General features: G+C 65.9%; 53 protein-coding genes (2 of these 53 running past the window's edge). 32 read left to right on the top strand and 21 right to left on the bottom strand.

Features of this window, described 5'->3' with window-relative positions:
- Positions 1-1,634 carry the 5' portion of a molybdopterin-dependent oxidoreductase gene (locus ACO2Q5_RS17270; protein WP_423293340.1) on the bottom strand. It extends 1,063 nt beyond the left edge of the window, so 1,634 of the gene's 2,697 nt are visible here — the first part of the coding sequence; the start codon lies at positions 1,632-1,634; its stop codon lies beyond the left edge, outside the window.
- Positions 1,631-2,443 carry an FAD binding domain-containing protein gene (locus ACO2Q5_RS17265; protein ID WP_423293338.1) on the bottom strand — a complete coding sequence of 271 codons (813 nt, stop codon included), beginning with the start codon at positions 2,441-2,443 and terminating at the stop codon, positions 1,631-1,633. The genes ACO2Q5_RS17270 and ACO2Q5_RS17265 overlap by 4 nt, the downstream gene beginning before the upstream one ends.
- 127 nt (positions 2,444-2,570) lie before the next feature.
- Between ACO2Q5_RS17265 and ACO2Q5_RS17260 the strand changes: the two genes are divergently transcribed.
- Both ACO2Q5_RS17260 and ACO2Q5_RS17255 read left to right on the top strand, forming a co-directional pair.
- Positions 2,571-2,987 (top strand): MarR family winged helix-turn-helix transcriptional regulator, encoded by a 417-nt coding sequence (locus ACO2Q5_RS17260; RefSeq protein WP_423293336.1) that lies wholly within the window; start codon positions 2,571-2,573, stop codon positions 2,985-2,987.
- 85 nt (positions 2,988-3,072) lie between these two features.
- A complete protein-coding gene (locus tag ACO2Q5_RS17255; protein WP_423293334.1) occupies positions 3,073-5,115 on the top strand; it encodes an FAD-dependent oxidoreductase in 2,043 nt (680 codons plus the stop codon).
- A gap of 75 nt (positions 5,116-5,190) precedes the next feature.
- Here the strand turns inward: ACO2Q5_RS17255 and ACO2Q5_RS17250 are convergent, their stop codons facing one another.
- The gene (locus ACO2Q5_RS17250) at positions 5,191-6,660 is read right to left on the bottom strand and encodes an aldehyde dehydrogenase (RefSeq protein WP_423293332.1); all 1,470 of its coding nucleotides are present in this window, start codon (positions 6,658-6,660) and stop codon (positions 5,191-5,193) included.
- Between the two features lie 87 nt (positions 6,661-6,747).
- Positions 6,748-7,545, bottom strand: coding sequence for a helix-turn-helix transcriptional regulator (locus ACO2Q5_RS17245; protein WP_423293330.1), 798 nt, complete (start codon positions 7,543-7,545; stop codon positions 6,748-6,750).
- A 90-nt stretch (positions 7,546-7,635) separates the two neighbouring features.
- On the opposite strand from ACO2Q5_RS17245, the gene ACO2Q5_RS17240 reads away from it, so the two are divergent.
- The 16 genes from ACO2Q5_RS17240 to ACO2Q5_RS17165 all read left to right on the top strand — a co-directional run bounded on the left by ACO2Q5_RS17240 (position 7,636) and on the right by ACO2Q5_RS17165 (position 24,348).
- The gene (locus tag ACO2Q5_RS17240; RefSeq protein ID WP_423293328.1) at positions 7,636-8,691 is read left to right on the top strand and encodes an ABC transporter ATP-binding protein; all 1,056 of its coding nucleotides are present in this window, start codon (positions 7,636-7,638) and stop codon (positions 8,689-8,691) included.
- Entirely contained in the window at positions 8,691-9,590 is a 900-nt protein-coding gene (locus tag ACO2Q5_RS17235; protein WP_423293326.1) for an ABC transporter permease, read from the top strand. The genes ACO2Q5_RS17240 and ACO2Q5_RS17235 overlap by 1 nt, the downstream gene beginning before the upstream one ends.
- A gap of 262 nt (positions 9,591-9,852) precedes the next feature.
- Complete coding sequence (locus tag ACO2Q5_RS17230) at positions 9,853-10,656, top strand: ABC transporter permease (RefSeq protein WP_423293324.1); 804 nt, start codon at positions 9,853-9,855, stop codon at positions 10,654-10,656.
- A gap of 43 nt (positions 10,657-10,699) precedes the next feature.
- The gene (locus ACO2Q5_RS17225; protein ID WP_423293322.1) at positions 10,700-11,722 is read left to right on the top strand and encodes an extracellular solute-binding protein; all 1,023 of its coding nucleotides are present in this window, start codon (positions 10,700-10,702) and stop codon (positions 11,720-11,722) included.
- Between the two features lie 88 nt (positions 11,723-11,810).
- Positions 11,811-12,569, top strand: coding sequence for a nitrilase-related carbon-nitrogen hydrolase (locus tag ACO2Q5_RS17220; protein ID WP_423293320.1), 759 nt, complete (start codon positions 11,811-11,813; stop codon positions 12,567-12,569).
- A complete protein-coding gene (locus ACO2Q5_RS17215; protein ID WP_423293318.1) occupies positions 12,566-14,647 on the top strand; it encodes an FAD-dependent oxidoreductase in 2,082 nt (693 codons plus the stop codon). Before ACO2Q5_RS17220 ends, ACO2Q5_RS17215 begins: the two co-directional genes overlap by 4 nt.
- Before the next feature lie 189 nt (positions 14,648-14,836).
- Positions 14,837-16,393, top strand: a complete 1,557-nt coding sequence (gene guaA, locus ACO2Q5_RS17210) for a glutamine-hydrolyzing GMP synthase (RefSeq protein ID WP_423293316.1) — start codon at positions 14,837-14,839, stop codon at positions 16,391-16,393.
- Positions 16,394-16,571: 178 nt separating this feature from the next.
- Entirely contained in the window at positions 16,572-16,844 is a 273-nt protein-coding gene (locus ACO2Q5_RS17205) for a putative quinol monooxygenase (RefSeq protein WP_423293314.1), read from the top strand.
- A gap of 68 nt (positions 16,845-16,912) precedes the next feature.
- Entirely contained in the window at positions 16,913-17,812 is a 900-nt protein-coding gene (locus tag ACO2Q5_RS17200; protein ID WP_423293312.1) for a DMT family transporter, read from the top strand.
- 80 nt (positions 17,813-17,892) lie between these two features.
- Complete coding sequence (locus ACO2Q5_RS17195; RefSeq protein ID WP_423293310.1) at positions 17,893-19,008, top strand: outer membrane protein transport protein; 1,116 nt, start codon at positions 17,893-17,895, stop codon at positions 19,006-19,008.
- 97 nt (positions 19,009-19,105) lie between these two features.
- The gene (locus tag ACO2Q5_RS17190) at positions 19,106-20,029 is read left to right on the top strand and encodes a DMT family transporter (protein WP_423293308.1); all 924 of its coding nucleotides are present in this window, start codon (positions 19,106-19,108) and stop codon (positions 20,027-20,029) included.
- A 25-nt stretch (positions 20,030-20,054) separates the two neighbouring features.
- Complete coding sequence (locus ACO2Q5_RS17185; RefSeq protein ID WP_423293306.1) at positions 20,055-20,939, top strand: ATPase; 885 nt, start codon at positions 20,055-20,057, stop codon at positions 20,937-20,939.
- Between the two features lie 42 nt (positions 20,940-20,981).
- On the top strand, positions 20,982-21,899 hold the full coding sequence (gene metA, locus ACO2Q5_RS17180) for a homoserine O-acetyltransferase MetA (protein WP_423293304.1): 918 nt from the start codon (positions 20,982-20,984) through the stop codon (positions 21,897-21,899).
- Entirely contained in the window at positions 21,874-22,824 is a 951-nt protein-coding gene (locus ACO2Q5_RS17175) for an alpha/beta fold hydrolase (RefSeq protein ID WP_423293302.1), read from the top strand. Before metA ends, ACO2Q5_RS17175 begins: the two co-directional genes overlap by 26 nt.
- Positions 22,825-22,864: 40 nt before the next feature.
- Positions 22,865-23,740: a polyphosphate kinase 2 gene (gene ppk2, locus ACO2Q5_RS17170; protein WP_423293300.1), complete on the top strand. Its 876-nt coding sequence runs from the start codon at positions 22,865-22,867 to the stop codon at positions 23,738-23,740.
- On the top strand, positions 23,737-24,348 hold the full coding sequence (locus ACO2Q5_RS17165) for a TetR/AcrR family transcriptional regulator (RefSeq protein WP_423293298.1): 612 nt from the start codon (positions 23,737-23,739) through the stop codon (positions 24,346-24,348). The genes ppk2 and ACO2Q5_RS17165 overlap by 4 nt, the downstream gene beginning before the upstream one ends.
- 186 nt (positions 24,349-24,534) lie before the next feature.
- Here the strand turns inward: ACO2Q5_RS17165 and ACO2Q5_RS17160 are convergent, their stop codons facing one another.
- The 5 genes from ACO2Q5_RS17160 to ACO2Q5_RS17140 form a co-directional block, all read right to left on the bottom strand.
- Positions 24,535-25,608 (bottom strand): ABC transporter ATP-binding protein, encoded by a 1,074-nt coding sequence (locus ACO2Q5_RS17160; RefSeq protein WP_423293379.1) that lies wholly within the window; start codon positions 25,606-25,608, stop codon positions 24,535-24,537.
- Between the two features lie 23 nt (positions 25,609-25,631).
- A complete protein-coding gene (locus ACO2Q5_RS17155; protein WP_423293296.1) occupies positions 25,632-26,441 on the bottom strand; it encodes an ABC transporter permease in 810 nt (269 codons plus the stop codon).
- Positions 26,438-27,307, bottom strand: a complete 870-nt coding sequence (locus ACO2Q5_RS17150; protein ID WP_423293294.1) for an ABC transporter permease — start codon at positions 27,305-27,307, stop codon at positions 26,438-26,440. The genes ACO2Q5_RS17155 and ACO2Q5_RS17150 overlap by 4 nt, the downstream gene beginning before the upstream one ends.
- 162 nt (positions 27,308-27,469) lie before the next feature.
- Complete coding sequence (locus ACO2Q5_RS17145; protein ID WP_423293293.1) at positions 27,470-27,727, bottom strand: hypothetical protein; 258 nt, start codon at positions 27,725-27,727, stop codon at positions 27,470-27,472.
- A 191-nt stretch (positions 27,728-27,918) separates the two neighbouring features.
- On the bottom strand, positions 27,919-29,343 hold the full coding sequence (locus tag ACO2Q5_RS17140) for a PLP-dependent aminotransferase family protein (protein WP_423293291.1): 1,425 nt from the start codon (positions 29,341-29,343) through the stop codon (positions 27,919-27,921).
- Positions 29,344-29,408: 65 nt separating this feature from the next.
- Between ACO2Q5_RS17140 and ACO2Q5_RS17135 the strand changes: the two genes are divergently transcribed.
- A complete protein-coding gene (locus tag ACO2Q5_RS17135) occupies positions 29,409-29,633 on the top strand; it encodes a DUF1127 domain-containing protein (protein WP_423293289.1) in 225 nt (74 codons plus the stop codon).
- A gap of 46 nt (positions 29,634-29,679) precedes the next feature.
- On the opposite strand, the gene ACO2Q5_RS17130 is transcribed toward ACO2Q5_RS17135, so the two are convergent.
- From ACO2Q5_RS17130 to rplM, 3 genes are all read right to left on the bottom strand, one after another.
- A complete protein-coding gene (locus ACO2Q5_RS17130; RefSeq protein ID WP_423293287.1) occupies positions 29,680-30,216 on the bottom strand; it encodes a GNAT family N-acetyltransferase in 537 nt (178 codons plus the stop codon).
- Between the two features lie 128 nt (positions 30,217-30,344).
- A complete protein-coding gene (rpsI, locus tag ACO2Q5_RS17125; protein ID WP_423293285.1) occupies positions 30,345-30,830 on the bottom strand; it encodes a 30S ribosomal protein S9 in 486 nt (161 codons plus the stop codon).
- 3 nt (positions 30,831-30,833) lie between these two features.
- Positions 30,834-31,298, bottom strand: a complete 465-nt coding sequence (gene rplM / locus ACO2Q5_RS17120; protein WP_423293283.1) for a 50S ribosomal protein L13 — start codon at positions 31,296-31,298, stop codon at positions 30,834-30,836.
- 210 nt (positions 31,299-31,508) lie between these two features.
- On the opposite strand from rplM, the gene ACO2Q5_RS17115 reads away from it, so the two are divergent.
- From ACO2Q5_RS17115 to ACO2Q5_RS17105, 3 genes are all read left to right on the top strand, one after another.
- The gene (locus tag ACO2Q5_RS17115) at positions 31,509-32,405 is read left to right on the top strand and encodes a PfkB family carbohydrate kinase (protein WP_423293281.1); all 897 of its coding nucleotides are present in this window, start codon (positions 31,509-31,511) and stop codon (positions 32,403-32,405) included.
- Positions 32,402-33,334, top strand: a complete 933-nt coding sequence (locus ACO2Q5_RS17110) for a pseudouridine-5'-phosphate glycosidase (RefSeq protein WP_423293279.1) — start codon at positions 32,402-32,404, stop codon at positions 33,332-33,334. The genes ACO2Q5_RS17115 and ACO2Q5_RS17110 overlap by 4 nt, the downstream gene beginning before the upstream one ends.
- A 79-nt stretch (positions 33,335-33,413) precedes the next feature.
- A complete protein-coding gene (locus ACO2Q5_RS17105; protein ID WP_423293277.1) occupies positions 33,414-34,097 on the top strand; it encodes a DUF502 domain-containing protein in 684 nt (227 codons plus the stop codon).
- Positions 34,098-34,233: 136 nt separating this feature from the next.
- Here ACO2Q5_RS17105 and ACO2Q5_RS17100 read toward each other — a convergent pair whose 3' ends face one another.
- Together ACO2Q5_RS17100 and ACO2Q5_RS17095 are read right to left on the bottom strand one after the other, a co-directional pair.
- Positions 34,234-35,268 carry a patatin-like phospholipase family protein gene (locus ACO2Q5_RS17100; protein ID WP_423293275.1) on the bottom strand — a complete coding sequence of 345 codons (1,035 nt, stop codon included), beginning with the start codon at positions 35,266-35,268 and terminating at the stop codon, positions 34,234-34,236.
- Positions 35,265-36,038, bottom strand: a complete 774-nt coding sequence (locus ACO2Q5_RS17095; protein ID WP_423293273.1) for a 3-hydroxybutyrate dehydrogenase — start codon at positions 36,036-36,038, stop codon at positions 35,265-35,267. The genes ACO2Q5_RS17100 and ACO2Q5_RS17095 overlap by 4 nt, the downstream gene beginning before the upstream one ends.
- 276 nt (positions 36,039-36,314) lie before the next feature.
- On the opposite strand from ACO2Q5_RS17095, the gene ACO2Q5_RS17090 reads away from it, so the two are divergent.
- Both ACO2Q5_RS17090 and ACO2Q5_RS17085 read left to right on the top strand, forming a co-directional pair.
- Positions 36,315-38,132 (top strand): extracellular solute-binding protein, encoded by a 1,818-nt coding sequence (locus ACO2Q5_RS17090; protein WP_423293271.1) that lies wholly within the window; start codon positions 36,315-36,317, stop codon positions 38,130-38,132.
- A 42-nt stretch (positions 38,133-38,174) separates the two neighbouring features.
- Positions 38,175-38,291, top strand: a complete 117-nt coding sequence (locus tag ACO2Q5_RS17085) for an entericidin (RefSeq protein WP_423293269.1) — start codon at positions 38,175-38,177, stop codon at positions 38,289-38,291.
- Positions 38,292-38,371: 80 nt separating this feature from the next.
- Here the strand turns inward: ACO2Q5_RS17085 and ACO2Q5_RS17080 are convergent, their stop codons facing one another.
- Both ACO2Q5_RS17080 and ACO2Q5_RS17075 read right to left on the bottom strand, forming a co-directional pair.
- Positions 38,372-39,802, bottom strand: coding sequence for a protein kinase domain-containing protein (locus ACO2Q5_RS17080; protein WP_423293267.1), 1,431 nt, complete (start codon positions 39,800-39,802; stop codon positions 38,372-38,374).
- A gap of 4 nt (positions 39,803-39,806) precedes the next feature.
- The gene (locus ACO2Q5_RS17075; protein WP_423293265.1) at positions 39,807-40,547 is read right to left on the bottom strand and encodes a metallophosphoesterase family protein; all 741 of its coding nucleotides are present in this window, start codon (positions 40,545-40,547) and stop codon (positions 39,807-39,809) included.
- A gap of 56 nt (positions 40,548-40,603) precedes the next feature.
- Between ACO2Q5_RS17075 and ACO2Q5_RS17070 the strand changes: the two genes are divergently transcribed.
- From ACO2Q5_RS17070 to ACO2Q5_RS17060, 3 genes are read left to right on the top strand one after another with little or no spacing between them, the layout of a single operon-like run.
- Positions 40,604-42,154: a class I adenylate-forming enzyme family protein gene (locus ACO2Q5_RS17070; RefSeq protein WP_423293263.1), complete on the top strand. Its 1,551-nt coding sequence runs from the start codon at positions 40,604-40,606 to the stop codon at positions 42,152-42,154.
- A gap of 10 nt (positions 42,155-42,164) precedes the next feature.
- The gene (locus tag ACO2Q5_RS17065; RefSeq protein WP_423293261.1) at positions 42,165-42,797 is read left to right on the top strand and encodes a DsbA family oxidoreductase; all 633 of its coding nucleotides are present in this window, start codon (positions 42,165-42,167) and stop codon (positions 42,795-42,797) included.
- The gene (locus ACO2Q5_RS17060) at positions 42,794-44,005 is read left to right on the top strand and encodes a multidrug effflux MFS transporter (protein ID WP_423293259.1); all 1,212 of its coding nucleotides are present in this window, start codon (positions 42,794-42,796) and stop codon (positions 44,003-44,005) included. The genes ACO2Q5_RS17065 and ACO2Q5_RS17060 overlap by 4 nt, the downstream gene beginning before the upstream one ends.
- 19 nt (positions 44,006-44,024) lie before the next feature.
- On the opposite strand, the gene mfd is transcribed toward ACO2Q5_RS17060, so the two are convergent.
- Both mfd and ACO2Q5_RS17050 read right to left on the bottom strand, forming a co-directional pair.
- Complete coding sequence (mfd, locus tag ACO2Q5_RS17055) at positions 44,025-47,453, bottom strand: transcription-repair coupling factor (protein WP_423293257.1); 3,429 nt, start codon at positions 47,451-47,453, stop codon at positions 44,025-44,027.
- 3 nt (positions 47,454-47,456) lie between these two features.
- The gene (locus tag ACO2Q5_RS17050) at positions 47,457-47,981 is read right to left on the bottom strand and encodes a component of SufBCD complex (RefSeq protein WP_423293255.1); all 525 of its coding nucleotides are present in this window, start codon (positions 47,979-47,981) and stop codon (positions 47,457-47,459) included.
- Between the two features lie 127 nt (positions 47,982-48,108).
- On the opposite strand from ACO2Q5_RS17050, the gene hemB reads away from it, so the two are divergent.
- The 3 genes from hemB to ACO2Q5_RS17035 all read left to right on the top strand — a co-directional run bounded on the left by hemB (position 48,109) and on the right by ACO2Q5_RS17035 (position 50,358).
- The gene (gene hemB / locus ACO2Q5_RS17045) at positions 48,109-49,107 is read left to right on the top strand and encodes a porphobilinogen synthase (RefSeq protein ID WP_423293253.1); all 999 of its coding nucleotides are present in this window, start codon (positions 48,109-48,111) and stop codon (positions 49,105-49,107) included.
- Positions 49,108-49,226: 119 nt separating this feature from the next.
- Positions 49,227-49,784 carry a YSC84-related protein gene (locus ACO2Q5_RS17040; protein WP_423293251.1) on the top strand — a complete coding sequence of 186 codons (558 nt, stop codon included), beginning with the start codon at positions 49,227-49,229 and terminating at the stop codon, positions 49,782-49,784.
- A 10-nt stretch (positions 49,785-49,794) separates the two neighbouring features.
- Positions 49,795-50,358 carry a DedA family protein gene (locus ACO2Q5_RS17035; RefSeq protein WP_423293249.1) on the top strand — a complete coding sequence of 188 codons (564 nt, stop codon included), beginning with the start codon at positions 49,795-49,797 and terminating at the stop codon, positions 50,356-50,358.
- Here the strand turns inward: ACO2Q5_RS17035 and ACO2Q5_RS17030 are convergent.
- Positions 50,355-51,218, bottom strand: a complete 864-nt coding sequence (locus tag ACO2Q5_RS17030; protein WP_423293247.1) for an NAD(P)-dependent oxidoreductase — start codon at positions 51,216-51,218, stop codon at positions 50,355-50,357. The two genes, ACO2Q5_RS17035 and ACO2Q5_RS17030, sit on opposite strands and share 4 nt — an antisense overlap.
- 83 nt (positions 51,219-51,301) lie before the next feature.
- Between ACO2Q5_RS17030 and ACO2Q5_RS17025 the strand changes: the two genes are divergently transcribed.
- On the top strand, positions 51,302-53,779 hold the full coding sequence (locus tag ACO2Q5_RS17025; RefSeq protein ID WP_423293245.1) for a penicillin acylase family protein: 2,478 nt from the start codon (positions 51,302-51,304) through the stop codon (positions 53,777-53,779).
- 106 nt (positions 53,780-53,885) lie between these two features.
- On the top strand, positions 53,886-54,200 hold the full coding sequence (locus ACO2Q5_RS17020) for a DMT family transporter (RefSeq protein WP_423293243.1): 315 nt from the start codon (positions 53,886-53,888) through the stop codon (positions 54,198-54,200).
- A gap of 72 nt (positions 54,201-54,272) precedes the next feature.
- Here ACO2Q5_RS17020 and hflX read toward each other — a convergent pair whose 3' ends face one another.
- Together hflX and hfq are read right to left on the bottom strand one after the other, a co-directional pair.
- The gene (gene hflX / locus ACO2Q5_RS17015; protein WP_423293377.1) at positions 54,273-55,577 is read right to left on the bottom strand and encodes a GTPase HflX; all 1,305 of its coding nucleotides are present in this window, start codon (positions 55,575-55,577) and stop codon (positions 54,273-54,275) included.
- A 29-nt stretch (positions 55,578-55,606) separates the two neighbouring features.
- Positions 55,607-55,768, bottom strand: partial view of an RNA chaperone Hfq gene (hfq, locus tag ACO2Q5_RS17010; protein WP_423293241.1) — the 3' portion only. 72 nt of this gene lie beyond the right edge of the window; the window shows 162 of its 234 coding nt (coding positions 73-234); its start codon lies beyond the right edge, outside the window — the gene reads right to left on this strand; its stop codon occupies positions 55,607-55,609.

Genomic DNA, 55,768 nt, shown 5'->3' with positions numbered 1-55,768 from the left:
GCGCTGGCCTGCCCGTCGCGCAAGGCGTTCAGCAGCCGGAACTCCAGCCGGTCCAGCCCGGCCTTTTCCGCCAGCCGGTCATAAAGCGTTTCCTGCCACAGCGCGCCCTGCGGCACGCCAAAGCCGCGGAAGGCGCCGGAAACCGGGCCGTGCGTGTGCACCGCCCGCGCCCGTGCGGTGATGTTCGGCGTGAGGTAGGGACCCGAGACATGGACCGGCACCCGGTTCGCCACGGTGGGGCCCCAGCTGGAATAGGCACCGGTGTTGAACCTTCCCTCGAACTCCACCGCCGTGATGCGGCCCGCGGCGTCACAGCCGATGCGTCCCGTCATCTCGGCCGGGTGGCGCTTGGTGGTGGAGGCCATGCTTTCGCTGCGGGAATAGATCATTCGTGCGGGCCGCCCCGTCTTCAGCGCGACAAGCCCGATCAGCGGCTGCAAGGACAGGTCCAGCTTGGATCCGAAGCCGCCGCCGACGGCGGAGGGGATGATCCGCACCCGCTCCAGCGGCAGGCCCAGCACGGCGGCGGTATCCTCGCGGTCCATGCCCGGGGCCTGCGTGCAGGCGCGGATACAGAGCGTGTCCCCCTCCATCCACGCCACCCCGGCCTCCGGCTCGATATAGGCGTGTTCGACAAAGGCGGTGGTCATCCGGCCTTCGACGACATGGGCGCTGGCGGCCAGCGCGGCAGCGGCATCACCCTTGCGCACCCGGCCCTCGGTCAGACGGTTCTGCGGGCGGTTGAGGTGGATGAGCGGCGCGTCCTCCGCCTCAGCCTCCTCCGGGGTCAGCAGCGCGGGAAGCGGCGTCCATGTCACCGGAAAGCCGGTCATGTCCGGCTCTACCCCCGGCTCGAAAGCAACAATGGCCACGCATTCGCCCCGGAACCGGGCCGGGCTTTCGGCAATCGCGGGCTGGTCAGCAAAGGGTGCAATGACGGAAAAAGCGTTGCGGCCGGGAATGTCCGCCGCGGTCCAGACCCCCGCGACGCCGGGCCGGGCGGCAAACTCCGCCAAATCGCCGAAGGTGAATGCCGCATGCGGATGGGGTGACCGCACCGCCCGAACCGTCAGCGCGCCTTCGGGCGCCAGATCCGCGCCGAAAACATCGCCCGCCACCTTGGCCGCGCCGTCCAGCCGAGCCACAGGGGCGCCCACGGCCTGCCCCGCGGCAGGCTCCGGCCCGCTGTTGCCGACCGAAGTGTCGCAAACCGCCGCCAAAATCTTGCGGTATCCGGTGCAGCGGCACAAAACCCCGCCAAGCGCCTCCTGCGCCTCCCCCTCACTGGGTGTGGGATTGCGGGCCAGCAGTTCCGCCCCCGCCAACAGCATGCCGGGGGTGCAGATCCCACATTGCGCCGCCCCATGGCGCAGAAAGGCCGCGCGCAGGCGCGTCAGTTCGGGCGTGTCGCCTTCGACGGTGGTGATTGCCGCGCCCTCGGCCCGGGCGGCGGGAACAAGACAGGCGCAGACCGCCTGCCCGTCCATCAGCACGGTGCAGGCCCCGCAATCGCCCGCATCGCAGCCAACCTTGGTGCCGCGTTGGCCGAGGCGTTCGCGGAGTGTTTCGGACAGTCGCTCGCTTCCCGGGGCGTCGACGGTGACGGGCTGGCCGTTCAGGGTGAAACCGATCATGTCAACGCCTCCACCCCGCGGCGGAGCAATTCCGCCGCCGCCTGCGCGCGATAGGCGGCGGTGGCGCGGACGTCGTCGATCGGCGCCAGCCCGGCGGCCACGGCGACAGGGTCCACCCGCCCGGCGGCGCCCGCCACCGGCCCTTTCAGCGCCGCCTCGACCGCGGGCAGACGGCGGGCCACGGCGGAACAGGCACCCACGGCCACGGCGGCACGGATGATCTCCGGCCCGGACACCACCAGCCGCACTGCCACCATGGCGATGGAAATCACCAGATGCGCCCGCGCGCCCAGCTTCAGGAACACCGACTGCCCCGCAACCGGCGGGATCAGAACCGCGGCCATCACCTCACCGGGCTGCAGGGCGGTGCGCCGGGGACCAAGCAGGAAATCCTCCAGCCGCAGGACCCGGCGGCCCTGGCCCGACACCAGCTCTACCGAAGCCTCCAGCGCCATGAGAGGCGGCACGCCGTCCGCCGCGGGCGAGGCGTTGCAGAGATTGCCGCCCACCGTTCCCGCATTCTGGATCTGCCGCGCGCCCACCTGACGGGCCGCCTGTTGCAGTGCCGCACAGGCGGGCGGCAGCGCCGCCTCGGCCACCGCGGTCCATGTGGTGCAGGCGCCGATCCGCAGCCCCTGCGGCCCTGAGGTGATGCCGATGAACCCCGGCACCGCGGTCAGGTCCACCACCGGCCCGGAAAGCCGCGCGCCCGCACCGGGATAGAGATCCGTCCCCCCCGCCAGCACCCGGGCGCCCCCGGCCAGACCGGCCAGCGCCTCATGGAGCGTTGCGGGACGGAGATACTCCATCTGGCCTCCAAACAGGTTCGGATTTCATTCGCGCACGAACAAGCTGCGCCCGCCCGGCCCCCGCTGTCAACAGGCTTGCGCGGCGGAAGCTTGCCAGCCCCGCGCTGTGCCGCTATCCAAAACGAGCATGAGCGAGACAGCCTATAATCTGGACGAACAGGTCGGTTATGTCCTGCGGCGCGTCACGCAGCGGCATCTGGCGATTTTTGCCCAGAACGTGCCGGAACTGACGACGACCCAGTTCGCCGTTCTGGCCCGGCTCGCGCAGCTGGGGCCGTTGTCGCAGAACCTTCTGGGGCGTGAAACCTCGATGGATGCGGCCACGATCAAGGGGGTGGTGGACCGGCTGGTGCGGCAGGGGCTGGTGGCGACTGCCCCCGACCCGGAGGATCGCCGCCGCCTGACGGTGCGGCTGACCGAGACAGGTGCCGCACTTTACGGGCGCCGCGCTGCCACCGCGCTGGCGGTGACCGAGGCGACGCTGGCGCCGCTTTCGCCCGAAGAACAGGCAACCCTGCTGGCCCTTCTGCACCGCCTGACCTGATTGCGACCGCAGGTGTCGTTTTCGGCCGGGCCGTGCCGGGTCTGCGGCCTAGGCTGACGGGGCAAGCGCCAAAGGCCCGCCTCTCATGACCAGACCCTCGAAAGACCCGCTTCTGCAGCCCTATCAGCTGCGGCACCTCACCCTCCGCAACCGCATCCTGACCACCAGCCACGAACCGGCCTATACCGAAGACGGCATGCCGAAGGACCGCTACCGGCTGTATCATCTGGAACGCGCCAAGGCCGGTGTCGCCATGGTGATGACCGCGGGCTCCGCCTCTGTCAGCCGCGACAGCCCGCCCGCCTTCGGCAATGTGTTGGCCGGACGGGATGAGGTGGTGCCCTGGCTGCGGCGTCTGGCCGACGATTGCCATGAAGCGGGCGCCGCGGTGATGATCCAGCTGACCCACCTTGGCTATCGCACCCGCTGGGACAAGGGCGACTGGCTGCCGGTGCTGGGCGCCGGACCCGCGCGCGAACCCGCACACCGCGCCTTCCCGAAGGTGATCGAGGATTGGGACATTGCCCGCGTCACCGCGGATTATGCCGATGCGACCGAGCGGATGCAGGCTGCCGGTCTGGACGGGGTGGAGTTCGAGGTCTACGGTCATCTGATGGACCAGATGTTCAGCCCGCTGACCAACCGGCTGGACGGGCCTTACGGCGGCGGCTTCGACAACCGTCTGAGGTTTGCGACGGAAGTGCTCGAAGCAGCACGGAAACGGGTTGGTCCAGATTTCATCCTCGGCATCCGCTATGTCGCCGATGAGGACCACCCCGGCGGCATCACCACCGAGGACGGGGTGGAGATGGCGCGGCGCTGGAAAGCGGCCGGGCTGATCGACTTCGTGAACGTCATCCGCGGGCGCATCCATACCGATGCCGCGCTGACCGGGGTGATCCCGCTGCAGGGCATGGCTTCGGCCCCGCATCTGGATTTCGCGGGCCGCATTCGCGAGGAGGTCGGCCTGCCCACCTTCCATGCCAGCCGGATCCCCGATGTGGCCACCGCGCGCCATGCGGTTTCCTCTGGCCTGCTGGATATGGTCGGCATGACCCGCGCCCATATCGCCGATCCGCATATCGTGCGGAAAATCATTGCGGGGGAAGAATATACGATCCGCCCTTGTGTCGGCGCCACCTATTGCCTCGACCGGATTTATCAGGGTGGCATGGCTTTGTGCATCCACAACCCCGCCACAGGGCGTGAGGTGGAGGGGATGCCGCATGTGGCCGCGCCTGCCACGGTGCGGAAACGGGTGGTGGTGGTCGGTGCCGGTCCCGGAGGCCTTGAGGCTGCCCGGGTCGCTGCCGAGCGCGGGCATGAGGTGATCGTGTTCGAGGTGGCTGACAAGCCCGGCGGACAGGTCCTGCTGACCGCGCAGTCGAAGCGACGGGCCGAGATGATCGGCATTATTGACTGGCGCATGGCGCAATGTCAGGCCGCAGGGGTGGAGTTCCGTTTCAATACATGGGCAGAAGCCGATGATATCCTGTCACTTTCCCCGGATGTGGTGATTGTCGCCACCGGCGGGCTGCCCCAGAAGGCGGGCCTTGCGGCGGGCGATGATCTGACCGTCACCGCATGGGATATCCTGTCGGGTGATGTGAAACCGGGCGCCAATGTGCTTCTCTATGACGACGCGGGCGACCATGCGGCCCTGCAGGCGGCCGAGGTTCTGGCCGCCACCGGGGCCACGGTCGAGGTGATGACCCCTGACCGCAGCTTCGCGCCCGAGGTGATGGGGATGAACCTCGTGCCCTATATGCGGGCGCTGCAAGGGAAATCCGTAACTATTACGGTGACCTTCCGTCTGCTTTCGGTGGCACGTGACGGCAACCGGCTGAAGGCGGTGATCGGGTCGGATTATCTGCGCGATCTGGCGCAGGAAAAACACTATGACCAGATTGTCGTGAACCACGGGACGGAACCCAATGCCGGGCTCTATTTCGATCTGAAGCCCCTGTCGCAAAACCTTGGCGCAGTTTATTATTCCGCTTTGACCGAGGGGCGCCCGCAGCCCGACACCGGGCATGGATTCCGGCTTTATCGCATCGGCGATGCGGTAGAGGCGCGCAATACCCATGCGGCGATCTATGATGCGCTGCGGCTGATGAAGGATATCTAGGTGGGTGCCGCGGACCGGGGGCCAGCCCCCGGACCCCGGGATATTTAAGGACAGAAAATAAATCAGGATGGAGGTTTACACCCCCATCTTCACCCAGATCGTCTTCAGCGCGGTATATTTGTCGAAGCTGTGCAGCGACAGGTCCCGGCCAAAGCCGGATTGCTTGATCCCGCCGAAGGGGGTCATGGCGGAAAGCGCATCGACGGTGTTGATCGAGACGGTGCCCGCGTGCAGGTCGCGGCCCATGCGCAGGGCGCGGTCCAGATCGCGGGTCCAGACGCTGGCGGCAAGGCCGTAGATGGAGTTATTGGCCAGATGCAGCGCCTCTTCTTCGGTGTCAAAGGGGGTGACGGCCAGCACCGGGCCGAAGATTTCCTCTTTGGCAATCTCGGCTTCCGGGGCGACATTGTCGTAGATCGTGGGCACGATCCAGGCGTCGGAACCGAAGCGGCTGTCGCGGCGCCCGCCGCAGACCAGCCGTCCCTCAGCCCGCTGAAGGAACCCCTCCACCCGGGCGGCATGGCTGCGGTCCACCATCGGGCCCATGGTGGTGGCAGGGTCCAGCGGATCGCCCTGCACCACGGCCGCGGCTTTTGCGGCCAGCCGCTCCACCAGTTCCGTCTGCACCGAGCGATGGACGAGCAGGCGGGAATTGGCGGAACAGACCTCGCCCGCGTTGAAGAAGATGCCGAAGGCCGCCATCTCGGCCGCGCGGTCAAGATCGGCATCGGGGAAGATCAGGTTCGGGCTTTTTCCGCCCGTCTCCAGCCAGACCTGCTTCATGTTCGACCGCCCGGCATAGGTCTGGAACAGCTTGCCCACCTCGGTGGAGCCGGTGAAGACAAGGCAATCCACATCGGGATGCAGGCCAAGCGCCATTCCCGCCTCGGCCCCGTAACCCGGCACCACATTCAGCACGCCATCGGGCAGCCCGGCCTCGGCCGCCAGTTCCGCGAGGAACAGCGCCGAGAGCGGCGATTGCTCCGCGGGTTTCAGCACCACCGAATTCCCGGCGGCCAAGGCAGGCGCCAGCTTCCACGTGGCCATATCCAGCGGAAAGTTCCACGGCACCACCGCGCCGATGACGCCCAGAGGTTCCCGCCGGATCAGCGCAAGGTCGCCGGGGCCGGTGGGGGCGATCTGGTCATAAAGCTTGTCGATCGCCTCGGCATGCCACTGGAAGAAATGGGCGGAGCCGGGCGCGTCGATGGTGGACGACTCGGCAATCGGCTTGCCCATGTCCAAAGTGTCCAGCAGCGCCAGTTCCGGGATGTTCGCGCGGATCAGCGCGGCCAACCGCAGCAGCACCTCTTTCCGCTCGGCCGGTGCGCGGCGCGACCAGCGGCCGTCCTCGAAGGCGGCCCGCGCGGCGCGGACGGCCCGGTCGATGTCGGCGGCATCGCCGCGTGCGACTTCGGCCAGCACCTCCCCGTTCGCCGGGTTCACGCTGGGGAACCGCGCACCCGAGGCCGCCGGAACAAACCGCCCGCCGATCCACAGATCCGCCCTGATCTTCAGCGCCGCCGCCCGTGCCGTCCAGTCCATCGCAACCCCCTGATGATTCCCGGCACGGTAGTGGCAGGATCGGCCATGGCCAAAGCCGGAAGTTCCGCGGCCATGATTAGGGAATGCCTAATCCAGTTGTCGCAGCACCGGCAGCATCAGCGCGAAGAGTTCAGCCTGGGAGGTGATGTTGCAGCGGGCGTAAAGCTGTTTGCGGAACACTTTCACCGTCTGGGCCGACACCCCAAGCCGCAGCCCGATGGAGGTGGTGGAATGCCCCTGAAGGATCAGGATCGCCACCTCGGCCTGGCGCGGGGTCAACCGCAGGCCCAGCTGTCCCTCAGCCGCAAGGGCCAGGGCGGCGGCCACGCTTTCGCCGCGCCGCACCGCCGGGGGGGCCAGATCGGCCCAATGCGCTTCGGCCAAAACCGCCACGATGGGGGCAATGCGCTGGCAGGTCTGCACGGCGCGCGGGCTGAAGGGTTGGCCGCTGGCGGCATCGCGGCCCAGACAGATGGTGACTGACAGCGCGGGCTGCGGCCATGCGAAGAAGGTCAGCTCGTCAATCAGCGTGGTCTGGCGGTAATATTCCAGATAGTAGCGGCTGCGGGGAAAGGCATCCGGCGCCACATCGCGCAGCCGGTAGACCCCGGCGGGCACCCGGCGCAGATGCAGCCCATAGAACGGGTCCAGCAGATAGGCCCCGGCCAGATAGGTGGAATTCAGCTCTCCGAACACCGAGGGCAGGTCGTTGTGGCGGAACAGCACCTGCGGCCGGTCCGAATCGGAGTAGACCAGCACGATCAGGTTGTCGATGCCCACGGCGCGGCGCAGCCAATGGTGCAAAGCCACGTCGAATGCCTTTTTTCCAAGCTGCCGGATCGTTTCGGCCAGCGCCGCTTCGGCCGCATTGGGTTGTGGGTCCATGTGTTTTCGCCTCTTACCCCCTTGGGGGTATATACCCCCCAGTCTGCCTAACCCTACGCTTTTTTCCAAAGTCCGGGGGTATCTGCGCGCATGGCCACGCCAGCAATCGACATCCGCAAGGCGGTAAAGCGTTACGGCACGGTCACCGCGCTGCATGATGTAAGCCTGTCCATTGCGGATAATGAGTTCTTCACGCTGCTGGGGCCATCGGGCTGCGGCAAGACCACGCTTCTGCGGATGATTGCCGGGTTTGAGGATACGACCGAGGGTGAGATCCGGCTTTATGGTGAGGATATCGCCGCGCTGGAGCCGAACCGCCGCCCGGTGAACACGGTGTTCCAGCATTACGCCCTGTTCCCGCATATGTCCGTTCTGGACAATGTCGCCTTCGGGCTGAAGATGAAGGGCATGGCCGCCGGTCCCCGCCGCGACAGGGCGGGAAAGATGCTGGAGATGGTGCATCTGTCGCAATTCGCGGACCGCCTGCCCGCGCAGCTGTCGGGCGGGCAGCAGCAGCGGGTGGCCCTTGCGCGCGCGCTGGCGCCGGAGCCTAAGGTGCTGCTCTTGGACGAGCCGCTGTCGGCCTTGGACCTGAAGCTGCGGCAGGCGATGCGGGTGGAGCTGAAACAGTTGCAGGAGCAGACCGGGATCACCTTCATCTTCGTGACCCATGATCAGGAAGAGGCGCTGACCATGTCCGACCGGATCGCCGTCTTGTCGGCCGGCCGGGTTCAGCAGATCGGCACCGCGCGCGACATCTATGAGGCGCCGCAGAACCGGTTCGTCGCGGATTTCATCGGTGAGACCAACCTGATCGAGGTTTCCGTCGACAGTGTCACGAACGGGCGGGCCAGCGTTACCCTGCCCGGCGGGTTCACCCTGACCTGCCCCGCCGCCAGCGATGCGCCCGGCCGCCACGCGCTGTCGATCCGGCCTGAACGGGTGACGGTCGCAGACGCCGGCCTGCCCGCCACGGTGGACCGGGTGGTTTATCTGGGCACAGACCTGCAGGTCCTGACCCGGCTGGCCGACGGCACGCCCTTTGCGCTGCGCCTCCAGAACGCGACCCGCACGGCGGTGCCTGAACCGGGCCAGACCCTGCATCTGCAACCGGAGGAAGGCGCGGCGCGCCTTCTGGCCGACTGATGGGCGCGCGCGACACCTCATGGCGGGGGCTGGTCCGGCCGCTTTTGCTGCCCAGTTGGCTGATGATCGGGGCCTTCGCGGCGCTGCCTGTCCTGCTGATGCTGGTCTATTCCTTCCTGACCAAGGAATTCCGCGGCGGAGTAAGCTGGAGCTTCAGCCTGGCCGCCTATGACCAGTTCTTCGTGACCCGCGGATTGTTCGGGGATGAGCCGCCCAGCCTAGAATGGACCTACATCACCATCTTCGCGCGGTCCGTCTGGCAGGCGGTGGTTTGCACCCTGTTGTGCCTGATCATCGGCTTTCCGACCGCGTGGTTCATCGCCACCCGGGCGCCCGCCAGCCGCAGCATCTGGCTGTTCCTGATCACCATTCCCTATTGGGTGAACCTGCTGATCCGCACGGTCAGCCTGAAGTTCGTGATCCGCGACACCGGTCCTTTGAACGAGGCTTTGCGCGCCATCGGCCTGATCGACAATCCGCTGCCCTTGGTGAACACCAACCTCGCGGTGCAGCTGGGGCTGTTCTACAGCTATCTGCCCTTCATGGTGCTGCCGATCTATGCTGCGGTAGAGCGTTACAATTTCGCGCTGAGCGAGGCCGCCGCAGATCTTTACGCCAGCCGCTGGACCACCCTGCGGGAGATCGTGCTGCCGGTGGTGAAGCCCGGGATCATCGCGGGCTGCCTTCTGGTCTTCATCCCCGCCCTTGGCGCCTTTCTGGCGCCGGACCTGTTGGGGGGCGCGAAAACCTTCATGATCGGCAGCCTGATTGATGAGCAGTTCAAGGGATCGCAGGGCAACTGGCCCTTCGGCGCCGCCGTCTCGGTCATCCTGATGACCCTCGTGCTGATCGCGCTGATCTTCTACGCCCGCGCCGCCGGACGGGAGGGCGCAAGATGACCGCCCGCCCGATCCTGCAGGCCCCCCACCCCCATCCCCTCCCCACAAGGGGGAGAGGCGCAGCCCGGCTCCCGGCCCTTGCGCATCACGCGGCCGGCAAGGCACGCGCAGTTGGCCTGAAAACCAAAGGGGCGGCATCCGCCACCACCCACCGGGCCGGTCCGCCGCCCACTACCGCAGCACCCGGCGCCTCCCTCCTCCCCTGTGGAGGAGGGTCGGGATGGGGGCGCCTTGCGCAGGCGCTGCCGCAGGAGGCCCTGCCATGAAAGGTGTCCGCCACTACCCCGGCTTCCTGTCGCTGACGCTCCTCTGCCTCTTCATCCTTTATGCGCCATTGGCTGTCGTCACCGTCTACAGCTTCAACGCCTCCACCTCGATCACCCAATGGGGCGGGTTCTCGCTGAAATGGTATGCCGAGGTCTTTACCGGGGTCGAGGCCGCGCGCTTCGGTCAGGCCGCGTGGAATTCCATCACCATCGCCCTGATGGCCGCGACGGCCGCCACGATCATCGCCACCGCCGCCGCGCTGGCCATGGTCAAGGGCGGGCGGTTCCGGGCGAAATCCGCCAGCTTTGCGCTGATCAACCTGCCCCTGATGGTGCCCGAAATCGTGCTGGCGGTGGCCACGCTGATCTTCTTCTCCACCATCGGGGTGAAAACCGGCTATGGCACCATCCTGATCGCCCATATCACCTTCTGTATCCCCTTCGCCTATCTGCCGGTCTCGGCCCGGCTGGAGGGGATCGAGGGCCATTACGAACAGGCCGCCCGCGATCTTTACGCGACCCGCTGGCAGGCGTTCCGGCTGATCCTGCTGCCCCTGATGGCACCGGGGGTAATCTCCGGCTGGCTTCTGGCCTTCATCATCAGCCTTGACGATTTCATCATCACCAATTTCGTCAAGGGCGCCGGGATGGAGACGCTGCCGACCGCCATCTTCGGCAGCGTGAAACAGGGGATCAAGCCGAACATCATGGCGATTTCCACGCTGATGCTGGCGGTCTCGGTCCTTTTCGTGACGCTGGCCTATGTCCTCAACCGCCCGGGGCGCAAATCCCCGACCTGAACCTCAAGGGGCGTCAGACCCCGCAATCCCGACAGGAGACAACATGAAACGCCTGATCCTGACCGCCAGCCTCATGGCCCTTGCCGCCCCCGCCTTCGCCGAAGGGGAACTGAAGGTCTATCACTGGTTCGAATATATCCCGCCCGAGCTGGTCCAAAAGTTCGAGGCCGAGACCGGCATCAAGGTCACCATCGACACCTACGATTCGAACGAGGCGATGCTGGCCAGCCTCAAGGCCGGGAAGCTGGGCCAGTATGATGTGACCGTGCCCGGCGACTATATGGTGAAAATCCTGATCGACGAAGGCATGGCCGATACCTTCACCCCAGAGGAGCTGCCGAATTTCGGCAATATCCAAGAGCAATGGAGGGATGTGCCCTTCGATCCGGGCCGCACCCATTCGGTGCCTTATCAATGGGGCTCCACCTCGTTTGCGGTGAACCGCGATGTCTACAAGGGGCCGATCGACTCGCTCTCGGTGATCTTCGACCCGCCGGAGGAGCTGAAAGGCAAGATCAACGTCATCGACACCCCCGGCGAACTGCTGACGCTGGCCTCCTTCTACATGGGCATCCCCCAATGCACGAAGGACCGCGACCAGCTGAAGGCGCTGATGGACATGCTGCTGACGGCCAAGGCCGACTGGGCCTCCTTCGGCTCTGACACCGCCAAGGATGTGCTGGTCTCGGGCGACGCTGCCGCCGGGATGATCTGGAACGGCTTTTCCGCCAAGGCCCGGGCCGAGGGCGCGAATGTCGAATATGCCTATCCCAAGGAAGGCGCCATCGTCTGGATGGATTCGGTCGTGCTGCTCAAGGACGCGCCGAACCGCGAAAACGCGCTGAAATTCATGAACTTCCTCCTCGACCCGGAAAACGCCGCCGCCGTCACGAACTACGCGGCCTATACCGCGGGCGTTTCGGGGACCGAGCCGTTCCTGACCGAGGAGATCAAGAACAGCCCGGAAAACAACCCGCCGGCGGATGCGAAATTCGAATTCGTTCAGGCCTGCGACGAGGAAACCCAGAAGCTCTATGACGCGATCTGGACCAATCTGAAGAAGTAACCCATGGGGGCAGGATCGCCCTGCCCCTTTCCAGTTTGCACAAATATCCCGGGGGGACCGGGGGGCTGGCCCCCCGGACGGAGAAGATATGCGCATCGCTGTCTGGCAGGGGCACAGCCCCGCTGCCGATCTGGAACAGGCCCTGAGCGAGGCCGAAACTGCCCTTGCCGCCGCAGGGGTCATGGGCGCCACCGTGCTGGTCCTGCCAGAGGTCTGGCTGCCCGGCTATAATGCGGAGGGCATCCCCGCGCTGGCGCTGCAGCGGGAAGCGCCCGAATTGCAGCGCCTTGCCGTCGCCGCCCGCCGGGCCGGTTGCGCGCTGGCGCTCGGCTATGCCGAACGCGAGCGCGAAACGGTTTACAACGCCGCCGTCGTATTCGGCGCGGACGGCACACAGTTCGCCCATTACCGCAAGGTGCAGCTTTACGGCGCTCGCGAACGCGCGCTCTACACCCCGGGCGAGGCGCTGGTCACCTTCCCGCTGGCCGGGGAGATCGCGGCCCTCCTGATCTGCTATGACATCGAATTCGCGCCCCATATCAGGGCGCTGGCCGACCGGGGGGCCACGCTGATCCTGTGCCCGACCGCCAATATGCAGCCCTTCACCCATGTCCCTGATGTGACTGTGCGCGCCATGGCCGCGAACCATGGCGTGGCCGTGGCCTATTCCAATTTCTGCGGGGCCGAGGGCGACCTGACCTACACCGGCCGCAGCCTGATCGCCGGTCCTCATGGCGAGATCGTGGCCCAGGCGGGAGAGACGCCCTGCCTCCTGATTGCCGATCTGCCGCCGCGCGATCCGGCCCGCATATCCACCCAAGGCACCGACCTGAGGCCCCTGACATGACCCGCCTGCCCGCGCATGACCTGCTGTTCACCCCGCTGCAGATCGGCCCCAAGACCGCCAAGAACCGCTTCTATCAAGTGCCCCATTGCAACGGCGGCGGCTATCGCGACCCCTCCGCCGTGGTGGAGATGCGGCGGACGAAGGCCGAAGGCGGCTGGGGTGTGATCTTCACCGAACAGACGGAAATCCACCCCACCTCGGAAATCACCCCCTTCATCGAACAGCACCTCTGGGATGACCGCGACATCCCGGCGCTGGCCCGCATGGCCGAGGCGATGAAATCCCACGGGGCGCTGGCGGGCATCCAGCTGGCCTATTCCGGCATCAACGGCCCCAATCTCTACTCGCGCGAGGTGCCCTTGGCCGTGACCGGCGGGCCGATCCTGACCTTCACCTCCGATCCCGTGCAGGCCCGCACCATGGACCGCGAGGATATCCGCGACCTGCGCCGCTGGTTCCGCAACGCCTTTCGCCGCTCGCAGCAGGCGGGATTCGACCTGATCTGCCTCTACGGCGCCCATGGCTTCGGGATCCTGCAACATTTCCTCAGCCGCGCCACCAACCACCGCACCGACGAATACGGCGGCAGCCTTGAAAACCGTGGCCGCTTCCTGCGCGAGGTGGTGGAGGACTGCCGGGAGGAGACCCGCGGCGAACTGGCCATCAGCTTGCGCATGTCGCTGCATGAGGCCGGGGCCTATGGCTTCTCCAACGCCGAACTGCGCGATTTCATCCAGATGCATGGCGACCTGCCCGATATCTGGGATCTGGCGCAGGGCACATGGGAGGCCTGCTCCGGCACCTCACGCTTCAAGCCCGAGGCCGCACAAGAGGACTTGGTCCGCGGCATCAGGGCGCTGACCTCAAAGCCCGTGGTCGGCGTCGGCCGCTTCACCTCACCCGACGAGATGGTTCGCCAGATCCGCACGGGCGTGCTGGATTTCATCGGTGCGGCGCGCCCCTCGATTGCGGACCCGTTCCTGCCGCAAAAGGTGGAACAGGGCCGGTATGAGGACATCCGCGAATGCATCGGCTGCAACATCTGCGTCAGCGGAGACATGACCGGCGGGATCAGCCGCTGCACCCAGAACACCGCCTTCATGGAGGAATGGCGCAAGGGCTGGCACCCTGACCGGGCGCGGCCCAAGGGGGTGTCGGACCATGTGGTGATCATAGGCGCCGGGCCGACCGGGCTGGAGGCGGCGCTGCAGGCGGCGAAACGCGGCTATCGTGTCACGCTGGCCGAGGCCACAGACACCCTTGGCGGTCGCGTCACCCGCGAACGCGCCCTGCCCGGCCTGTCGGCCTGGGGACGGGTGGCGGATTACCGCACCGGCCAGCTGGCGCCGCTGCCCAATGTCGAGATCTACCGCGACAGCCGGATGACCGCCGAAGATCTGCTGTCGCTGGAGGCCGACCATATCGCCATCGCCACCGGCGCCACATGGCGGCGCGATGCGGTGGCGCGGCTGCATCTGCACCCGATCCCGACCGATCCCGCGATGCCGGTCTTCACCCCGGATGACCTGATGGCGGGGGAAGGTCCCGCCGGCGGGCGGGTCATGCTCTATGACGATGACCATTTCTACATGGGCTCGGTTCTGGCCGAACTTCTGATTGCGCGCGGCTGCACGGTCGATTTCGTCACCCCCGCGGTGAAGGTCGCGGAATGGACGGACAATACGCTGGAACAGGGCACGATCATGCGCCGCCTGCTGGAGATCGGGGTGAACGTCCTGACATCGAAGGCGCCTGAGGCGATCGCCCGCGGGGAGGTGACATTGGGCTGCACCTGGACGGGCCGCACCAGCACCCTGCCCGCCGATGCCGTGGTCATGGTCACCTCGCGCCGTCCCGACGACAGGCTTTATCATGAGACGCGGGCGCTGGACTGGCGGGGCGCGGGCATCCGCAGCCTGAAGCTGATCGGCGATGCCGCGGCCCCCGGCCCCATTGCCTGGGCCACCTATGCCGGGCGCAACTGGGCCGAAGACCTGGATGCCCCCCCCCGCGGCGACGCGCTGGCCTTCCGGCGTGAAATCGCGGGACTGCTGCCACAGGAGGCACTGACCCCCTGAGACCGCCGCCCCGCCGCCGCCTCGGCCGCCTTCGGCGAGGATATTTGGACAAAGTGGAACGGCCATTTCCAGTTTGCCCAAATATCCCGGGGGGAGCCGCAGGCGGGGGGCAGCGCCCCCCTGCGCGGCCAGCCTTCTGCGCACCGTCTGCCCCCTTGCGATTCTGCCGGTTGCGGCCTAATCGGGGCCATGACCCAGCATCAGCGCCTTCTCATCATCGACTTCGGCTCTCAGGTGACGCAGCTGATCGCGCGCCGCCTGCGTGAGCTGAACGTTTACTGCGAAATCCACCCCTACAACCGGGTGGACGAAGCCTTTCTGAAATCCTTCGCGCCGCAGGCCGTGATCTTCTCCGGCGGGCCGGCCTCGGTCTATGCCGAAGGCGCGCCGATGCCGCCGGCCGGTGTGTTCGATCTGGGCGTGCCGATCCTGGGCATCTGCTATGGCCAGCAGGTGATGATGCATTGCCTGGGCGGCCATGTCGAAGGCGGCCACGGCACCGCGGAATTTGGCCGTGCCTTCGTGACGCCGACGGACGACCGCCTGCCGCTCCTGGACGGCTGGTTCCAGGCCGGCAATGAACAGGTCTGGATGAGCCACGGCGACCACGTCTCGCGCATCGCGCCGGGCTTTCAGGTCTACGGCACCTCGCCCAATGCGCCCTTTGCCATCACCGCGGATCCGGCGCGCAACTTCTTTGCCGTCCAGTTCCACCCCGAGGTGCACCACACCCCCAAGGGCGCGAAGCTTTACGAGAATTTCGTCCGTCTGGCCGGGTTCACCGGCGACTGGACCATGGCGGGCTACCGCGAACAGGCGATTGAGACGATCCGCGCGCAGGTCGGCGACAAAAAGGTGATTTGCGGGTTGTCGGGCGGCGTGGACAGTTCGGTCACGGCGATCCTGCTGCATGAGGCGATCGGCGACCAGCTGACCTGCGTCTTTGTGGACCATGGCCTGTTGCGCAAGGATGAGGCGGCGCAGGTCGTGGCCATGTTCCGCGACAATTACAATATCAACCTGATCGCCGCCGATGAATCCGACCTGTTCCTTGGTGCGCTGGAAGGCGTCTCGGACCCCGAAGTCAAGCGTAAGACCATCGGGCGCCTCTTCATCGACGTGTTCCAGAAATACGCGAACGGCATCGAGGGCGCCGAGTTTCTGGCGCAGGGCACGCTTTACCCCGATGTGATCGAAAGCGTCTCGTTCAGTGGCGGCCCTTCGGTCACCATCAAATCGCACCACAATGTCGGCGGCCTGCCCGAAAAGATGGGCCTGAAACTGGTCGAACCGCTGCGCGAGCTGTTCAAGGACGAGGTCCGCGCGCTTGGCCGCGAACTGGGCCTGCCCGCCAGCTTCATCGGCCGCCATCCCTTCCCCGGCCCCGGCCTTGCCATCCGCTGCCCGGGCGAGATCACCCGCGAAAAGCTGGAGATCCTGCGCAATGCCGATGCGGTCTATATCGACCAGATCCGCAAGCACGGTCTTTATGACGAGATCTGGCAGGCCTTTGCCGCGATCCTGCCGATGCGCACCGTGGGCGTGATGGGCGACGGGCGGACCTATGATTACGCGGTGGCGCTGCGTGCGGTGACCAGCGTGGATGGGATGACGGCGGATTACTACCCGTTCAGCCATGAGTTTCTGGGCGAAACCGCCACCCGGATCATCAACGAGGTGAAGGGCGTCAATCGCGTCTTCTACGACTGCACCTCCAAGCCGCCGGGCACCATCGAGCTGGAGTGACCCGGCCTTTCGCGGCGCAGGGTTGCCCGTTTGCACCGGATTTCGCCCCCGAGGCGATTTCCGCGCGTCGGGCCCTGCGGCCGCTTGTCTTGCGGCGGTTTTCGTTCCAGTTCTCCTGTCGAACCGTCGGCCCCGCGCGCTGACTCGTGCCCGACCGACCGAAGGACGCCGCCTCCGCATGATCACGCTTTCCGGCCGCCTCATCTGCGCCAATGCCGTCGAGGCGGACCTTGTCGCCACCCTTTTGCCCGAGCATATGCGCCTCACGCGGGCGGAGCCGGGCTGCCTGTCGTTCAACGTGCTGCCCACGGCCGATCCGCTGGTCTGGCACGTGGACGAGGCCTTTACCGATCGTGCCGCCTTTGACGCCCATCAGGCCCGCACCCGCGCCAGCGCCTGGCACAAGGCCACCGCGCATCTGAAGCGGGACTACCGGACCTCGGGACTGTAGAACGGGACGGTTGCCGGGCCGCTTCGCGCGGACCCTGCGGGAGCGACTGCGCCGGAAGGAGGGACAGCATGACGACTGACAGCAACCGGCCCGTTGCGGCGGCTTTGTGGATGACCGGTTCCATCGCGTCCTTTTCGGCCATGGCCGTGGCGACGCGGGCGGTCAGCGCCCGGCACGAGGTGTTCGAGGTCCTTGCCTACCGCTCGCTGGTCGGGCTGGTGCTGGTGGTCGCGCTGGCCGCTGCGCTTGGCCGGCTGAACCGGATCAGCGCGCGGCGCCTGCCGGGCCATGCCCTGCGCAATGCGGTGCATTTCAGCGGACAGGCTTTGTGGTTCTGGGCGGTGACGCAGATCCCGCTGGCGCAGGTCTTCGCGCTGGAATTCACCGCGCCGCTGTGGGTCATCCTGCTGTCCCCGCTCCTGCTGGGCGAGAGGCTGACGGCGGTGAAGCTGCTGGCGACCGCGCTTGGCTTTATGGGCATTCTTCTGGTGGCCCAACCCGACTTTGCGGCGCCCGACCCGGGCCTGCTGGCTGCGGCCGGTTGTGCGGTCTTTTTCGCTGCAACCATGATCCTGACCAAGCGGCTGACCCGGTCCGAGGACCTGTTCTCGATCCTCTTCTGGTTGACCGTGTTTCAGGCCAGCTTCGGCCTTGCCCTGTCGTTCCGCGACGGGGCGATCACCCTGCCGGATGCGCAGACCGCGCCCTGGCTGATGCTGATCGGCCTGTCGGGCGTGGTCGCGCATCTGTGCCTGACCAAGGCGCTGTCGCTGGCGCCCGCCTCTTTCGTCGGGCCGGTGGATTTCCTGCGCCTGCCGGTGATCGCCCTTGTCGCAGCCCTGCTTTATGACGAGCCGGTGACGATGGGCCTGATCTTTGGCAGCCTGTTGATCCTGTTTGCCAATACTTTGTCCCTTCGGGCCGAAAGACGCAGCGCTGCAACACCCAAGGCCTTCACGAATCCGTGACGCGGCGTCATTGATTGACCGCTAACATCCCTGCGCCTAGCCTTCCTGTCAGGGGAAATCCTTAGCTAAGGATGAGGACAATGAAACATCTTCTAATGACCACGGCGGCCCTGATCGCCGGCGCGGGTTCGGCCATGGCCGGCGGCGTCGACCGTTCGGGCCAGTCGATCGGCATCATCTTCGAGCAGGGCAATTATGCCGAGCTGAGCTATGGCAGCATCAACCCTGACGTGACCGGCAATGATGTGGCGACGTTCGGCGGCCGTGCCACCGGCAGCGTTGCGGGCAACCATACGCTGCCCGGTCTGGCCTTCAAATATGACCTGAGTGAACAGACCTCTGTGTCCGTCATCTATGGTCAGGACTATGGCGCCGACATCCTCTATCCGCTGGGTGACTCCGTTGCTCTGGGCGGGACCCAAGCCACGCTGGAAAGCGATGTCGTTTCGGCCATCCTGCGCCACAAGTTTACCGAGAATCTCTCGGTCCACGGCGGCATCCGCGCCTCCAAGGCGTCGGGCTTCGTCCGGCTCTCCGGTCTCGCCTATGGTCCGGTCAACGGCTACAACGTCACCTTTGACGAGGCATGGGGCACCGGCTATCTGGTCGGTGCAGCCTATGAAAAGCCCGAAATCGCGCTGCGCGTCGCGCTGACCTATTTCTCGAAGGTCACCCACGACCTTGACACGACCGAACGGATGGGCGCGGTTCAGGTTGCGCCAATGTCCATCACCTCGGTCGATACCCCACAGGCCATCAACCTTGACGTGCAGTCGGGTGTTGCGGCCAATACGCTGGTCTTCGGCTCGGTCCGTTGGGTGGACTGGTCCAGCTTCAAGATCGACCCGGCCTGGTTCACCCCGGCCACCGGCGGCGGGCTGGTCGATCTGGAGGACACCACCACCTGGACGCTCGGCGTCGGCCGCAAGTTCAACGACAACTGGTCCGGCTCGATCTTCGCCACCTATGAGCCGAAGGGCGATCCGCTGGTATCACCGCTGGCCCCGACCAATGGCTACAAGGGCATCGGCATTGCCGCGGTCTATACGCAGGACAACATGAAGGTGACGCTTGGCGCCCGCTATCTGGATCTGGGCGATGCCCAGCCGGAAACCGGTACGCCGGATGTGGCGCGCGCCAACATGACCGGCAACAGCGCGGTGGCCGTGGGCATCAAGGTCGGCTTCAGCTTCTGATTCGACGCATTGGTATGCGACAGAACCCCGTCCGCAAGGGCGGGGTTTCGTCATGTTCCGGGTCGCCTGTTGCGCCCCGTCAAGGCAGTAAGGCAGCATGACACCGCAAAAGACCATGAGCCCGCAAAGCTGTGGCGAACTTCTGTTCCTCGGCGTGATCTGGGGCGGCAGTTTCATCGGCAACAGCGTGGCGCTTGGGGCTGTGGGCGTCTTTCCCACCGTTGCCTTCCGGCTGACCGGCGCCTGTCTCGTCCTCTGGGCTTTCGTGTTGTGGCGGGGTCTGGCGGTGCCGCGGGGGTGGCGGATCTGGGGCGCCTTTGCCGTCATGGGCTTGCTGAACAATGCTTTGCCCTTCAGCCTGATCACCTGGGGCCAGCAGACCGTGCCTGCCGGGTTGGCCGCGATCATCAACTCCTCCACCGCGATTTTCGGCGTCCTGATCGCATCGCTGGCGTTCCGGGACGAAAGGCTGGGCCTGCGCCGGGTGTTGGGTGTCATCACCGGATTTCTGGGGGTCAGCGTGGCCATCGGGCTGCACAACCTCTCGGCCCTTGATCCGGCCTCGGTCGGGCAGCTGGCCTGTTTGACGGCAGCAGTGTCCTATGGCCTCTCGGGGGCGTGGGCGCGCAGGCATCTGTCGCATCTGCCGCCGCAGGTGGCCGCGGCGGGGATGCTGACGACGTCGGCCGCGATGACCCTGCCGCTGGCGGTCTGGACCGGCCTGCCCCATGGCCTGCCGCCGCTGCCGGTCTGGGGCGCGCTTCTGTATCTGGCGCTGATCTCAACCGCGCTGGCCTATCTGCTCCTCTACCGGCTGATTGCGGCGGCGGGCGCGGGCAATGCCAGCCTGAACACCTTTGTCGCCGCGCCGACGGCGATGATCCTCGGTGCCGTCATTCTGGGCGAAAGCCTGCCCGCCCGCGCCTATCCGGGCTTTGCGCTGATCGCGCTTGGTCTCCTACTGCTGGACGGGCGGATTCTGCGCTATTTTTCCCGTGCAAGGCCCGGACACTCCGGCTAAACCCGCCGCGTCAGAGGAGCGGCCCATGATCTATCCCACCGGCGCGGATTACCTGAATGCCACGGACAAGCGCATTCTGCTCTTCGGCATGTCCGGTCTGGGCAAGACCTATCTGTCCAACATGCTGCGCGACATGCCCGCCGCACAGGAGGACAAATGGTTCCACTATTCGGTCGATTACCGGATCGGCACCCGCTACATGGGCGAATACATCGCCGACAATTTCAAGCGCGAGGCGATGAAGGTTCCGCTCCTGCGCGAACTTCTGATGACCGACAGCGTCTTCATCGCGTCGAACATCACCTTCAACAATCTGGCGCCCCTCAGCACCTATCTGGGCAAGCCCGGCGATCCGGCCAAGGGCGGCCTGCCCTTCGATGACTATATGAAACGGCAGGAGCAGCACCGGCAGGCCGAGATCGCCGCCACGCTGGACGCCCGGCCCTTCATCGACCGGGCCAAGGACATCTATGGCTACCGCAACTTCATCTGCGATACCTCCGGTTCGATCTGCGAGGTGGTGAACCCGTTCGACCCCGAAGACAGGGTGATGAACCAGCTGGCGGACACGCTCCTGATGGTCTGGATCAAGGGGAGCGAGGGGCATACCGCGGAACTCGTCCGCCGCTTCGACCGCGCGCCGAAGCCGATGTATTATCAGCCCGCCTTTCTGCATGCAGCGTGGGAGGAGTACCGCGCGCAACACGGCGTGACGGCCGTGGATTGCGACCCCGACCATTTCGTCCGCTGGACCTATGCCCGCGCGCTGGCCCACCGGCAGCCGCGCTATGCCGCCATGGCAGACTGGGGCATCACCGTAACCGCCGAGGATGTGGCACAGGTGAAATCGCCGGCCGGTTTTGACGCGATGATCGCATCTGCCATTGATCGCCGCCGCCTTCAGGCCTAGATCAGCCTCTCCCTTTCACCCGGCCCTTCAGGAACGCCAGACATGCCCATCACCCTGCCCTCGACCCTGCCCGCCTTCGACGTTCTCCGGAACGAGGGCGTCATGGTCATGTCGCCCGAACGGGCGGCGCGGCAGGACATCCGCCCGCTGCGGATCGGGCTTCTGAACCTGATGCCGAAAAAGATCCAGACCGAGAACCAGTTCGCCCGGCTGATCGGCGCCACGCCGTTGCAGATCGACCTGCATCTGATCCGGATGAGCGAGCATCAGACCAAGAACACCGCCGCCGCGCATATGGAAACCTTCTACCGCCCGTTTCAGGAGGTGAAGGATGAGAAGTTCGACGGCCTGATCATCACCGGCGCCCCCATTGAGCACCTGCCCTTCGAGGAGGTGACCTATTGGGACGAGCTGCGCGAGGTGATGGACTGGACCCAGACCAATGTGCAATCCACCTTCGGCGTCTGCTGGGGCGGCATGGCGATGATCTATCATTTCCATGGCGTGCAGAAGCATATGCTGGAGGCCAAGGCCTTTGGCTGCTTCCGGCACCGTAACCTGCAGCCGACCTCGCCCTATCTCCGCGGCTTCTCGGATGATTTCGTGATCCCGGTCAGCCGCTGGACCGAAATGCGCCAACCCGAGATCGACGCCGATCCGGGCCTGCGCACCCTTTTGGGCAGCGATGAGACCGGCCCCTGTCTGGTCGAGGATGAGGCGCACCGCGCGCTCTATATCTTCAACCATTTCGAATATGACAACGAGACGCTTAAGCAGGAATACGACCGCGACGTGGCCAATGGCATGCCGATCAACGTGCCGATGAACTACTATCCCGAGGATGATCCGTCGCGCCCGCCGGTGAACCGTTGGCGCAGCCATGCGCATCTGCTCTATGGCAACTGGATCAACGAAATTTATCAGACGACGCCCTATGACATCGCGCAGATTGGTGGCTAGCGGACTTCTGGGCGTGGCTGCGCTGGCCGGGCTAACCGGCTGGCGCGCCCATGCCCGCGGCGCGCGTGCGCTGCGCGACTATCCCCCCGAAGGGCAATTGCTGGCGGTGGATGGGCTGACCGTCCATGCGGTGGTGCGGGGCGAAGGGCCGGATCTGGTGCTGATCCACGGCGCCTCCGGCTCGTCCCGCGATTTCACCTTCTCGCTGGTGGACCGGCTGGCCGCGAATTACCGCGTCATCGCCTTCGACCGGCCGGGTCTGGGCCATTCCTCTCCGCTCCCCGACAATGATGCCTCGCTGACCGGTCAGGTGGCGGTCCTGAAAGCGGCGGCCGATCTGCTGGGCGCGCGGAACCCCCTGCTGGTCGGACAAAGCTATGGCGGCACGGTCGCCATGACATGGGCGCTGACGCATCCCGCCGCCGCGCTGGTCACCTTGGCAGCCCCGGCTTTGCCTTGGCCTGGCGCGCTGTCGCCGTGGTATCGCGCCACCGCCAGCGGTCTCGGCCGGGCGCTGCTGGTGCCGCTCGCCGCGGCCTGGGTGCCAGAAAGCTATGTCGAGGCGCAGGTGGCGGGCGTCTTCGCCCCGGATGTGCCGCCGCCCGGCTACCTGGCCCATCTGGGTGCCGATCTGACGCTGCGCCCCGCACAGCTGGCCGCCAATGCGGCGCAGATCAACAGCCTGCGCCCGCAGATCGTCGCGCTGGAACCGCGCTGGCCCGGCCTGACCCTCCCGGTCGAGATGGTGCATGGCACCGCCGATACGGTCGTGCCCCTGGACATCCATTCCCGCCCGCTGGCCCCGCGCCTGCCGCAGGCGACCCTGACGGTGATCGAAGGGGCCGGCCACATGCCACACCACACCCATCCCGAAACCGTGCTGGCTGCCATCCGCCGCGCCGCCGCCCGCGCCGGATTGCGGTAAGCCGCGGCTGCGGCCAATATGGCCCAAAGAGGAGACCCCGATGGACCTGCCCTTCGACGGCGCGATCAGCACATTCTTCCGGGAAACCTGCCCCAAGGCGATCCGCAAAGCCATTGAGCAGGACGACGGCAATGACATCCTGACCAAATCCTACCCTTATCGGGAGGAAATGAAGAAGAAAGACTATGAGGCCACGATGGAGGGGCTGCAGCGCCAGCTGGTGCGGATGCAGGCCGATATCAAGGCCACGGGAAAGCGGGTCGTGGTCCTGTTCGAAGGCCGCGATGCCGCAGGCAAAGGCGGCACCATCGCCGTGATGCGCGAAAACCTGAATCCCCGCGTGGCCAATGTGGTCGCCCTGCCCGCGCCGTCTGACCGGGAAAAGGGCCAGTGGTATTTCCAGCGCTATATCGACTGGCTGCCGGCGGCGGGGGAAATGGCCCTCTTCGACCGCAGCTGGTACAACCGCGGCGTGGTCGAAAAGGTCTTCGGCTTCTGCACCGAGGCGCAGCGCGAAAAGTTTTTCGACCAGCTGCCGCATTTCGAGGATATGCTCGTCAGCGAAGGCATCACTCTGGTGAAACTCTGGCTGGAGGTCGGACAGGCCGAACAGCTGAAACGCTTCCTCGACCGCGAACAGGACCCGCTGAAACAGTGGAAGCTCTCCTCCATCGACATCGAGGGGCTGGCGAAATGGGACGATTATACCGCCGCCATTGATGAGACGCTGGACCGCAGCCACCGCAAAAAGACGCCATGGACGGTGATCCTGTCCGATGACAAGAAACGCGCCCGCATCGCGGCAATCCAGACCGTGCTGCAGGCGGTGGACTTCAAGGGCCGCGACCTCGCGCTGATCGGCACGCCAGATGGAAAGATCTGCGGCGGGCCGGAGTTGCGGACGGGCAAGGCGTGAAACGCGGCTACCACCACGGCAATCTGCGGCAGGCGCTGGTCGAGGCCGCGCTGGAACTGATCGCCCAGAACGGACCGCAGGGTTTCACGCTCTCCGAAGCGGCCAAAACGGCCGAGGTCACCCCCGCCGCCGTCTACCGCCATTTCGCCGGGCGTGATGACCTGCTGGCCGAGGTGGCCCGGCAGGGGTTCGACATTTTCGCGGCGCTCCTGGAATATGCCTGGAACGACGGGCGCCCGACCGCGCTGGCCGGGTTCGAGGCGACAGGCCGCGCCTATCTGGCCTTCGCCCGCAAATATCCCGGCCATTATCAGGCGATGTTCGAAAGCGGGCTGATCCCGGGGAACCACCCCGATCTGGCCATGGTCGCGCAGAAATCCCGCGCCATCATGGAGCGCGCGGCGACGGGCCTCTCCGCAGCGCTTCCCGCGCATCGCCGCCCGCCGGCCAGCATGATCTCGGCCCATGTCTGGTCGCTCAGCCACGGGGTGGTGGAACTCTTCCTGCGCGGCAATGGCGGAAGCCTGCCCTACCTGCCCGAAGACCTTCTGGAAACCGGGGTGGGGATCTATCTGCGGGGGCTGGGCATCCTGCCGCCCGACAGATAGGGGGCGCTGCCCCCTCGGCCTGCGGCCTCACCCCCGGGATATTTTGACCAGTATGAAAGCCCTTTGCGATTTCATACTGGTCAAAATATCCCCGCCGGAGGCACTTTCGAGGCGGTTGGCCGCAGGCCAGAGCCGAGGCAAAGGGAGCGAGGCCGCGCTTCTGCGCGGCCTCTCAATCTTGCAGCCTCAGCGGAACAGGACCAGCGCATCGGGGCTCCAGGCCACTTCGACCTGCGTGCCCACGTCCAGCACCGGGCGGCCCGGCACGTTGCGCATCGAGAGCCGCACCTCGACGTCGGTATCGGCCAGATAGACATCGTAATAGGTCATGTCGCCGAAATAGATCACCTCGTCGATCTTGCCCGGCACGGTGCGTTCGCCCGTCGTCTGGCCGGGATAGACCAGCGTCAGGGTCTCGGGGCGCAGGCCGACCACCGGCGCCTCGCCCTTGGCGGGCGGCGCCTGATCGGGGGCCAGCGAGGCGCGGCCCAGACCCTTGGCATCCACCTCGATCCGGCCGCCCTCTTCTGACAGGATGGTGCAGGGAATGAAGTTCATCGTGCCGATGAAATCCGCCACCTTGCGGCTGTTCGGACGGCGGTAGAGCGTTTCGGGATCGGCCAGCTGGGCGATCTGGCCTTCGAACATCACGGCGATCCGGTCGGACATGACCAGCGCCTCTTCCTGATCATGGGTCACGAGGACGAAGGTGATGCCCACCTGACGCTGCAGGCGGATCAGCTCCACCTGCATATGTTCGCGCATCTTCTTGTCCAGCGCCGAGAGCGGCTCGTCCAGCAGAAGGACCTTGGGCTTCAGGATCAGCGCCCGGGCCAACGCCACCCGCTGCCGCTGCCCGCCCGAAAGCGCATGGGCCGCACGGGCGCCATAGCCCTTGAGGCCAACCATCTCCAGCGCCTCTTCGACCGCCTTGGCCTTCTCGGCCTTGGACATCGGGTCGCGCCGCAGGCCGAAGCCTACGTTTTCCGCCACGCTCATATGCGGGAAGATCGCGTAGCTCTGGAACACCATATTCGTGGGCCGCACATTGGCCGGGACATTCTTCATGTCCTTGCCGTCGATCAGCACGGCCCCGGAATCGATGCCCTCGAACCCGGCGATGGTGCGCAGGAGCGTGGTCTTGCCACAGCCCGAGGGCCCGAGGAGCGAGAAGAATTCCCCCGCCTTGATCGTGCCGTTGATCCCCCGCAGCGCGTGGTAATCGCCGTAATATTTCTGCACGTCCCGGAATTCGATCATGGTCTGGCGTTCGGCGGAAAAGGTCACAGGAAGCCTCCGGAAGCCTTGCCGCCGGCACGGGCCACGCCGCGGCGACGGTAATATTCGGCGATTGCGAGAAGAACGATGGAGAAGCCGACGAGGATGGTGCCAAGCGCCAGCATCGAGGGCACTTTCGCCGGAAAGCGGAACTGCCCGAAGATATAGACCGAAAGGATCGGTTTGCCCGAACCGAGGAAGTTCGCGATGATGAATTCGTCGATCGAGATGGTGAAGGTGATCAGGAAGGACGACAGGATCCCCGGCATCACAAGGGGCAGCACGATCAGGCGGAACGTGCTCCAGCCGTTTTCCCCCAGGTCCAGCGCCGCCTCTTCCAGCGATTTGTCCAGGCTCTGGAAGGCCGAGGTCAGGATCGCCACCGCAAAGGGCAGGCACATCAGCACATGGCCCATGATCACGGTGAAGATCGAGAGCGAGATCCCCATCGACAGCAGCACCACCAGCAGCGCCATGGCCACGATCATCTCAGGCAAGACCATGGGCAGGACGATGGTGCCCATGACGATGGCCTTGCCCGGCCAGGCGTAGCGCACCGAAGACCGGGCCGCGAAGATCCCCAGAACGGTGGACAGGACGGCGGTGGACAGCGCGATGGTCAGGCTGTTGGCCAGCGCGGTGCGCAGGTTCGGATCCTTCCACATCTCGCCGAACCACTGGGTGGTAAAGCCCGACAGCGGGAAAGAGACGATCTTGCTGTCGTTGAAGGCAAAGAGCGGCAGGATCAGGATCGGGCCGTATAGAAAGACCAGATACAGGATGGCATAGGCCAGCAGGACGGGGGATTTCTTCATTTTCGTCCCCCGAGGAAACGGCGGTTCCACAGGACGAAGACCACGCTGACCAACGCCACGATCATCATGGCGGCAACCGCGATGGCCGACCCCATGGCCTTGTTGTTCTTCTTCAGCATCTCGACTTCGATCAGATTGGCGATCATCGGGGTCTTGCCGCCGCCGATCAGCTCTGGCGTGACATAGTCGCCCACGGTCGGGATGAAGACGATCAGCACCGCCGCTATGACGCCCGGCATCGACAGCGGCAGCGTCACACGCAGGAAGGTCATGAACTTCGACTCGCCCAGATCCTGCCCCGCTTCCAGAAGCGAGCGGTCGACCTTTTCCAGGCTGACAAAGATCGGCAGCACCGCAAAGGGCGCATAGGCATGGCTCAGCGTGATCACGATGGAGGTCACGCCATTGGCCAGAATGTTCACCGGCTCGGACGCAAGGCCCACGCCCATCAGCATGCTGTCGACAATGCCGTCATACCCAAGGATCGTCCGCCAGAGCGAGACGCGGATGATGTAGCTGGTCCAGAACGGGATGGTGATCAGGAACAGCCACAGCGACTTTTTCGACGGAGCCACATGGAAGCTGACGTAATAGGCGATGGGATAGGCCAGCAGCACCGTGGTCGCCGTCACCAGAAGCGAGACGGTCAGCGACCGCAGCATGACCGCGCGGTAGATCGGATGGGTGAAGACCTCGGTGTAATTGTCCAGCGTGAACGGCAGGCCCACCTGCCCGCCCACCTTGGTCAGCACCGAATAGATCAGCACGGTGGCCAGTGGCGCCGCCAGCAGGAGTGCGGTGTACAGCCCCGGCGGCGCAACCAGCAGCCAGCCGGTCTTTGCCTCGGCAGAAACGGTTTTCGCCATTGCCCCCCCTGCGGTGCGCGGCTTTTTGTTTGATCAAACCCTGCCGCCGGTTTCGCGGCATTGCAAGCCAACATTTGCAGCAAAGCGCGGACAAAGGGCAGACGAAAAACGAAAGGGCGGCCAAGGCCGCCCCTTCTGCGCAACATACGGGCTGCCGGCCTGTCAGCCCGCGATCTTCTCAATCGCGATTGCCCGCTTTTTCAGCTCGTCAAACAATGTGGGCAGAATGCGGCGGCTGCCCACGGCCACGCGCAAGGCGTCGCTGAGGGTGCCCTCATCCATGCTGCCCGCCGCCACGCGCCAGACCATGTGCCGGGTTACCCCGTCATCATAGACGATCTCGGTCGCACCGCGGCGCTTGCGCCAGCCAAGGAAATCCGCCCCGCCATGGGGCGCGTGAAACGAAGTCTGGTGTCCCATTTTTTCAGGATCTCTGTCTGCTCTGTGGAATCAGACTGGCGCGTCATCCTGTCACGGGTCAATCGCGGGCCGTTAAAATTGCCGCGATCATGGCCGGAATGAGTCATTCAGGACACATATTCCGACGCTGGATCAAGGGGTTGACTATATTGCGCCGTGTTTGTGCCACAATTGGGACACAATCCTGACCCTCAGACCGAAAGCACCGCCGGCGGATGCGCCAGAAGCCGGACCAGACGGCGCAGGGCGGATTCGAACTCGGCCATCGGCAGGCTGCCCGGAATCGCCAGCCGCACCGCATTGGGCGCCCGCCCGCCCACCAGCGCATATTCATCGGCCGGACGGACCAGCACGCCCTCATCCTCGGCCATCCGCGTGAAGGTCGAGGCGCGCCAGCCCTGCGGCAGATGCAGCCAGACGAACGGCAGACCGGGCTGCCAGTCCAGATCGAAGGTGCCCAGAATATTGACCATGACCTGCAGCCGTTCGGCAAATTCGGCCTGCACCTTGGCCCGGATGCGCCCCGCTGCGCCCGACGTGAAAAGATGCAGGCACATGTCAGCCACCGGCTTTGACAGCGCGAAAAAGGCATATTGCGCCACCAGACGCCCCGCCTCTCCCATGCCGGCCGGACAGATCACATAACCAAAGCGCAGCGCGGCCGAGACGGTCTTGGACAGGCTGCCCACCATCCAGACCCGCTCGGGCGCTAGGGCGCGAAGGCTGGGAATGTCGCTTTCCGCGACGGAATAGCAGTCATCCTCAAGGATTTGCAGATCGAAGGCGCGGGCAATTTCCGCAATGCGCATGCGCCGCTCCACCGGCATGCGGCCGGTGGTGGGGTTCTGCGCCTCGGTCGTCAGGCACAGGATCTGCGGCCCGTGGCGGCGGCAGGCGGCCTCCAGCGCCTCGGGCACGATGCCGTGGCGGTCCAGCTCGATCCCGATGACGTCGGCCCGGGCCGAGCGGGCGGCATAGCGGAAGCCGGGATAGGCCAGTTCCTCCAGCAGAACGACCGGGCGTTCGCCGCGCAACACGCAGTCAAAGATCAGGCTGACGGCATTCTGCCCGCCATGGGTCAGTGCCACATCCTCGGGGCCGATGGGGCCAAGGATGCGGTCGCCCACCCAGCTGACGATTTCGCGCCGCAGGGGCAGTTCGCTGGTCTGGCTGGTATAGTCGAGCCAGTTTTCCCCGGTCGTCTGGGCCATTTCCAGCAGCGCGGCGCGAAAGGCCTCGGTCTGGCCGGCTTCGGGCACCTGCGGCGGACGCAGATTGGCGAAGCGTTCTGTTCCGGATTGTACCCGCTCAACGTAAAGGGGTTGTGTCGGTCCCAGCCGCGGTTGAGTCGCCGCAACAAAAGTACCACGGCCGACGGTGGCCTCCAGCAATCCTTCCTGCGTGGCCAATTGATAGGCACGTGCCACAGTGCCCGGCGTAAGATGCAGGCGCCATGCCAAATCGCGTACGGTCGGCAATTGAGTGCCTTGCGGCAAATCCCCCGCCCGGATGGCGTCGCGCAGCGCACGCGACAGGCCCAGATATTTTGGACCGGGAAAGTCACTCAGATCAGGCGTCCAACTTGTATCCGGCACAATGTATCTCTGGCGACTCATTCAGGGGATTTGTTACAAGCTGCATACACGAAGCAGAGAATTGTATCAACACAAAGGAGGGGCCGATGCCCCGTCACGTTCAGACCCAGGAGTTCGCCCGCCCCCTCTCTCCGGCCCTGCCGCCCGTCTCGCGCCTGCTGATCGGCCTTGCGCTGACTCTGGCCCGCTGGGACACCCGCCTGCGCAGCCGCAATGCGCTGTCCAATCTGGACGGTCATCTGCTGCGCGACATCGGCCTGACCGACATGAGCCGCCGCAGCGAATGTGACAAACCTTTCTGGCGCGGCTGATCCGGCACAGCCGGTGCGCTATACGCTCCCCTGAGCCTGGGGCCGGTCATCCGGCCCCTTTTTTCATTCCGCCTCCGGCGGGACGCATGAACCGCTGCTCCATCACCTCGGTGCCCCATTGCGCGCCGGACGTTTCCTCCTCCAGCACGAAACCATGTGCCTCATAGAGGTGCCGCGCCGCTGCGAGGCCGCGGAAGGTCCAGAGCCGGGTCGCGTCGAACCCTGCCGCATCGACAAATTCCATGGCACGCTGCAACAGCGCCCGGCCCGCGCCGCTGCCCCGCAGATCGTCCGACAGGATGAACCAGCGCAGATGGGCAACATTCCCGCCCAGATCCTCGCCGTCGATGGCAACCGATCCGGCAATGCGTCCCTGATGCAGCGCCAGCCAGATCCGGTTCCGCGGCGCATCCAGCCGGTCGCAAAATCCGGCAAGTCCCGCCGCCACCACGGATTCGAACTTTTGCCCGAAGCCGGAACTGCGGGCGTAATAGTCGGCATGAAGGCCTGTCACTGCCGCGATCAGTCCCGTGCGGTAGCTTTCTGTGATCTCAAGCCCTGGTGCTGCGGCACCTTCCGTCATGGCATCCCCCGGATCTGTGGCCTGTCAGACTAGGGGGCCGTGGTGCGCCGGGTCAACCGGGACGGGACGGCGCAAAAGCAAAAGGCGCGGGACAATGCCCGCGCCTTCTGTATCGGTATCGAAACGGATCAGCGCTTCGAGAACTGGAAGGACCGGCGGGCCTTGGCCTTACCGTATTTCTTCCGTTCGACGACGCGCGAGTCACGGGTCAGGAAGCCCGCGGCTTTCAGCGCACCGCGCAGGGCGGGTTCATAAAGCTGCAGCGCCTTCGAGATGCCGTGCTTCACCGCGCCCGCCTGGCCCGACAGACCGCCGCCCGAAACGGTGGCGTAGACGTCGAACTGGCCTTCCACATTGGCGATGGTGAAGGGCTGCTTCAGGATCATCTGCAGAACGGGACGCGCGAAATAGGCGTTGATGTCCTTGCCGTTGACCACAACCTTGCCGGTGCCGGGCTTGACCCAGACGCGGGCAACCGCATCCTTGCGCTTGCCGGTGGCATAGGAGCGGCCCAGCTTGTCGCGCACGGGGGCACGGGGGGCGGCTTCGGCGGCAACCGGGGCAGCATTGCCCACGGCGGCCTTCAGATCGTCGAGAGACTTGATGTCGGCCATGGTTTACGCGCTCCGGGTGTTCTTCGGGTTCAGCGGCTTCACGTCCAGGACGGTGGGCTGCTGCGCTTCATGCGGATGGGCGGCCCCGGCGTAAACGCGCAGGTTCGACATCTGCTGACGGCCAAGGCGGTTGCGGGTGATCATCCGCTCGACAGCCTTTTCCACCACACGCTCGGGGTGCTTGCCTTCCAGGATCTGGCGCGCGGTGCGCTGCTTGATCCCGCCGGGGTGGCCGGTGTGCCAGTAATAGACCTTGTCATCGCGCTTCTTGCCGGTCATCTGCACCTTGTCGGCGTTGATGACGATGACATTGTCACCCATGTCCATGTGGGGGGTGAAGGTCGGCTTGTTCTTGCCGCGCAGGATATTGGCGACGATCGTGGCGAGGCGGCCCAGAACGACGCCCTCGGCGTCGATCAGGATCCACTTCTTCTCGATGTCCGCCGGGGTAGCGGTGAAGGTTTTCATCGGGTGTCCATCGTGGATTCGGGCGAGGGTTGCCCCCCGCGAATTCGGATGGCGGCTTCTCGCAGAAAGCCGTGCAGCGGTCAAGGGCGACAGGAAAGTATTCATCAAGCGAAATCAGTACGTTAATAAATATGGTATCAAAATACCCCATACCTTTGCGGGTTCCAACTCCCCCTTGTGCGGCGCGCGCGGCCTTGCGACAAGCGCAGCATGACACAGGCACCCGACATCCTCTGCATCGGTTCGGTTCTCTGGGATATCATCGGCCGGTCGCCGGCGGTGATGCGGCAGGGGTCCGACGTGCCGGGCCGCATCACCCGGCTGCCGGGCGGTGTGGCCATGAACATCGCCATGACGCTGGCCCGCTTCGGCCTGCGCCCGGCAGTGCTGACCGCCATCGGACGCGATGAGGAAGGCGAAGAGCTGGTGACAGCCTGCGAACGCCTTGGGGTGTCGACCGCCTTTGCCTACCGCTCCGATGATCTGCCGACCGACCGTTACATGGCGGTCGAGGGCGCGAACGGGCTGATCGCGGCCATCGCCGATGCCCATTCGCTGGAGGCCGCGGGCGAGAAGATCCTGACGCCTTTGGCCGACGGACGGCTCAGCCGGGCGGACCGCCCATGGACCGGCCCCGTCGCGCTGGACGGCAATTTGACCGAGGCGCTCTTGTCGGTGATCGCCGCCTCACCCCTGTTCGCAGAGGCCGACCTGCGGGTCGCGCCCGCCAGCCCCGGCAAGGCCGAACGGCTGCGCCCGCTGCTGACCTGCCCGCAGGCCACGCTCTATGTGAACCTTGAAGAGGCCAACCTTCTGGCCAAATCCGACGCCGCCACCGCCACCGATGCGGCCGAGGCGCTGCTCGCGCGTGGCACGCAGCGGGTGCTGGTCACCGACGGTGGTCGCACCGCCGCCTGTGGCCGCCGCGGCGAAGGCGTGATCGGTGCCGCCCCTCCCCGCGTCCTTGTCACCCGGGTGACCGGCGCGGGCGATACTTTCATGGCCGCCCATCTGGTGGCCGAACGCAGCGGCAAGCCGCGCGAGGCCGCGCTTCAGGCCGCGCTTCACGCCGCCGCCGCCTATGTTTCCGGAGATATCCCGTCATGACGACCCCTGCCCTGCCCTTGGTCTTTTCCCCCGAGGTCCAAGAGGCCCGCCGCCTGAACCGCCCGCTGGTGGCACTGGAATCCACCATCATCACCCATGGCATGCCCTATCCGCAAAATGTGGAGACCGCCCGCCGGGTGGAGGCGGCCGTGCGCGAGGCAGGGGCCGTCCCCGCCACCATCGCGCTGATGGACGGGCGCATCCACATCGGCCTGACCGAGGAGGAACTTGACCGGCTGGCACAGGCGAAGGACGTGGCCAAGATCTCGCGCGCGGATTTCGCAGCCTGCCTCGTCCGCGGCGGTTACGGTGCGACGACCGTGGCGGCCACGATGATCGCGGCGCATCTGGCCGGGATCGGCGTCTTCGCCACCGGCGGCATCGGCGGCGTCCACCGCGGGGCGGAAGCCAGCTTCGACATCTCGGCCGACCTGCCGGAACTGGCGCAGACCGCGGTCACCGTGGTGGCGGCGGGCGCAAAGGCGATCCTCGACCTGCCGAAGACGCTGGAATATCTGGAAACGCAGGGCGTGCCGGTCATCGCCTATGGGCAGGACGAATTCCCCGCCTTCTGGTCGCGCAGCTCCGGCCTGAAGGCGCCCCTGCGGATGGACAACGCGGCCGAGATCGCCGCCGCCCATCTGATGCGCGCACGGCTAGGCCTGCCCGGCGGCCAGCTGGTGGCGAATCCCATTCCCGCGGCACATGAAATCCCGCGCGAAGAGATCATGCCCCATGTCGAGGCCGCGCTGGCCGAAGTGGACGCGGGCGGCGTCTCTGCCAAGGCGGTGACGCCCTTCCTGCTGCAGCGCCTGTTCGAACTGACCGAGGGCCAGTCGCTGGTCGCCAACATCGAGCTGGTGCTGTCCAATGCCCGGCTGGCTGCGGCGATTGCCCGGGAACTGATCAGCGCACAGGCCGCGGCCTGAGGCCGCGCCGCTTTCTTCGGCGGCTGCCATTGCGGAACGCCGGGTGCCGCCCCTAGATTGATCCCGACAGGGAGAATTCATGACGGTCGAGCCCAATCCCCCCCGCCGCAGCCTTCTGGCCGGCCTGCGTGCCAGCTTCCTGACCGGACTTGTGGTTGTGCTGCCCATCGGGCTGACGCTCTATCTGGTCTGGGCGGTGATCGGCTGGATCGACGGCTGGATCCTGCCGCTGATCCCCGGCGCCTATCAGCCGGATGCGCTGATGCGGCACTGGTTCGGCCCGGCCTATGAATTCCCGGTCCGCGGCGTGGGCGTGCTGGTCTTCCTGTTCTTCACCATCATGGTGGGCTGGCTGGCCAAGGGGCTGATCGGGCGGTCTGTCATCCGCAGGGGCGAAGATATCGTGGACCGCATGCCGGTGGTCCGTTCGGTCTATGGCGGGATCAAGCAGGTGGCGGAGACCTTCTTCAACAAGAAGGAGCAAAGCTTCGACAAGGCCTGTCTGGTGGAATTTCCCCGCCCCGGCAGCTGGGCGCTCGGCTTCATCTCGACCAAGCCGAAGGGAGAGCTGGCGGTCCGGCTGGCCGCGCAGGGTCAGGAATATTCCGCCGTTTTCGTGGGCCTGACGCCCTTCACCAGCGGTATTCTTCTTTTCGTGCCCACGGCGGAACTCGTGGTCCTGGATGAGGTCGGCATCGACGACGCGGCCAAGCTGATCGTCTCCGGCGGTCTGGTTTACCCGATCCCGAAAGACCCGCGCTGAGACGCAGGCACTTGGCCCCATTCCTCTGTTCATAAATGTTCCGCGGGAGTGCGACCATTGTTGCGCCATTGGTTCAAGCAACCAATGGTCACGGGAGGGCACGAAGCCCTCCGGTGCTGCGGCAGGGCATTGCGCCCTAGCCCAGCAGATCCTGCAGATCCACCGTGGGCGCCGATCCGACCTTGCCGCCGCAATCCTTCAGGAACCGCTCCGCCGCGGCACGGCCTGCGGTGAACAGCCGCTCGATCAGCGCGCCTGAGGGCTGCAGCTTGGACGAGGCGCTGAGATCGTTCATCAACCCGTCATCGGCGATCATATGGATGCGCACATCCTTCATCTGGTCGCGCCCGACCCGGCCCTCGGCAATCAGCCGCCGCACGAAGGCCACGGCGCGCAGCTCCGACAGGAGCGAGGCGTTAAAGCTGATCTCGTTCACCCGGTTCTCGATCTCCAGCGGCGTCTGCGGCACCACGTCCCGGCGCAGCGGATTCACCTGCACGATCACGATGTCATCGGGCAAAGCCTGATCATACAGCGGCCAAAGCGAAGGGTTGCCGGTGAACCCGCCGTCCCAATAGGCCTCTCCGTCAATTTCCACCGCCTGAAACACCGAAGGCAGGCAGGCCGAGGCCAGGATCGCATCGCGGGTGATGTCCTGCCCGGCAAAGACCTTGACCCGGCCGGTCCGCACATTGGTCGCGCCGACGAACAGCGCCGGTTCATCCGCGGCGCAGACATGGGTGAAATCGAAATCCTCGATCACCGGCAGCAGCGGATTGCGCCATTGTGCGCCCCAGGCATAGGGCGAATAGAACTGCCCCGCCACGCTGGCCGGGCTGAACGGCAGCAGCGCCTCGGTCGCCTCCTGCACCATCCGGGCAAAGGGCAGGAACGGCTGGAACCACGGCAGGAGATAGCGGAAGTCGCCGATATCTCCCACCTGCTCCCACAGGCGCCGCAGGCGTTTGCGCGCCGCCTCGGTCCCGCCGGCCACCATCCCGGCCTTCAGCGCCGCCCCGTTCAGCGCCCCGGCCGAGGTGCCGGAGACCGCGGCGATCTCCAGCATCCCGTCTTCCAGCAGCCGGTCCAGCACCCCCCAGGTAAAGGCGCCATGGGCGCCGCCGCCCTGCAGGGCAAGGCTGATCCGGCGCGGTTTCACTGGCCGGCTCACAGGGCCGTCCAGCCCCCGTCCACCGAAATGGTCGTGCCCGTCACCTGCGCCGCATAATCCGAGCAGAGCCAGACCACCGTGCCGCCGATCTGTTCCGTCGTGGCGAATTGCTTCGACGGCTGGCGGTCCAGCAGCACCTCACGGATCACCGTCTCGCGGTCCATCTTGTGGACCTTCATCTGGTCGGGGATCTGCGCCTCGACCAGCGGGGTCAGCACATAGCCCGGACAGACGGCATTGCAGGTGATGTTCTGCCCCGCGGTTTCCAGACCGACCGTTTTCGTCAACCCCACCACCCCGTGCTTGGCCGAGACATAGGCCGATTTGTAGGGCGAGGCGGTCAGACCGTGGGCCGAGGCGATGTTGACGATCCGGCCCCAACCCTTTGCCCGCATTCCGGGCAGCGCCACGGCGATGGTGTGAAAGGCCGAGGACAGGTTGATGGCGATGATCCGGTTCCACTGATCGACCGGAAATTCCTCGATCGGGGCGACATGCTGGATGCCCGCATTGTTGACAAGGATATCGCAGCCGCCTGCCTTTTCGATCAGGGCGCGGGCTTCGTCGCCCTTGGACAGATCGGCCTGCACATAGCTTACCGCCACGCCGAATCGGTCCGCCATCGACTTCGCGAGCTCGTGATCCTCCTCACGATTCGTGAAGCTGTTCAGCACCAGATCCGCCCCGGCGCGCGCCAGCTCCTCGGCCACACCAAGGCCGATCCCCGAGTTGGATCCGGTGACGACGGCGCGTTTTCCCCTGAGTTCCATGGAAGACCCCTATCTTGCATCTGCAGCGATCCTACACGCTGCAAGGGCAAACGCCACGGGGCAGGTTCGGGATGCACGGGGGCAGGCATAAAAAAACGCCGGCGCTAGGCCGGCGTTAAGTCGTTGAGGCAGGTTTCATACAGGCAAGAAACCTATCGAGCAGTAAGTCCTATATAGACCTCTCTGCCGTCCGGGCCAAGCTAAAAGTTTGAAAACCCTGCGTCCGGGGAATAGTCTTGTGCCCGAAGACAGGGATATCAGGGGATCGTTTCCGCCATGGGCCGTCACTTTTTCGAGAGTCTGCACAATGCCGCCCTGGCGTTGATCCTTTGCTGCCTCGCGGGCACCGCCGCGGCCGAGCCGCAGCACGGCATAGCTATGTATGGCGAACCCGCCCTGCCCCCGGATTTTGTGTCTCTGCCGCAGGCCAACCCCGATGCACCCAAGGGCGGCCAGATCATCCTGGGCGAAGCGGGCAGCTTCGATACACTGAACTCTTTCATTACCACCGGACAGCCCGCCAGCGGCACCACCCCCCTTGTGGTCGAGACGCTGATGGGCCGCAGCTACGACGAAGCCTTCAGCCTTTACGGCCTTCTGGCCGAATCGGTCGAGACGGACGATTCGCGCAGTTTCGTGGAATTTACTTTGCGTGAGGAGGCGCGGTTTTCCGACGGCTCTCCGGTCACGCCCGAAGATGTGCTCTGGTCGTTCGAGAAACTGGGCAAGGACGGCAACCCGCGCTACGCCGCCGCCTGGTCCAAGATCGCCACCGCCGAGGCGACCGGCCCGCGCAGCGTGCGCTTCACCTTCAACACCGCCGACCGCGAGCTGCCGCTGATCCTTGGCCTGCGCCCGATCCTGAAAAAGGCGCAGTGGGAGGGGCGCGATTTCGAAGCCTCGGGGTTCGAGCCGATCATCGGCTCTGGCCCCTATCTGGTGGACCACGTGGATCCGGGTGTGTCGGTCACCTACCGCAAGAACCCGGACTGGTGGGGCAAGGACCTGCCCTTCAACCGCGGCCTGTGGAATTTCGACACCATCCGCTATGAATATTTCTCGGCCGGGGCCAGCCAGTTCGAGGCGTTCAAGGCAGGCGTCGTGGACAGTTTCCGCGAGACGAACGTGGTCAAATGGGACAAGGCCTATGATTTCCCGGCGCTGGCCGCGGGCACGGTGGTCAAATCGGAAATTCCGCACAAACGCCCCTCGGGGATCGAAGGGCTGGCCTTCAACACCCGCCGCCCGCTCTTTGCCGACTGGCGCGTGCGCGAGGCGCTGATCCTGGCCTTCAACTTTGAATATATCAATCAGGCCATCACGGGCGGGGTGCAGCCGCGGATCCAGTCCTACTTCTCGAACTCGGTTCTGGGCATGACGCCCGGCACCCCGGCCGAAGGCGCCGAAAAGGCCCTGCTGGAGCCCTATGCCGCCGATCTGCTGCCCGGCACGCTGGAGGGTTACGCCCTGCCCGTCTCGGACGGCGGCGCATCCAACCGCAAAAACCTCCGCGCCGCCGCCGCCCTGCTGGAAGAGGCGGGGTGGAGCGTGGGCAGCGATGGTGTGTTGCGCAATGCCGAAGGTCAGCCCTTCACCTTCGAGATCCTGCTGACCGTGGGTCAGGACGAGATGGCCGCCATTTCCGCCATGTATATCGAGGCGCTGAAGCCCCTTGGCATCACCGCCACCGTCACGATGATCGACAGCGCGCAGATGAAGGTGCGCACCAATGCCTATGACTTCGACATGACGCATTACATCCGCTCGCTCTCGCTGTCGCCCGGGAATGAGCAGCTGCTTTACTGGGGATCGGCGGGCGTCACGGCCGAGGGGACGCGCAACTGGCCCGGCATCAATTCGCGGGCAGTGGACGGGCTGATTGCCACGATGGTGGGCGCCACCAACGAGGAAGATTTCACCAGCGCGGTGCGCGCCCTTGACCGGGTGCTGACCGCGGGGCGATATGTCATCCCGATCTGGTATGCCGACCGGGCCCGGATCGCCCACAAGGCGACCCTGCATTACCCCGAGCGGCTGCCGGTCTATGGAGACTGGCTGGGCTTCCAGCCCGATCTCTGGTGGTATGAGGACTGAACGAACACGCAGCAGGAACTGCGGAAATCAGGAGCAGGCAGAATGAAGAAACTTGTGCTTTTCGGGCTGGTGCTGGCGCTGGCGGGCTGCAACACCGTGGCCGGCGTCGGCGACGATGTTTCGGGCGGGGCGCGCACCGTGCAGGGCTGGCTGGGCTGATCGCCGTATCCCTGCAACGAAGGCCGCGCGCCGGTCGCGGCAGGTCGGAGCCTGGCTGACGCGGGCTCTGACCCGATCTTCTATGCTTCTGCCGCCGCCGTCTGTGCGGGTGCAGGCTCTGCCCGGTCGGGCCGCCGGATCACTGTCACCGAACAATGCGCCTCGGCCACCACCTGCGCCGAGACCGATCCCAGATAGCGCCGCGCCGTGGAATGGGCGCGGGCGCCCATCACGATATGGTCGGCATGGATCTGGGCCGCATGGTCGATGATCGCCTGACCGGGATCGGCGCCTTCCAGCACGGTATGGGTCAGCCGCTCTTCGCCCAGATCAATGCCCTCGGCCCAGTGGCGCAGCTGCACCAGCCGCAGCACATGCAGATTGTTGCCGCGGTCATCGGTCATCTGGTCGATGCCAAGCCGGGCGGTGCGGATCACATTCACGCAGGCAATCCGCGCCTCGGGCCGGGTAACCAGCATCCGCCGGACATGATCGCGCAGCAGATCGGCCAAAGCCTCATGCTCGGGCGCAAGGTCCACGGCAACGCAGATGATGGGCACCGTAGCGATATGACGTGCCACCGAATCCGGCGCGCGGAACTGCTTCAGCCGACGCAGGTCGCGCCAGCGGTGGAACACCGCCAGCCAGCCGTCCTGCCGCCGTTTCAGCGCGCGTGCGGTCAGCTTCACCTGCCCGGGATGCGCCAGATCAAAGGCCAGCTGCGCCGCACTCTGATAGCGGCGCAGCGGGTCCACCTCCAGCGCGCGCAGGATGATCTCCTGCAACCATTCCGGAATTTCGGGCCGCAGCGCCCGCGGCGGCACCGGATCGCGCCACAGCCGCCTGCGCACCCCGCGCAGCCGCTGCGGAATGCCGAAGGGAGGCTTGCCGGTCGCCATTTCATAGATCATCGCGCCAAGCGCAAAGAGATCTGACCGCGGATCGTCGCGGGACCGCAGGAATTGTTCCGGCGCGATATAGGGATAGGTCCCCATCGGAATGCGGAATTCCTCGGCCAGAAGGTCAGGCAGCAGATCATGGCGCGAAAGGCCATAGTCGATCAGCACCATCTCACCGGTTTCGCGCTGCAGGAAATTCTCGGGCTTCAGGTCCAGATGCACCACGCCCTGCCGGTGGATGTCGGCCAAGGCATCGGCCATGCGGGCGGCAATCTCGATCACCTGATCCAAGGGCAGCGGCGCGCGTTTGAACGTGGCCAGAAGCGAGCCTCCGGCAATCGCCTCGGTCACGATATAGGGCATCACCGCGAAATCGCCGATGCCAAGGACGCGCGGCACATGCGGCCCCGACAGCCGCGGCATGATCATCTGCTCGACTTCAAAGCCCACGATGGTCGGCCCGTCGTCCCCGTCCAGAATGGTGGGAACCTTCATCACCATCGGCAAGGCGTGGTCCGGGTGCGAAACCTGCCAGATCGTCGCAAACCCACCGGTATGCAGCTTTTCCTCAAGGGTATAGCCGTCGATCGTCAGCCCGGTATGCGGCTTCATCCCGTCACCTTCCCGTCATCAGCCGCAGCGCCAGCTCTTCCGGCAGGCCCTCGGCACGGGTCTTGGCCACGGTTGCGGCCATGTCATAGGGCACGCGGCGGAAGGTCAGCTCCGCCGTGGCGGTGTCCAGCGTGGCATAGGCCGCCTGTGCCACCCCGTCGCGTGGCTGCCCCACCGAGCCCACCACCGCCAGCCAGCGGCGCGAGGGGATCAGCGGACAGGCAAGGCCGGGGCGGACGGGCTGCACCCGCACCGTGCCGCCGATGTCGCGGCTGACGAGGAGTGGCACATGCACATGGCCGCAGAGGACGATCCGCGCATCGGTGGCCCGGAACGATCCCGCCGCCGTCACATCCGAGGTGACATAGATCCAGTCGCCGGGGCTGTTCGCGCTGGAATGGGTCAGCAGCACATCGCCCAGCCGCGCCTGCAGCGGCAAACCGGCCAGAAAGCCGCGCTGCGCGGGGTTGAGGCGGGGCTTCGTCCAGTCCATCGCCCGCTTTGCCAGCGACCCCATGGATTCCGCCGCCCCTGCCGCCGCATTGTCATGGTTCCCGCGGACCGCCAGCGCCCCCTCCTCGACCAGCGCGGCCGCCCGGTCGCAGCACCACGCCGGGTCCGGCCCATAACCCACCAGATCGCCCAAAAGCGCGATCTGCCCGGCGCCACGGGCAGCGGCATCGGCCAGCACCGCCTCGAACGCCTCGCGGTTGCCATGGATATCGGTCAGAATCGCCAGAAGCATCGGCCCTCCCTGCCTGTCTTCCCGGTCAAGGCTAGGGGGGAAACCGGGCATGTGCCATGCGGCAGATCAAGGCAGGACGGAACCTGCGGCTTTTTCTTGCGGGATGGCGTGGCGCATCCTATGCCGAAACCATGATCCCGCATGATCCCCACAGCTTCAATCTGGCCGCCCATGTGCTGGCCGCGGGACAGGCCACGCCCGACAAGGTGGCGCTGGCGATCCTGACACTCACCGGGGCCGAACGGTGGAGTTACGCCCGCCTGATCCGCGCCGTTCTGGGCGCCGGGGGCTGGCTTCTGGCCCATGATGCGCGACCCGGCGACCGGGTGCTGATCCGGCTGGGCAATACGCCCGCCTATCCGGTGCTGTATCTGGGCGCCATTGCGGCCGGGCTGGTGCCGGTGGCGACCTCGCCCCTGCTGACCGGGCCTGAAATCACCGCCATGGCCGCTGTGGTGCGCCCGCGGCTGGTCGTCGCCGCGGATGGCATTGCCGTGCCCGAGGGCGCGCGCGCCCTGCCCGCCGATCTGCCTGCATGGGAGGCCCATGCCCCCTGCAACTGGCACCTCGGCCCGGCAGAGCGCGAGGGCTACATCGTCTTCACCTCCGGCACCTCCGGCCGGCCGATGGCGGTGCGTCATGCCCATCGCGCCATCCTGGCCCGCGCGCTGATGCAGCGCGGGTGGGAGGAGATCGGCCCCACCGACCGGCTTTTGCATTCCGGCGCGTTCAACTGGACCTATACGATGGGGACCGGGCTTCTGGACCCCTGGACCGTGGGGGCAACCGCGCTGATCCCGTCGCCTTCGGTGCAGATGGAGCATCTGCCGCTGGTGCTGCGGCGCCATGATGCGACGATCTTTGCCGCGGTTCCCACCGTGTTCCGCCGTCTGCTGCGGGGCGAGATGCCGGGCCTGCCGCGGCTGCGCCATGCGTTATCCGCGGGCGAGGCGCTGCCGGCCGCGCTGCGGACAGAATGGCAGGGCCGCACCGGCACCGATATTCACGAAGCGCTTGGCATGTCGGAGATTTCCACCTTTCTCTCCGGCAGCCCCTCGCGCCCTGCCCCGCCCGGCACCACCGGCTTTCCTCAACCCGGCCGCCGCATCGCGGTTCTGTCGCAAGAGACGGGTCAGCCGCTGCCGCCGGGTGAGATCGGGGTTCTGGCCGTCGCCACCTCGGACCCCGGACTGATGCTGTCCTATGACGGTGCGGCCCCGCCTCCGGGCCCGTGGTTCGCCACCGGCGACCTTGTGCATCAGGACCATGGCGGCGCCGTCCACTACCACGGCCGCGCCGATGAGATGATGAACCCCGGCGGCATCCGGGTTTCCCCGCGAGAGGTGGAGACTGCGCTGGCCGGTCTGCCCGGCGTGACCGATCTGGCGGTGACCGAAGTCGAGGTCGGAAACGGTTCCCGGGTGATTGCGTGTTTCTACGCAGGCGAGATTGTGCCGGAAAGCACAGCGCAGGCCTTTGCAGCCGACCGCCTGGCGCGCTACAAATGTCCGCGTCTCTGGGTTCATGTCGCGGCACTGCCGCGCGGCCCCACCGGCAAGACCAGCCGCCGCGCCCTGGTCACCCAGTATCTGAAAGCACAGCCCTGAAAGGTCAGCCATGATCCGGCTCGACATCTTCATCGACCCCGTCTGCCCGTGGTGCCATGTGGGCAAGGCGAACCTTGACCGTGCGCTGGCCGACCATCCCGGCCATCCGTTCACGATCCTCTGGCATCCGTTCCAGCTGAACCCCGACATGCCCGAAGGCGGCGTGGACAAACGGGCCTATCTGGAAGACAAGTTCGGCGGCAAGGGCCGGGTCGATGCCGTGCATGAAAAACTGCGCGAGACCGCCCGCAAGGCCGGGGTCGAGATGGACCCCGACCGGCCGAAGCGCATTCCGAACACGCTGGATGCCCATCGTCTGATCCATTGGGCCGGGGTGGAGGGGCGGCAGACCGAGGTGGTGAACGCGCTCTTCCACGCCTATTGGGACGAAGGCCGCGATATCGGCGATCCGCAGGTGCTGGCCGACATCGGTGCGGCAGAGGGAATGGACCGCGATGCGCTGCTGCGCCTTCTGGCTTCGGACGCCGATGCCGACGATCTGCGCGCGCGCGATGAAGACGCCCGCCGCAAGGGTGTGACTGCGGTGCCCACCTTCGTCATCGCGCAGAAATATGTCGTCTCCGGCGCGCAGCCGCCCGAATTGTGGGGCGATGTCATCAAGGAATTGTCAGGTCAGTCATGAGTAGCCTTTCCACGCCGTCCACGCCCGCCCGGCTGAGCCAGGGTGAATTCATCGCTTTGATCGCGATGCTCTTTGCCACCATCGCGCTGTCCATCGACGCGATGCTGCCCGCCCTGCCGGAAATCGCTGAAACCCTGACACCCGCGGCGCCGAACCGGGCGCAGCTGATCGTCAGCACCTTCTTTCTGGGCATGGGGATCGGCACGCTGTTCGTGGGCCCGCTGTCCGATGCCTTCGGCCGCAAGCGGGTGATCATCGCAGGTGGCGTGATCTACACGCTCTCTGCACTGGTCTGCTATGTCGCCCAAAGTTTCGAGGTGCTGCTGATCGCCCGCGTGATCCAGGGCATCGGCGCCGCCGGCCCGCGGGCGGTATCGCTGGCCATGGTGCGTGACCAGTACAAAGGGCGCGAGATGGCCCGCATCATGTCCTTCGCCATGATGATCTTCATGCTGGTGCCTGCTGTCGCCCCGCTGATGGGTCAGGGCATCATTGCAGTGGCCGGATGGCATGCGATCTTTCTGGTCTATATCGTCTTCAGCCTGATCACGGTGGCCTGGCTGGGCCTGCGCCAGCCCGAGACGCTGGCCCCCGAAGCCCGGGTGCCGCTGTCGCTGACCACGCTGGCCGCGTCCGCGCGCGACCTGTTCTCGCGCCGTCCGGTGCTGGTGGCCATCGTGATTCAGGGCCTGACCATGGCGGTGATGGTGGCCACCATCTCCTCGATCCAGCCGATCTTCGAGCTGCATTTCGCCCGGGGGGAGACCTTCCCGCTGTGGTTTGCGTTCATGGCCGGGATGGCCTGCTTCGGGTCCTTCCTCAACTCGCGCATCGTGATGCGGCTTGGGATGCGCAAGGTCATTACCCGCGCCTTTGCGGTGGTGCTTGTGCTGACGCTGGCCCATCTGGCATTGCGCGCGACGGTGGCACTACCTGAACCCTGGACCTTCTACATCTTCCTGGCCTGGGCGGTCAGCCTGTTCGGGATGATGACGCTGACCATGGGCAACCTGAATGCCCTTGCGATGGAGCCGGTGGGCCATATCGCGGGCTTCGCCGCCTCGATGATCGCGGCGGCGGCCACGGTGCTGGCGGTGCTGGTCTCCGCCCCCATCGGGCAGGCCTTCGACGGCACGCCCATGCCCCTGATCATCGGCGCCGCAGCTCTGATCGCGGCCTCGCTGGGGCTGATGCGGCTGTTGAAGTAAATGGCGCGGGGCGCGCGGGTTATTTCCCCCGCGCCTTTTCCGCCAGATCGCGGGCGATGGCGAAGGCGCCCTTGATCCGTTCCGCTTCGGTCTTCATCTCGCCGATCAGCGCGATCTTGTTGCCCTGCACCTTGGCCGCGGGACCTTGCGCCTTCAGGAATTCCACCAGACCCGCCGGATTGGCGAATTTGTCGTTGTGGAACTGCACGGTCGCGCCCTTCGGCCCGGCGTCCAGACGGCTGATGCCCGCCTTTTTCGCCATGGCCTTGATCCGCACGATCAGCATCAGCGTGTTGACCTCTTTGGGGATCGGGCCGAATCGGTCGATCAGCTCTGCCGCGAACCCCTCCAGCTCCACCTTGGTTTGCAGGCCCGACAGGCGGCGATAGAGGCCAAGCCGGATGTCCAGATCAGGGATGTAATCCTCGGGGATCATCACCGGCACACCAAGGTTCAGCTGCGGCGACCAGTCGTCCGAGATGCCCGTCAGTCCGTCGATCTCGCCCGATTTGATCTTGGCGATCGTCTCTTCCAGCATGTGCTGGTAAAGCTCATAGCCGACTTCGCGGATATGGCCCGACTGTTCCTCGCCCAGAAGGTTGCCCGCGCCGCGCAGGTCAAGGTCGTGGGAGGCCAGATTGAACCCGGCGCCCAGACTGTCCAGCGACCCCAGGAGTTTCAGCCGCTTGGAGGCCTGCGGCGTCAGCGGCACCCGCGGTTTCGTCGTCAGATAGCAATAGGCGCGGGTCTTCGACCGCCCCACCCGGCCGCGGATCTGATAGAGCTGGGAAAGGCCGAACATATCCGCCCGGTGCACGATCATCGTGTTCGCGGTCGGAATATCTAGACCGCTTTCGACGATAGTTGTCGCCACCAGCACGTCGAACTTGCCATCGTAGAACTGGTTCATCCGGTCATCCAGCTCTCCCGCGGCCAGCTGGCCATGGGCGGTGACATGGCTCACCTCTGGCACATGGGTGTGCAGGAACTCTTCGATTTCCGGGATGTCGGACACCCGCGGTACCACGAAGAACGATTGCCCGCCGCGATAGCGTTCCCGCAAGAGCGCCTCGCGCAGCGTCACCGTATCGAATTCACTGATATAGGTGCGGATCGCCAGCCGGTCGACCGGCGGGGTGGCGATGATCGACAGGTCTCGCACGCCCGTAAGCGAGAGTTGCAGCGTCCGCGGAATCGGCGTCGCGGTCAGGGTCAGGACGTGAACCTCGCTCCGCATCTCCTTCAGCCGTTCCTTGTGGGACACGCCGAAGTGCTGTTCCTCGTCGATGATCAACAGGCCCAGCCGTTTGAAATTGATCCCCTTGGCCAGCAGCGCATGGGTGCCCACGACGATATCGACGGTGCCGTCGGCAATGCCTGCGCGGGTTGCGTTGGCCTCTTTCGTCGTGACGAAGCGTGACAGCGGCCGCACGTTCAGCGGGAATCCGCGAAAGCGTTCGGCGAAGGTGCGGTAATGCTGCCGGGCCAGCAGCGTGGTCGGGCAGATGACCGCCACCTGCATCCCCGCCATGGCCGCGACAAAGGCCGCGCGCATGGCAACCTCGGTCTTGCCAAAGCCCACATCGCCCACGATAAGCCGGTCCATGGGCGAGCCGCGCTCCAGATCGGCCACCACATCGGCGATGGCGGACAGCTGGTCCTCGGTCTCGGGCCAGGGGAAGCGGGCGGCAAAGGCCTCCCACGCGGAATGCGGCGCCTCAAGGATCGGGGCCGCCCGCAGCATCCGTTCTGCGGCCACCCGCATCAGCCGGTCCGCGATCTCGCGGATGCGTTCCTTCAGCCTGGCCTTCTTGGCCTGCCACGCGCCGCCGCCCAGCCGGTCCAGAAGCCCCTCATCATGGCCATAACGGCTGAGGAGTTCGATATTCTCCACCGGCAGATACAGCTTGGCGTTGTCGGCATATTCCAGCATCACGCAGGCATGCGGCGCGCCAAGCGCGGTGATGGTCTCGATCCCCAGATAGCGGCCGACGCCATGTTCGACATGGACGACCAGATCGCCCGGAGACAAAGTGTCAGCCTCGCGCAGGAAGTTATCGGCCTTCCTGCGCTTTTTCGGTTTGGCGACCAGACGGTCCCCCAGAACGTCCTGTTCGGACACCACCGCCAGACCCGGCGCGGTGAAGCCTTCCTCCAGTGCCCAGACGATCTGGTAAAGATGCCCCTTGCCGGGCAGATCGCGCAGATCGGCCAGCTGTTGGGCAACCAGCCCTTCGTCGGACAGCAGGCCCTTCAGACGCTCCAGCGCGCCTTCGGACCAGCTGGCCAGAACCACATTCCGGTCTTCGCGTAACTTGCGAATATGATCGGCCAGAGCCTTGAAGAGGCTGATGTTTTCCTGCTGTCGCTCCGGCGCGAAATTCCGGCCCGTGCGCCCGCCCGCATCCAGCACGCCCGGCCCGGGGCTGTGCGGCAGGGGCGACAGGCGCATGACCCGGTGACCCGCCACCGCGGCATCCCAGGCCGCTTCGTCCAGATACAGACCCTGCGGCGGCACGGGTTTGTAGACCGTATCCATCCGCCCCCGCGCCAGCATCGCATCGCGGCGGGCATCATAGGCATCGGCCACCGCTTCCCAGCGGGACAGCCGCATCACCTCCACCTGATCGTCCAGCATGACGGTGGCATCGGGCAGATAGTCGAACAAGGTCTCCAGCCGATCATGGAAGAACGGCAGCCAATGCTCCATCCCCTGATGCTTGCGGCCCGCGCTGACCGCTTCATACAGGGGGTCGTCCGACCCGCCCGCACCGAATTCCACCCGGTAATTCTGACGGAACCGCGTGATCGAAGCTTCGTCCAAGACCACTTCGGACACCGGCGCAAATTCGACCTGGCTCAGCTTTTCGGTGGTCCGCTGGCTGACGGGATCAAAGCGGCGCGCGCCGTCGAGCTGATCGCCGAAGAAATCCAGCCGCACCGGCCCGCCCGGCCCCGGCGGGTAGATATCCACGATGCCGCCGCGGATGGCAAAGTCGCCCGGCTCCGCCACGGTGGAGACGGGGGTAAAACCCATGCGGCCCAGAAAGCCGCGCAACCGCGCCTCATCCACCCGCTGGCCGACCTTGGCGCGGAAGGACGAGTCGCGCACCAAAGCGCGCGCCGGCACCCGCTGGGTCGCCGCGTTCAGCGTGGTCAGCAGCACAAAGGCCCCGGACAGCCCCTCGGCCAGCGCAGCCAGCGCCGCCATCCGCCGCGCGGCCGTCTCGGGATTGGGGGAAACACGATCATAGGGAAGGCAGTCCCAGGCCGGAAATTCCAGCACCGGCACACCGGGCGCAAAGGCCGCGATCGCGGCGCGCATCGCCTCGGCCCGTTTGTCGTCGCGCGCCACATGCAGAACGGGCCGCCCCTTGGCCAGCTCTTTCGCCAGCAGGAAACCGTCAAACCCCTCGGGCGCGCCGCCCAGAATGATCCGCTCTGCCATGGCCTAGTACAGAACCGAGATGTTGAGGTTGCGCCACATGCCGAACATCGAGGTGGCGAAGATCGCGAACATGCCCACCGTCTGCACCAGACGGCGGTGGATGATCAGGCGGCGATACAGCGCCTCGCCCGTATCCTCGCCCCCTTCGATCCGCAGCGCGGCGCGCAGCGACAGCCAGCCCACCAGGAGCATCGGCGCCAGCAGGAAGAACACCGCCTGCGCGAATTCGACCCAGAACCAGAAGGCCAAGAGCGTGACCGAGGACATCAGGAAGGCCAGCGTGAAAAACAGCGGCACGGCAGCGGTGCGGGTGATGCCCAGCATGCGGCGCGCGTTGATGGCCACCATCGCCTCGACATCCAGTTCCGCCTGCCCGCCGTGACGGCGCGCGCGCTGGATCATGTCGAAGGGCACGCCCAGAAGCCAGTGGCTGGCCGAAGACCACAGCACCGCCAGCGCGATCCAGTACCACAGGTTCGAGAACGACCGCATGTCGATCACTTCAAGGATGGTCTGGTACAGCTCCACTTGGTCGGTCCTTCCGGCTGCGGCACCCTTGCCGCTTGAGACGCCCGCCTTTCCATGGCAGGCAAGGGCGGAACCCGCAAGACCCCGCGCGGCCGCAGCGCCCCGCCCCAGCTTTGGATGACCGAAGATGCACCCGATCCAGGCGCCCTTCCCCGCCACCCGCCTGCGCCGCACCCGCCGCAGCCCGGCGCTTCGTGCGCTGGTGCAGGAAAACACGCTGACCGCGGGCGATCTGATCTGGCCGGTCTTCATCCGCGATGGGAAGGGGATCGAAGAGCCCGTGCCCTCGATGCCCGGGGTGAACCGGCTGTCGCTGGACCGGCTGCTGGTCCGGGCGGAAGAGGCGGCGGCGCTTGGGATTCCGGCGATCTGCCTTTTCCCCTATACGGATGCCGCCCTGCGGACAGAAACCTGTGACGAGGCGTGGAACCCCGAAAACCTGACCAACCGGGCAATCCGCGCGCTGAAACAGGCGGTCCCCGACCTGGCGGTGATGACCGACATCGCGCTGGACCCCTATAACATCAACGGCCATGACGGGCTGGTGCGGGACGGTATCATCCTGAATGACGAGACGGTCGAGGCGCTGGTGAAAATGGCGCTGGCCCAGGCCGAGGCGGGGGCCGATATCCTTGGCCCCTCCGATATGATGGACGGTCGGATCGGCGCGATCCGCAGCGCGCTGGAGGCGGCAGGTCACAAGGATGTGTCGATCATGTCCTATGCGGCCAAATACGCCTCCGCCTTCTACGGCCCCTTCCGCGATGCCGTGGGCGCCTCGGGGCGGCTGGTGGGCGACAAGAAGACCTATCAGATGAACCCCGCCAATTCGGACGAGGCGCTGCGGCTGGTCGCCCGCGACCTGTCCGAAGGCGCGGATATGGTCATGGTGAAGCCCGGCATGCCCTATCTGGACATCTGCCGCCGCGTGAAGGATGCCTTCGGTGCGCCGACCTTCGCCTATCAGGTCTCGGGGGAATATGCGATGCTGCAGGCGGCCATTCAGAACGGCTGGCTGGACGGGCCGCGGGTGATGCTGGAAAGCCTGATGGCGTTCAAGCGCGCGGGCTGCGATGGCATCCTGACCTACTTCGCCCCCGAGGCTGCACGCGCCTTGCGGGGATAGGGCAAATTCCGCCGATCTGGTTCCACGATGCGCGATTTGCATGACAAACCCGGCCTGCGCCGCTACATTTTGCGCAAACGGGGTCTGAGAACCCCCATAACAGGCAAAGAGGGCAGCAGATGAACAGATTTTCCCGGCGTGGTTTTCTGGCGGCCGGCGGCTCGGCCGCGCTTTTGACCGCGGCCTGCGGCAATGGTGTGGGTGGCAACGGCTCGGCCCAGATCGACGCGCGCGTCGATGCGACGCAGAATTTCCTGTTCAACCAGTATCCCGGAACCCGCGATCTGGCCTCCCGCGCGAATGGCGTGCTTTACATGCCGCTGATCACCGAGGCCGGCTTTGTCTGGGGCGGCGCCTATGGCCGCGGCGCGTTGCGGATTCAGGGCGTGACGGTGGACTACTACTCCGCCACCAAGGCCAGCATCGGCCTGCAGATCGGCGCGCAGCAATATGCCCATGCGCTGTTCTTCATGACCGATGCGGCACTGGCCGATTTCCGTCGCGGCGCCGGCTGGGCCGCTTCGGCCGATCTGCGCTATGCCACGCCGGACGAAGGCGCCACCATCGGCAAGGCCACGACAGAGCTGGACCCGGTGATCGCGCTGATCTTCGGCCAGCAGGGTCTGATCGCCGGGGCCACGCTGGCGGGGGTGAAATACACCCGCATCATTCCGTAAAACCGCTGTCTTGGGCCATCAGATCGAAGCCCTGATTGCCGCCGGAGGGCCCTTCGCGGTCTTCCTTGGCTGCTTTCTGGAGGGCGAGACCGCCGCCGTTCTGGGCGGGCTGATCGCGCATCGCAGTCTGGCGCCCTATCCGCTGATCGCGGGTCTGGCCTTTCTCGGGGCCTTTCTGGCGGATGTCATGTGGTTCCTGCTGTCACGCAGGGCCCCGGATCGCGGCCCGGTGCGTCGGCTGCGGGCAAAGGCCGCGCAAAGCCCCTTCGCCGCCCGCCTGCACCGCAATGCCGATCTGATGACCTTTGCCTTCCGCTTTCTGCCCGGAACCCGCATCCTTGGCCCGGTGCTGCTGGCGCAGACGCCGCTGCCCGTCCTGCGCTTTGTGCTGCTGAACGCGCTGGCCTCGGCGTTGTGGGCCGGGGTCTTCACCGGCATCGGCTGGCAGTTCGGTCTTGCGGCCGAAGGCATCTTCGGCCGTCTTGCAGCCCATCACTGGCTGATCGCGCTGGCCGTTCTGGCCGTAGCGGCGGTGGCCCTGCACCTTTGGCTGAGCCGCCGCAGCCGGAGTTAGCGCAGGCGGCGGATCAGGCTGGAGGTGTCGTTCCGGCCGCCGCCCATCTGCTGCACATCCTTGTAGAACTGGTCCACCAGCGCAGTGACCGGCAGGGACGCCCCCAGTTCATCCGCGGTTTCCAGACAGATCTTCAGATCCTTGCGCATCCAGTCCACCGCAAAACCGAAATCGAACTGGTCCGCCAGCATGGTCTTGTGGCGGTTCGCCATCTGCCAGGATCCGGCCGCCCCCTGCGAGATCACTTCAACCACGGCCGCCCCGTCAAGGCCCGCCTTCTGCCCGAAGGCCAGCGCCTCGGACAGGCCCTGCACCAGCCCGGCGATGCAGATCTGGTTCATCATCTTGGCCAACTGCCCGGCGCCGCTGTCGCCCAGACGGCGGCAGATCCGGGCATAGGCCATGATCGCCGGCTCGGCCCGGGCGAAATCCTCGGGGGTGCCGCCGCACATCACCGACAGGACGCCATTTTCGGCGCCGGCCTGCCCGCCCGAGACGGGGGCATCGACAAAACCGAAGCCGCGCGTGGCGGCCACGGCAGACAGCTCCCGCGTGACCTTGGCCGAGACGGTGGTGTGATCGACGAAGACCGCGCCCGCCGCCATGCCCGCAAAGGCCCCGTCCTCGGACAGGCAGACCTGCCGCAGATCGTCGTCGTTGCCGACGCAGGCCATCACCAGTTCCGCACCATGCGCCGCCTCGCGCGCCGTGGGGGCGACCTTGCCGCCGTGCTTTTCGCCCCAGGCTTCGGCCTTGGCCGGGCTGCGGTTCCAGACCGTCACCTCATGCCCCTTGGCCACCAGATGACCGGCCATGGGAAAGCCCATCACGCCCAATCCCAGAAATGTCACCTTTGCCATATGCCCAGCCCTTTGATTTGCCCTTCAGGTCGGGATGGACTAGGAACCCTTCCTGTTCCCAAGGTCAAGAACGGACGCCTTGCATGTTCACCGTCTTCCGCTGGCTTCTGCGCATCGTGACCGGCCTTGTGGCGCTGTCCCTGGCGGTGCTGCTGATCGGCTACTGGTTCCTGTCGCGGTCCTTGGTGGATTATGACGAGGATTTCACCCTGCCCGGCATTTCCGCCCCGGTCGAAGTGGTGCGCAACAACGATTCCGTGCCGCATATCTTTGGCCAGAACGACGCGGATGTGTATTTCGCGCTTGGCTTCGTCCATGCACAGGACCGGCTCTGGCAGATGACCATCCTGCGCCGCACCGCCCAAGGGCGCCTGTCCGAGCTTTTCGGCACCGCCACCCTGCCGGTGGACGAACTGGTGCGGCGGCTGGACCTCTATCAGCTGGCACTGGATTCCGTCGCCGCGCAGGATGATGAGACGCGCGCCGCGCTGGAGGCCTATTCCGCCGGGGTCAATGCATGGATCGCACAGGTCAATGCCGGGGCGCGGGGCCGCGGCGCGCCGGAATTCTGGCTGTTCGAGCCGGAGATTTCCGCCTGGGCGCCCGCGGATTCCATCGCCATCATCAAGCTGATGGCGCTACAGATGGCGGGCCATGCCCAGACCGAAATCCTGCGCGCCCGCACCTCGCTGGCCCTGCAGGGCAAGTCCGATCGTCTGGCCGATATCCTGCCCGATGCGCCGGGCAGTGCCGTGGCCGCCCTGCCCGATTTCGCCAGCCTGATCCCGGGCGACCTGCCGGCCGGGCGCGCGCTGGACTTTGCGCTTGGCCCCTTCTCGCCCGTCAGCGCACCGGACATGGCAGGCGCCTCCAATGCCTGGGCTGCGGCGCCCACACGCTCTGCTGCGGGGGGCGCGCTTCTGGCGAACGACCCGCATCTGGGCTTTACCGCACCGACGATCTGGTATCTGGCCCGGCTGGAGCTCGCCTCGGGCGGGGTGATCGGCGCTACGATCCCGGGCGTGCCCGCGGTGATGATCGGCCGAAGCGAAGAGATGGGCTGGGGCCTGACCTCCAGCTATCTGGACGATCAGGATCTGGTGATCGAAAAGCTGAACCCCGACAATCCGTCGCAATATCTGCTGCCCGATGGCAGCTATGACACCTTCCGCAGCCGCCAGACCATCGTAACGGTGCGCGACGCCGATCCGGTGACGCTGACCCTGCGCTGGTCCCGCAACGGGCCCATCCTCTCGGGCAAGCAGTTCGACGTGGGCACTGTCACCCCCGGCGGCCATGTCGCCGCGCTGTCCTGGACGGCACTCTCGGCCGAAGACACTTCGATGACGGCGGCGATCCGGCTGATGAAGTCGAAATCTGTGGCCGAGGCGATCGAGGCCGGACGCCTCTTCATCGCGCCCAGCCAGAACCTGATGTTGGCGGGCAAGGACGGGATCGCGCTGCAACTGATCGGTGCAATGCCGATGCGCGATCCCGCCCATCCGTCGCAGGGCCGCCTGCCCTCGCCCGGCTGGAACCCGGCCGTGGGTTTCAAGGGCGTGTTCCCCTATGAGGACAACCCCCGTTTCGTGAACCCCGAAACCGGCATTCTGGGCAACACCAACAACAAGATCATCGACCGCCCCTTCCCGCTGCATGTCAGCTTCACCTGGGGCGATACGCAGCGCATTCAGGCCTGGCTGAACCTGATGAAAACCCGCGAGGTCCACACCCGCGAAAGCTTTATCGAGGCGCAGCTCGACACCGTGGACCCAACCGCGCGGCAGCTTCTGCCGCTGATCGGCGCCGATCTGTGGTTCACCGGAGAGGCCGCGCCCGACGGCACGCCCGAGGCGTTCCGCCAGCGCGCGCTGAAACTGCTGGCGGAATGGAACGGCGAGATGAACGAACATCTGCCGGAACCCCTGATCGCCGAGGCCTGGCTGCGCGCGCTGATGGCGCGGCTGGTGCAGGATGAGCTGGGGCCCCTGGCCACCAATTTCACCCGCCCCGATGCGGTCTTCATCGACCGGGTTTACCGCAACACCGGCGGCGCCGCGGTCTGGTGCGATGTGGTGCAATCCGCCCCGGTGGAGACCTGCACCGATATGGCGCGCATGGCGCTGGACGATGCGCTGACCGATCTCTCCGCCCGCTACGGCCCCAATCTGGAAAGCTGGCGGTGGGGCGACGCGCATCAGGCCGCGCATGATCACCCGGTTCTGGGCACCGTGCCTTTCCTGCGCTGGTTCGTGAATATCCGCCAGTCCACCAGCGGCGGCGATGACACGCTGATGCGCGGCCGGACGGCTGGCACCGGCGACAACCCCTATCTCAACGTCCATGGCGCGGGCTATCGCGGCGTCTATGATTTTGCCGACCCCGATTCCTCGGTCTTCATCACGGCAACCGGCCAGTCCGGTCATTTCCTCTCCCGCCATTATGACGATCTGGGAGAGCTGTGGCGCCGCGGCGAATATGTGCCGATGAGCCTTGATCCCGAACTGGCCCATGCCGCCGCGGCGGGGGTCATGATGCTGACACCCGAAAGCGCGCCCTGACCCTTGCCCCGCGCCCTTTCGCCCCCTATATTCGGGGGCGAGAGGACGACCTCCCCTTCATGGACAATGCGCCGGGACGACCCGGCATGTTCCGAAAGGGAAAGCCATGGCCTGGGTCGCTCTTGTTGCCGCCGGTGTTCTGGAAATCGTCTGGGCGTTCTTCATGAAGAAGTCCGCGGGTTTCACGCTGGTCGTGCCCAGCCTCATCACCATCGTCACGATGATCGGCAGCTTCGGCCTCTTGTCGGTGGCCATGCGCAGCCTGCCCTTGGGCACCGCCTATACGATCTGGACCGGCATCGGCGCGGTCGGCGCCTTCGCGCTTGGCATCCTCGTGCTGGGAGAGGCCGCCACCCCGCTGCGCCTGCTGGCCGCCGCGCTGATCGTGGCGGGAATCCTGCTGATGAAACTCAGCAGCTGAACCCATTCATCTGTTCAGAAATATCCCGGGGGAGTCTCCGCAGGAGACGGGGGCAGCGCCCCCATCCCCGGCTCACAACTCGCGATACCGCTTTTCCTGCCGGGCCGTCCACAGCACGGACAGGGTCCAGCCGTCTTCGCCCTGCTCTTCCGCCGTCACCACGCCCTGACCATGCAGCCAGGCGCGGCGGCGGCCATCGGCAAAGCCCAGATGCAACTCGCGCGCGGTCTTTTCCTCGTCAAACGTGGCCGAGACCGCCTCCAGCAGCGCCGCCACGCCTTCGCCCGTCAGGGCCGAGACGGCAAAGACCTCGGGCCGCTGCGCCGCCTGCACCATCAGCGCCTCATGCTGCGACGGCTCGACAAGATCCAGCTTGTTCCAGACCTCGAACTTCGGGGTTCCGGGCTTCAGGCCCAGCGAGGTCAGGATCTCTTCGACATCCGCCGCCTGTTCGGCGGTTTCAGGATGCGAGATGTCGCGCACATGCAGCACCAGATCGGCCGAGAGCACCTCTTCCAGCGTGGCGCGGAAAGCGGCGACCAGCTGCGTCGGCAGGTCGGAGATGAATCCCACCGTGTCCGACAGGATGATCTTGCGGCCGGACGGCAGAACCACGCCACGCATCGTCGGGTCCAGCGTGGCGAAGAGCATGTCCTTGGCCAGAACCTCGGCCCCGGTCACCCGGTTGAACAGCGTGGATTTCCCCGCGTTGGTATAGCCCACCAGCGCGACGATCGGGAACGGCACCTTGGCGCGCGCCATGCGGTGCAGCTCGCGCGTCTTGACGACGCGGTCCAGCTGCCGTCGCAGGCGGACGACCTGATCGTCGATGGCGCGGCGGTCGGCCTCGATCTGGGTCTCGCCGGGGCCGCCCACGAAGCCAAAGCCGCCGCGCTGGCGTTCAAGGTGGGTCCAGGCGCGGACAAGGCGCGACCGCTGATAGGACAAGGCCGCCAGTTCCACCTGCAAAACCCCCTCACGGGTGCGGGCGCGGTCGGCGAAAATCTCAAGGATCAGGCTGGTGCGGTCCAGAAGCTTGACGCCCCATTCCTTTTCCAGATTGCGCTGCTGCACCGGGCTGACCGGGCCGTCGACCAGCACCAGTTCCACCCGGTCGGCCTTCAGCCGCGCCTTCAGCTCTTCAACCTTGCCGGTGCCGAACAGCATGCCGGGATGCACCTTTGGCAGGCGCACCACTTCGGCCCAAAGGACCTCCAGCCCCGGCAAGGCCGCGGCAAGACTGACCGCCTCGGCCAGCCCGTGTTCGGGCAGCCGGCGGGTCTGGCGCGCGCGTGTGTCCGGGTGCAGCACGACAGCCCGCGTGGGCAGCGCGGCCGTGACCTGCCATTTCCCACGCTCTTCCGGCGTGGGGAACAGGTCGTCATCATCATCTTCGACGGTCGAAATCAGTCGTCGCCTTCATAAAGATTGACCGGCGCCCCCGGCATGATGGTCGAGATCGCATGCTTGTAGACAAGCTGCGACTGGCCATCGCGGCGCAGAAGCACACAGAAGTTGTCAAACCAGGTGATCACCCCCTGCAGCTTCACCCCGTTGATCAGAAAGAT

This window comes from Neotabrizicola sp. VNH66, assembly GCF_049445895.1.
Taxonomy (GTDB): Bacteria; Pseudomonadota; Alphaproteobacteria; order Rhodobacterales; family Rhodobacteraceae; genus Pseudogemmobacter.
Note: the sequence above shows the minus strand (reverse complement) of the source record. Positions and strands in the feature narration are given on the sequence as shown.

What these genes read in the sequence shown, in the direction of transcription:
- ACO2Q5_RS17075 (WP_423293265.1), bottom strand. Translation starts at nt 40,547, where the DNA reads ATGCTTCTGGCGATTCTGACCGATATCCATGGCAACCGCGAGGCGTTC.
- ACO2Q5_RS17225 (WP_423293322.1), top strand. Translation starts at nt 10,700, where the DNA reads ATGAAACGCCTGATCCTGACCGCCAGCCTCATGGCCCTTGCCGCCCCC.
- ACO2Q5_RS17090 (WP_423293271.1), top strand. Translation starts at nt 36,315, where the DNA reads ATGGGCCGTCACTTTTTCGAGAGTCTGCACAATGCCGCCCTGGCGTTG.
- ACO2Q5_RS17190 (WP_423293308.1), top strand. Translation starts at nt 19,106, where the DNA reads ATGACACCGCAAAAGACCATGAGCCCGCAAAGCTGTGGCGAACTTCTG.
- ACO2Q5_RS17245 (WP_423293330.1), bottom strand. Translation starts at nt 7,545, where the DNA reads ATGGACCCACAACCCAATGCGGCCGAAGCGGCGCTGGCCGAAACGATC.
- ppk2 (WP_423293300.1), top strand. Translation starts at nt 22,865, where the DNA reads ATGGACCTGCCCTTCGACGGCGCGATCAGCACATTCTTCCGGGAAACC.
- ACO2Q5_RS17085 (WP_423293269.1), top strand. Translation starts at nt 38,175, where the DNA reads ATGAAGAAACTTGTGCTTTTCGGGCTGGTGCTGGCGCTGGCGGGCTGC.
- ACO2Q5_RS17215 (WP_423293318.1), top strand. Translation starts at nt 12,566, where the DNA reads ATGACCCGCCTGCCCGCGCATGACCTGCTGTTCACCCCGCTGCAGATC.
- ACO2Q5_RS17070 (WP_423293263.1), top strand. Translation starts at nt 40,604, where the DNA reads ATGCGGCAGATCAAGGCAGGACGGAACCTGCGGCTTTTTCTTGCGGGA.
- ACO2Q5_RS17080 (WP_423293267.1), bottom strand. Translation starts at nt 39,802, where the DNA reads ATGAAGCCGCATACCGGGCTGACGATCGACGGCTATACCCTTGAGGAA.
- mfd (WP_423293257.1), bottom strand. Translation starts at nt 47,453, where the DNA reads ATGGCAGAGCGGATCATTCTGGGCGGCGCGCCCGAGGGGTTTGACGGT.
- ACO2Q5_RS17175 (WP_423293302.1), top strand. Translation starts at nt 21,874, where the DNA reads ATGACATCGCGCAGATTGGTGGCTAGCGGACTTCTGGGCGTGGCTGCG.
- ACO2Q5_RS17105 (WP_423293277.1), top strand. Translation starts at nt 33,414, where the DNA reads ATGACGGTCGAGCCCAATCCCCCCCGCCGCAGCCTTCTGGCCGGCCTG.
- ACO2Q5_RS17130 (WP_423293287.1), bottom strand. Translation starts at nt 30,216, where the DNA reads ATGACGGAAGGTGCCGCAGCACCAGGGCTTGAGATCACAGAAAGCTAC.
- rpsI (WP_423293285.1), bottom strand. Translation starts at nt 30,830, where the DNA reads ATGGCCGACATCAAGTCTCTCGACGATCTGAAGGCCGCCGTGGGCAAT.
- hemB (WP_423293253.1), top strand. Translation starts at nt 48,109, where the DNA reads ATGCACCCGATCCAGGCGCCCTTCCCCGCCACCCGCCTGCGCCGCACC.
- ACO2Q5_RS17095 (WP_423293273.1), bottom strand. Translation starts at nt 36,038, where the DNA reads ATGGAACTCAGGGGAAAACGCGCCGTCGTCACCGGATCCAACTCGGGG.
- ACO2Q5_RS17065 (WP_423293261.1), top strand. Translation starts at nt 42,165, where the DNA reads ATGATCCGGCTCGACATCTTCATCGACCCCGTCTGCCCGTGGTGCCAT.
- ACO2Q5_RS17135 (WP_423293289.1), top strand. Translation starts at nt 29,409, where the DNA reads ATGCCCCGTCACGTTCAGACCCAGGAGTTCGCCCGCCCCCTCTCTCCG.
- ACO2Q5_RS17200 (WP_423293312.1), top strand. Translation starts at nt 16,913, where the DNA reads ATGACGACTGACAGCAACCGGCCCGTTGCGGCGGCTTTGTGGATGACC.
- guaA (WP_423293316.1), top strand. Translation starts at nt 14,837, where the DNA reads ATGACCCAGCATCAGCGCCTTCTCATCATCGACTTCGGCTCTCAGGTG.
- ACO2Q5_RS17260 (WP_423293336.1), top strand. Translation starts at nt 2,571, where the DNA reads ATGAGCGAGACAGCCTATAATCTGGACGAACAGGTCGGTTATGTCCTG.
- ACO2Q5_RS17250 (WP_423293332.1), bottom strand. Translation starts at nt 6,660, where the DNA reads ATGGACTGGACGGCACGGGCGGCGGCGCTGAAGATCAGGGCGGATCTG.
- ACO2Q5_RS17195 (WP_423293310.1), top strand. Translation starts at nt 17,893, where the DNA reads ATGAAACATCTTCTAATGACCACGGCGGCCCTGATCGCCGGCGCGGGT.
- ACO2Q5_RS17265 (WP_423293338.1), bottom strand. Translation starts at nt 2,443, where the DNA reads ATGGAGTATCTCCGTCCCGCAACGCTCCATGAGGCGCTGGCCGGTCTG.
- ACO2Q5_RS17115 (WP_423293281.1), top strand. Translation starts at nt 31,509, where the DNA reads ATGACACAGGCACCCGACATCCTCTGCATCGGTTCGGTTCTCTGGGAT.
- ACO2Q5_RS17140 (WP_423293291.1), bottom strand. Translation starts at nt 29,343, where the DNA reads ATGAGTCGCCAGAGATACATTGTGCCGGATACAAGTTGGACGCCTGAT.
- ACO2Q5_RS17185 (WP_423293306.1), top strand. Translation starts at nt 20,055, where the DNA reads ATGATCTATCCCACCGGCGCGGATTACCTGAATGCCACGGACAAGCGC.
- ACO2Q5_RS17110 (WP_423293279.1), top strand. Translation starts at nt 32,402, where the DNA reads ATGACGACCCCTGCCCTGCCCTTGGTCTTTTCCCCCGAGGTCCAAGAG.
- ACO2Q5_RS17145 (WP_423293293.1), bottom strand. Translation starts at nt 27,727, where the DNA reads ATGGGACACCAGACTTCGTTTCACGCGCCCCATGGCGGGGCGGATTTC.
- ACO2Q5_RS17220 (WP_423293320.1), top strand. Translation starts at nt 11,811, where the DNA reads ATGCGCATCGCTGTCTGGCAGGGGCACAGCCCCGCTGCCGATCTGGAA.
- ACO2Q5_RS17040 (WP_423293251.1), top strand. Translation starts at nt 49,227, where the DNA reads ATGAACAGATTTTCCCGGCGTGGTTTTCTGGCGGCCGGCGGCTCGGCC.
- ACO2Q5_RS17205 (WP_423293314.1), top strand. Translation starts at nt 16,572, where the DNA reads ATGATCACGCTTTCCGGCCGCCTCATCTGCGCCAATGCCGTCGAGGCG.
- ACO2Q5_RS17160 (WP_423293379.1), bottom strand. Translation starts at nt 25,608, where the DNA reads ATGATCGAATTCCGGGACGTGCAGAAATATTACGGCGATTACCACGCG.
- ACO2Q5_RS17235 (WP_423293326.1), top strand. Translation starts at nt 8,691, where the DNA reads ATGGGCGCGCGCGACACCTCATGGCGGGGGCTGGTCCGGCCGCTTTTG.
- ACO2Q5_RS17255 (WP_423293334.1), top strand. Translation starts at nt 3,073, where the DNA reads ATGACCAGACCCTCGAAAGACCCGCTTCTGCAGCCCTATCAGCTGCGG.
- ACO2Q5_RS17020 (WP_423293243.1), top strand. Translation starts at nt 53,886, where the DNA reads ATGGCCTGGGTCGCTCTTGTTGCCGCCGGTGTTCTGGAAATCGTCTGG.
- metA (WP_423293304.1), top strand. Translation starts at nt 20,982, where the DNA reads ATGCCCATCACCCTGCCCTCGACCCTGCCCGCCTTCGACGTTCTCCGG.
- ACO2Q5_RS17030 (WP_423293247.1), bottom strand. Translation starts at nt 51,218, where the DNA reads ATGGCAAAGGTGACATTTCTGGGATTGGGCGTGATGGGCTTTCCCATG.
- ACO2Q5_RS17150 (WP_423293294.1), bottom strand. Translation starts at nt 27,307, where the DNA reads ATGGCGAAAACCGTTTCTGCCGAGGCAAAGACCGGCTGGCTGCTGGTT.
- ACO2Q5_RS17230 (WP_423293324.1), top strand. Translation starts at nt 9,853, where the DNA reads ATGAAAGGTGTCCGCCACTACCCCGGCTTCCTGTCGCTGACGCTCCTC.
- rplM (WP_423293283.1), bottom strand. Translation starts at nt 31,298, where the DNA reads ATGAAAACCTTCACCGCTACCCCGGCGGACATCGAGAAGAAGTGGATC.
- ACO2Q5_RS17025 (WP_423293245.1), top strand. Translation starts at nt 51,302, where the DNA reads ATGTTCACCGTCTTCCGCTGGCTTCTGCGCATCGTGACCGGCCTTGTG.
- ACO2Q5_RS17060 (WP_423293259.1), top strand. Translation starts at nt 42,794, where the DNA reads ATGAGTAGCCTTTCCACGCCGTCCACGCCCGCCCGGCTGAGCCAGGGT.
- ACO2Q5_RS17240 (WP_423293328.1), top strand. Translation starts at nt 7,636, where the DNA reads ATGGCCACGCCAGCAATCGACATCCGCAAGGCGGTAAAGCGTTACGGC.
- ACO2Q5_RS17155 (WP_423293296.1), bottom strand. Translation starts at nt 26,441, where the DNA reads ATGAAGAAATCCCCCGTCCTGCTGGCCTATGCCATCCTGTATCTGGTC.